Source organism: Gordonia metallireducens, from assembly GCF_021245825.1.
GTDB lineage: Bacteria > Actinomycetota > Actinomycetes > Mycobacteriales > Mycobacteriaceae > Gordonia > Gordonia namibiensis.
In genome coordinates, this window is the sequence record NZ_JAJQJP010000046.1 from 1 (window position 1) to 57,671 (window position 57,671).

The following is a 57,671-nucleotide window of genomic DNA, read 5'->3' on the forward strand; positions in this document are numbered from 1 at the left end:
CGCCGCGAAGTCGGGCAAGGACGCCGCCCCGGCCGGTGGTCGCGCGCGAGCCGCCGCGGCGCGGGCACGCGATGACGACGAGAACCCGACCGAGATCATCGCGCCGATCGCGACCCCGGAGGACGACGCTCCCGAGGAGTCGGCAGCGGTGGACACCCGCGGCGAGGCGACCCGGGCCGCGGAGTCCCGGACCGCGGAGACCGGCGACACCGAGGACTGGCAGGCATCGGCCCAGTGGTACGACACCGAGGCGTGGTCGGCGCCGGTCGTCGACGAGGAGGACGACCAGCCGAGCGAGTCGGACGAGTCCACCGCCGCATCCGAGCCCGTCGACCTGGTCAAGCCCGAGGCTGCCCGTCTCGCGGAGACCGCCGACCTCGACGAGACCCCCGGTGATGACACCGAAGGGCCGTCGGAAGCCGCCGCTGCCAGTTCGGCGTCCGAGGGCGAGCCGGCCGCGAAGCCCGCGGCCACCGTCGACGAGACCGACGAGGGCCGGCCCGCCGAGGGCGAGGCCGAGGAGAGGTCGCCGGCCGCTGCTTGGCTGCTGATCTTCGGTCAGGCGGTCGTGGGTCTGGTCGTCGGCATCGGTCTGTTCTGGGGCTTCACCGAGCTGTGGCGCTGGAACCCGTACTTCGCGCTGGTCCTCGCGGTCCTGGTGATCTTCGGGATCGTCACGCTGTCGCACGTGGTGCGGCGTACCAAGGACCTGACCACGACGCTGCTCGCGTTGGGCGTCGGCCTGCTTGTGACCATCGGTCCACTGGTGTTGCTGGCCACGTGACGCCGCCCGAGCCGCCTCCGCTCCCCAGACCGGAGATACCCATCGGCCTGTCGACCGCCTCGGTCTACCCGCAGAACACCGAGGCGGCCTTCGCCTACGCCGCTGACCTCGGCTACGACGGTGTCGAGCTGATGGTCTGGGGCGACCCGGTCAGCCAGGACATCCGTCGCGTGAGTTATCTGTCGGATCACTATCAGGTTCCGGTGCTGTCGATCCACGCCCCGTGCCTGCTGATCACCCAGCGGGTGTGGGGTCGCGACCCGGTCGTGAAACTCGCCCGCTCGGTGCAGGCGGCCGAGGACCTCGGCGCGTCGACCGTCGTGGTGCACCCGCCGTTCCGCTGGCAGCGCGGCTACGTCTCGGCCTTCGACGACCTCGTCGGCGAACTCGAGGACGACAGCGGCGTGGCCGTCGCCGTGGAGAACATGTTCCCGATGCGGGCGGATCGCTTCTTCGGGTCGCGCGAGCCCTCCGTTCGCCGGCTCCAGAAGCGCGGCGGTGGCCCCGGTCTGGCCGCGTCGGCGTTCGGCAAGTCGATCGATCCCACCGACGACGGATACTCGAACTACACGCTCGACCTGTCGCACACCGCGACGGCGGGTGTCGACGCCCTCGACCTGCTAGATCGCATGGGATCCAACCTCAACCACCTGCATCTCGCCGATGGTCACGGCGCAGCCACCGACGAACACCTCATCCCCGGCGATGGCGGTCAGCCGTGCGCCGAGGTGTGCCGCCGGATCGCGGAGAGCGACTTCGCCGGCGCGGTGGTGCTCGAGGTCACCACGGGCAGTGCCCGCACCAAGCCCGAACGCAGTGCGCTGCTCGCCCGTTCGCTAGATTTTGCGCGGCAGCATCTCAAACGGGAGCTGCACCCCGAGAGCGCCGGCCGGCTCGACATCTGACGCCGGAGATCGTCGCGTCGCGGTCACCCGCCGACGTCGGGGTCGGTACGACGAAAGCGGGACGATGACCAGCAAGATCACCGAGGTACTGGCGTTGACCGAGGTGGACCGCGGTGGTCCCGACTCCATCACCTTGCGCGCTCACATCGACGACACCTTCACCATCGGACCCAAGGTGCATGGCGGAAGCCTGCAGATGGTCGTGGCGAAGGCGGCGCGCACCGCATTGAGCGCTCTCGCACCGTCCGACGATCCGAAACTCGCCGACGCGGCCGCCGCGATGATCCCGGTTGCCGTCGCCAGTGACTACCTGACCGCACCCGACGCCGCCGACGTCGACCTCGCCATCTCCGTGCGCAAACGCGGCCGGACCGTGACGGTCCTCCAGGTGGACGCGGTGCAGCAGGGGCGCACGGTCGTGTCGTCGTCGGTGACGATGGCCCGCCCCGACTCCGGCACCCCGCACCACTCCGGACCCAACGTGCTCGACGGCACGCCCGCCGAACCGCCGTCGACCGGCATCTCGCTGGACGGTTCGCCGATCGCCGAGATCAACCACCTCGGCGCGGCGGTCGACCTCGTCCTCGACGCCGAGACGTTCCCGATGGTCCGCGGCGAGACCGGTGAGCCGCTCGTGCGCGGGTGGATTCGTCCGAAGGGCCTCGATCCCGACGAGTACTTCGCGGTCCTGGTGTGCGACATCTCGCCGCCGGTGGTCTTCAACCTCGCGATGTTCGGCTGGGCGCCGACCGTTCAGCTGACCACCTACGTGCGCCGGCATCCCGCGCCGGGTTGGCTGCGGTTCGCCGCGACGAGTACCGAGGTCGGGCCCGGGATGTTCGAAGAGGATCATCTCGTGGTGGACTCGACCGGGGCAGTTGTGGCCCAGTCCCGTCAATTGGCACTCATTCCCGCAGGAAGGTAGACATTCGTGACCGAACGCATCGCCATCATCGGTGGAGGCAAGATCGGGGAGGCGCTCCTGGCCGGCCTGATCGGCGCCGGGACCCCGACGAAGGATCTCGTCGTCGCGGAGAAGCTCGAATCCCGCGCGTCCGAGATCGCCGACGAGTACGGGGTCCTGGTGACCGATGTGAAGACGGCCGCCGAATCCGCGCAGTACGTCTTCCTGGCCGTCAAGCCCGACGCCGTCGACTCGGTGCTGCGGGAACTGGCCTCGGCCGAGGACAACGCGGAGACCGAGCGCGTGACCGTGACTCTCGTCGCCGGCATCCCGCTGGCCCGCTACGAGAGTGCGCTGCAGGCCGGTTCGCCGGTCATCCGCGTCATGCCGAACACGCCGATGCTCGTCAACGAGGCCATGTCCGCGGTGTCGGCCGGACGCTACGTCGGTGACGAGCAGCTCAGCGCCGTCGTCAACATCCTCAAGACCGTCGGCCGGGTGGCCGTGGTTCCCGAGAAGCAGATGGACGCGGTCACCGCCGTGTCCGGGTCCGGTCCCGCCTATGTGTTCCTGCTCGCCGAGGCGATGATCGACGCCGGCGTCGGCCTGGGTCTCACCCGCGCGCAGGCGTCGGAGATGGCGATCCAGACCATCCGCGGCGCCGGGGTCCTGCTCAGCGATTCGGGCATGTCACCGGTCGACCTGCGGGCGGCTGTGACCTCTCCGGGCGGCACCACCGCGGAGGCGATCCGCGAATTCGAGGCGAACGGCCTCCGGCACGCCGTCTACCAGGCCACTCGCGCCTGTGCGGCCGCCAGCGCCCGCGGCGGACGTCGAGTGGAAGTCGAGGGTTTGACGGCGGGACACGCGGTAACAGAGACCCCATGACTTGTGGTCGATAAGCGGCTAAACCCCAGCATGTTGGGGTCGAGTCACAGAAATCCCAGAAATCACGGTCCCTCACGTCGCTTTTTTCACATCTGCCACGCTAAGCTGCTTTAAGCACGTGCGTGTCTGATGTCCGCAGGAGGGGAAGCCTGCGGCCGCGACGCGTGCACCGGAGGTTGAGTGATCAATGGCACCTGCAGACACTCCTGGTGACAGGACGGCTTCGGTGAGCAATGCGACCTCTGCGTCGCAGTTCCTCACCGTCGCCGAGGTTGCGTCGCTGATGCGCGTTTCGAAGATGACCGTCTACCGTCTCGTCCACAACGGCGAACTGCCCGCAGTTCGGGTCGGACGCTCGTTCCGTGTGCACGCGAAGGCGGTGCACGACTACCTGGAGACGTCGTACTTCGACGCCGGCTAGGTTCGGTCTCGGCTGACGCGCCGATCAGCAAGTTCTACCCAGCACTCCCGAGAGTGGCCGTACGGCCGCTCCGGGAGTGTTGTGTCTGACGGGTGTGTCCGACCCGGGCCGGCGGGCCGTCCTGGTGGACGTTTCGGCCACCGCGATTTCCTGATCCGACACACCGCCCGGTAGGCTCAGTGGTCGCGTACCTGGATGTACCGGTGAGCTCCTCGAGCCGGGTAGTCGACGCCAGTCGACGACCACTGACGAAGCCGATCGAGTGCAGGCCAGGGTCGGTCAAGTACATCAGTGTCAATCGTGAGGAAGCGCCCCCATGGGTTCAGTGATCAAGAAGCGCCGCAAGCGCATGTCGAAGAAGAAGCACCGCAAGCTGCTGCGTCGAACCCGGGTGCAGCGCCGCAAACTCGGCAAATAAGCACTCTCATGGCACCAGGACCCGCCTCGGCGGGTCCTTTTGCTGTTTCAGGTGGCGTCGCCGCCCGGTGAAGACCTGCGCGCGCGTTGGGTTTGTCGGGAGGCACTGAGGTCCTTTGTCACACGAATGACCCGGTTCCGGGGTCGTTCGTCACCGATCTCTCCGATCCGGGCCCCTCGACGGGCTGAAACGGGTCGATGACGTTAGCCTCGACGCCATGGCCGAATCCTCCGCAGTGTTGCCTCGGGTCGTCCTGGTGACGGGGGCGTCGACTTTTCTCGGCGGGTACCTGGTCGCACGGCTCGCGGCCAATCCGCAGATCGAACGTGTGCTGGCAGTGGACTCCCGGGTACCGCGCAAGGACCTACTGCGCCGGATGGGTCGTGCGGAGTTCCTGCGTCTGGACATCCGGCGTCCCACCATCGCGAAGGCGCTGGCGTCGTACGAGGTCGACACGGTGGTGCACGCCGCGACGTCGATCGCCGACACCGCCCCGCACTCGGCGGCCATCAAGGAGTTCAACGTCGTCGGCGCCATGCAGGTCTGCGCGGCCTGTCAGCGGACACCGTCGGTGAAGCGACTGGTTCTGCGATCGACCGCGATGGTCTACGGCTCCAGCGCGCACGACCCGTCGCACTTCTCCGAGGAGACCCGCGCACGACGTGAGCCCAAGCGGGGTTACGGCCGCGACCTCCTCGACGTAGAGGGCTATGTACGGGGTCTCGGGCGTCGCCGCCAGGACATCGACATCACGATCGTGCGCCCACAGGCGATGCTCGGACCGCGGATCACCACGCGCATGGGTTCGTACCTCTCGGCGCCGGTGGTCCCGACCGTCATCGGCTACCAGCCGCGCCTGCAGTTTCTGCACGAGGAGGACGCGCTCGCGGCGATGGAGCACGTGACCCTCGCCGGCAAGCCCGGCACGTTCAACCTCTCCGGTGAGGGGGTGGTGACGCTGTCGCAGGCCATCCGGCGGGTCGGACACGTCGAACTGCCGGTGCCGAGCGGTCTCCTCGCGCCGATCGCCGGGGTGTTCCAGGACCTGCGTTCGGCGAAGCTCCGCTCGTCACAGACCGAGTTCCTCACCTACGGCCGCGTGCTGGACACCACCAGGATGCGCACCGAGCTGGGTTTCGTGCCGCGGTACACGACCATGGAAACCCTCGACGACTTCGTGGAACGCAGCGGCGTGACACCGGTGATCGGGACCGACGTCTGGCGGGCGCTCGAACAGCGTGTCGTCTCTGCCGCACATCAACTCCAGTGAATTGTGAGATGAGATTGGTGCGAGGAGTTGCGGACGAGGTGCGCAACGTCGGTGCAACCTCTAGACTTGGACGCCAGACCCACACCGCGCGCGGGGAAGCCACTCCACCGCGGGCGACGGGTGAGGACTTCGTGAACATGCCGACGATCACTCGGGGGAGATCGCGGTCGTTCTCGGGTTCGGCGTTTCATGTCATCGACGACGCAGCGTTGCGTCGATAGGTCCGGGGGAATGGCTTGTGACGGAACGATTGCCAGTAGTTCAGGCACCCCCGGTTCAAACGGCGAGCGGGGGGTTCACCGACACACGGACGATCCACGGGACAGGAACAAGGGGTGAGCGCCTTGCCAGGTAGCGGAGCTACGGATGCACGTACCGCCAAGGTCATACAGCTCTACGCGTCACCGTCCGGTCCGGACGCCGCCGCTGATCGCCGCGGCGCACGCGATTCGGGACGTCGTCGGCATCCGAGCCAGCAGGGCCCGGGACACCGACCGAATACCGGTGCGATGCACGATGATTCGATGCTCGGTCATCCCAACACCGATGGATTCGGCCGTCCGCCCGCGAGGATCACCCCGATCAGCGACGAGATCGCACTGTCGGACGAGGCGCTCGGCATCGAGCACCGGGGCCCGTCGAAGTCGAGCCCGCTGTTCAGTCTCGGGGGCATCCGGAATGCCGTCGCCGACACCCTGACCTCCACCGCGGGCTTCATCCGCGAACGGATGGCCGGCGAGTACGAGGTCGACGAGTTCGGATTCGATCCCCATTTCACCGAATCGGTGTGGTTTCCGGCACTCCGGCAGGTCTACGAGAAGTGGTTCCGCGTCGAGGTCACGGGTATCGAGAACCTGCCCCTCGAGGGCGGTGCGCTGCTCGTCGCCAACCACGCCGGCACCATCCCGGTCGACGCGATCATCACCTCGCTGGCCGTCCGCGACAACCACCCCGACCACCGGTACCTGCGTGTCCTCGCCGCCGACATGGCCTTCGACTCGCCGGGCATCAGCGAGGTCGCGCGGCGTATCGGTGCGACGCTCGCCTGCAACAACGACGCCGACCGACTCCTGCGCAACGGCGAGCTCACCGCCGTGTGGCCGGAGGGTTTCAAGGGCATCGGCAAGCTGTACAAGGACCGCTACAAGCTGCAGCGGTTCGGCCGGGGCGGCTTCGTGACGACCGCGCTGCGCAACGCGGCGCCGATCATCCCGGTGTCGATCGTGGGTTCGGAAGAGATCTACCCGATGCTCGCCGACCTCAAGCCGCTGGCAAAGGTGCTCGGCCTGCCGTACTTCCCGATCACGCCGTTGTTCCCGTGGCTCGGGCCGCTGGGCATGGTGCCGTTGCCGTCGAAGTGGCACATCCACTTCGGCCGCCCGATCGAGACCGGTTCCTACGACGAGTCGTCGGCCGACGACCCGATGGTGGTCTTCGACCTCACCGACCATGTCCGCGAAGAGATTCAGCAGACGCTGTTCCGGATGCTGAGCCGTCGCGGGAGTGTCTACTTCGGCTGACACCGACGCTCACCGACTGATACTCATGACGCATGCGTGCAGTCGTGTGTCGAGCCGGTGAACTGACCGTCCAGGACGTCCCCACCCCCGTGCCCGAGAAGGGCCAGGTGCTCCTCCGTGTGTTGCGGGCCGGCATCTGCGGGTCCGATCTCCACGCCCGCGTGCACTGCGATGCGACCGCCGATGTGTCCGACGAGGTCGGCTACGACGCGTTCATGCGCTCCGACCAGTCGGTCGTCATGGGACACGAGTTCGCCGGCGAGGTGGTGTCCTACGGGCCCGAGTGCCGCAAACGGTGGGCACCGGGAACCCCGGTCGTGGCGGTACCGATGATCCGTCACGGCGAGGAGGCGCACCTGACCGGCCTGACGGCGTCGGCGCCGGGAGCCTACGCACAGTTCGTACTGGTCTCCGAGGACATGACCTTCGAGATCCCCGATGGGCTGTCGATCGATCACGCCGCCCTCACCGAACCGCTCGCCGTCGCCCATCACGCGATCCGTCGCGGTGAGGTCGGCAAGCGCGACGTCGCGGTGGTGATCGGCTGCGGCCCCATCGGGCTGGCGGTCATCGCCATGCTCAAGGCATCCGGTGTGCGCACCGTGATCGCGAGCGACCCGTCCGCGGGACGCCGGTCGCTGGCCGGCCGCGTCGGTGCCGACATCGTCGTCGACCCGGCGGTGGAGTCACCGTTCGACCGGTGCGCGCAGGAGGGGAAGTACGTCACCGCCGCGCAGGACCTGCTCGGCACCGCCTTCGACGCGATGCACACCCTGCGTCGAATCCCGTTGGCGCCGTGGAACTCCCTGTTCCGGCTGGCAGACCGGCTCGGCGCGACACCGAAGGGCCCGGTGATCTTCGAATGCGTCGGCACCCCCGGCATGATCGAGCACGTCGTGTCGAACGCGCCGTTCCGCTCACGTGTCGTCGTGGTGGGCGTGTGCATGGAGCCGGACACCTTCCGTCCGGCGATGGCGATCAACAAGGAGGTCGAGCTGCGGTTCGTGTTCTGCTACGACCCGGCCGAGTTCCACGAGACCCTGCACATCATCGCCGAGGGCAAGGTCGACGTCGCGCCGATGATCACCGCGACGGTCGGACTCGAGGGAGTGGCGGCGGCGTTCGACGCGCTCGGTTCGGCGGCCCACCACGCGAAGGTGCTGATCGATCCGATGAGCGAGAACGCCTCGCTCTGAGCATGTCTCAGAGTGCGAGGTCGAGGGCGGCGCGGACGATCGAATCGGTGTCGATGCCGTGCAGGCGGTACACGTCCTCGAGCGAACCGACCTGACCGAACCGACGGACACCGAGGGCCGCACCCGGCACGTTGTTGATGCCCGTGAGGAAGGCGAGCGTGTGCGGGTGCCCGTCGAGGACGGTGACCATCGGTGCCGCGCGCCCGGGCGGGAACACCTGGTCGAGAATCCACGACGCGGCGTCGGCGAGCCCGCGTCGGGCCTGCAGCGCCTCGAAGATCTGTCCCGGGCTCGTCACGCAGACGACGTCGGCGCCGACGCCCTGCTCCGCCAGGCGATCGGCGGCAGCCAGTGTCTCGGTGATGACCGCACCCATCCCGACCAGGGTGACCTGTGGGGAGTCGGTGCGGCGCAACAGATATCCACCGGCCACCACCTGGCGTCGACGGCGTTCGCGGGCGGCCGGGTCGTCGGGGACCGCGGCGAGCCGCTGGTCGACCGGTCGCGTCGACAACCGCAGGTACGACGAGGTCCCGTCGGGGCGTCCGAGCCGGCCGATGCATGCGAGCAGGGTCCACTCGACATCGATCGCGAAGGCGGGTTCGTAGCTGACGCACCCGGGTTGTTCCAGGCCGATCGACGGTGTCGTGATCGACTGGTGCGCACCGCCTTCCGCGGCCAGTGTGACGCCGGACGGGGTGCCCACCAGGATCGACTGGCCGCCGGCGTAGATGCCGTAGGACCACGGCTCGAGGGTGCGTTCCACGAATGGGTCGTAGAGCACGCCGATCGGGAACAGCGGTTCGCCCCAACGACTCCAGGTGGCGCCGAGCTCGCCGATCAGGCCCGCCAGGTTCGTCTCGGCGATACCGAGTTCCATGTGCTGGCCGGTCGGACGTTCCCGCCAGTGCATGATCGTCTCCGCGTCGTCGGCGAACCAGTCGCGGCATTCGTTCGGCGACCACACCCCGACCTTGTTCAGCCAGCCGGCGAGGTTGGTCGTCGAGCTGACGTCGGGGCTCACGGTGACGACGCGAGCGGATGCCTCGGGCGCTTCCCGGGACAGGGCGAGGAGTGTACGGCCCAGTGCCGCTTGCGTTGTCGATGTTCCCGACGGCGTCTTCCCGGTGTCGGTCGGGACCGCGGGCGGTGCGGTGGCGGCGATCGGTTCGCGATGGAGTCGCTCGGCGGTGTCGGCACAGAGCCGCCCCTCGTCGGTGTTCTCGTCGAACCGTCCCCACGGATGGCTCGGGTCGAGACCGAGTGATGCCGCGAGTTCGTCGTACTGTTCGACGGTGAGCAGCGAGGAGTGGTTCTGCGGATGGCCCTCGATCGGCAGCCCGTTGCCCTTGATGGTGTAGGCGAGGATGACCGTCGGACGGGTGTCGTCGATCTGCTCGTAGGCGCCGACGAGGGCGTCGAGGTCGTGGCCGCCGAGGTTGCGGATGGCCTTCAGGAGGGTCTCGTCGTCGACCGCGGCGATGAGCGCGGCGACCGCATCGGCGTCCGGACCCGATCCGGGCAGGCGCTCGCGGACCTCGTCGGCGTCGCACCGCAGCAGGCGTTGATACTCGGGGTTGGGCATGTCGAGGATGCGCGAACGCAGTGCGGGACCGCCGGTCCGGCCGAACAGATCCTCCAGCAGCCGACCGAACTTCACCATGATCACCTGCCACCCGGCGGCGGCGAACATGGCCTCCAGGCGCCCGGCGGCGATGTTGGGGACGACCCTGTCCAGGGACTGCCGGTTGAGGTCGACGATCCAGACGATCTCGCCGAGCTCGGCCACGGAGGGGTCGAGGATGGCCTCCCAGACCGCGCCCTCGTCCAGTTCGGCGTCACCGACGAGCGAGTACTGCCGGGCGAGCACCGTGGGTGAACGACGGTCGGCGGCGACCGCATCGGGGCCGCCGATCGTGGTGTCGAGATAGCGACGTGCCACTGCGCCCCAGATCGGCGCCGTTGCACCGATTCCCACCGATCCGGTCGAATAGTCCACCGCGTCGGGGTCTTTGGTGCGGCTCGGATACGACTGGAGTCCGCCGAACTGCCGCAGTGTCGTCAGGTACGACTCATCGAGCCCGTCGAGCAGATAGTTGATGCCGTGCAGGACCGGCGACGCATGGGGTTTGACCGAGACCCGGTCACCCGGACGCAGCTGCGAGAACCACAGCGACGTCATGATCGACACCATCGAGGCGCACGACGCCTGGTGCCCGCCGACCTTGAGCCCCGACGGGTTCGGCCGAACCCGGTTGGCGTGGTGGATCATCGACGTCGAGAGCCACAGCACACGCTGCTCGATCGTGCGCAACGCCTCGGGTGTACCGGTCGCGTCTGTTCCGGATCGGGGATCGGCGAGGGTCTCGTCCGTCATGGTGGTCCTCTCCGGGATGCGGGTCTCTCCGGGTGGTCACCGACGTCGCGACGAGGCGTCGTTCAGCGGTGTCGTAGCAACCGTGCGGCGGCAGCGGCACCACCACCGGCGGCGCCCAGCACGATGGCGGTACCGGCACCGTACTTCGCCGCCTTGCGTGCTGTCCGGAAGTCGTACATCTCCCATCCGCGGACCTTGGCGACATCGCGCAGATCCGTGTCGGGATTGATGGCGACGGCCTTGCCCACTAGCGAGAGCATCGGGACGTCGTTGTGCGAATCCGAGTACGCGGTACAGCGTTTGAGGTTGAGGCCCTCGCGGATGGCGAGTGCACGCACCGCGTGGGCCTTACCGGGCCCGTGCAGGATGTCGCCGACGAGGCGCCCGGTGAACACGCCGTCGACGCTCTCGGCGACCGTGCCCAGCGCACCCGTGAGTCCGAGCCGGTCGGCGATGGTCTGCGCGAGCTCGACCGGCGTCGCGGTCACCAGCCACACCTGCTGACCGGCGTCGAGATGGCGCTGTGCGAGAGCTCGTGTGCCCGGCCAGATCTTGTCGGCGATGTAGTCGTCGAAGATCTCCTCGCCGAGTTCGACGAGTTCGGAGGTCTGGCGTCCGGCGATGAACGAGAGCGCCTTCTCCCGGCCCTCGGCGACGTCACGGGCGTTCTCCTTGCCGGTGATCCGGAACTTCGCCTGGGTCCACGCGAAATCCATGATGTCGCCGTAGGTGAAGTACTTGCGGGCGGCGAGACCTCGAGCGAAGTGCACGATCGACGCACCCTGGACGAGGGTGTTGTCGACGTCGAAGAAGGCGGCCGCGGTCAGGTCGCGCGGGGGTTCGCCGGGCTCGATGTCGGTCGGTTCGCGCAGCCGGAGCGAGTCGACCGCGGCCTTCGCGCTCGCCTCGCCGGCCAGGGTCTGGCGGAGTTCGTGCGCGGTCTGGCGGAAGCGACCGGTCGCGGCGCTGGCCCGCTGGGAGATCCACGTGGTGACCCGGTGGGTCTCGTCGTCTCCGGCGGTGTCGTGGAGTTCGGCGTCCTCGTCGAAGTCGTCGTCGAACTCGATGCGTGCCGCCTGCGACTCCCAGTCCTCGCCGGTGTCGAGCGGGGTGGCGCCGGAGTCGGCCGGTACGGATGTCGGCGCAGGGGTTTCGGGATCGGCGGCGCCGGGCACAGGTGTCTCGGAGGGACTGTCGGGTCGTTCGTCTCCCGGGCCCGGGGTGTTGCCCACTGCCCACCTCCCACGTCGCGTCTGGCGCCAGCACTGCCTGCGCGGTCCAGCCTAGCGGCCACACACGACGATCAGCGTCGCCGCCGGGCGGTTCTGGCGCGCCCGGGCCGTGGTCCTCGTCACCGGTCCGGGGTCGCGTCATCGTGGGAGCGGGGCGCTGCGACCATGGACCCATGACCGTGGAACTGCTGACCCGTGAGGGATGCCAGATGTGCGCGACCGCCCGTCGCGACCTGACGCGGATCTGTGGCGAACTCGGTGTGGAGTTCACCGAGGTCGACGTCGACCGGGCCGCGGCCGACGGCCGTCCCGAGATCCGTGCGGAATTCGGGGACCGGCTGCCGGTGGTGCTGCTCGACGGTGACGAGCACAGCTACTGGGAGGTCGACGAGCCCCGGCTGCGCACCGACCTCGCGCGCCGTGGCTGACCCCCTCTGATCGCGGACATCCACCGATCCGCCATCGCGGAGAAGCTGTTGCGTTTAACACAGGCCGCGGAATCGTGAGGGCCCATGTGAAGAGTTTCACAGGGGGTTATATCCTCGGATGAACGTGCTGTGCGAAGGGAAGCGGAGGTGAGCGTGGGCGCCGATCGTCAGAAGCCCGGCGACGCCGACCCTCCCGCGTCCGCGCTGCCGCCGCCCGCCGCCGCGGTCGCCACCGACATCCCGGCCCCCACGGTGGCCCGTCTGGCCACATATCTGCACGTCCTGCGCTCCTTCAGCCAGCGCGGCGTCCTGGTGGCATCGAGCGGCGAACTGGCCACTGCGGCCGGTGTGAACCCCGCCATCCTCCGCAAGGACCTCTCCTATGTCGCCGCGAACGGTGTCCGCGGCGTCGGATATGACGTCGGTCGTCTCACCGCCCGCATCTCGATGACCTTGCACACCGACAGCATCCACACCGTCGCCCTGGCCGGCGCGGGTCAGCTCGGACGCGCCCTGCTCGCCCACACCGGCTTCGGCCGCGGCTTCCGGGTGGCCGCGATGTTCGACGCCGATCCGGCTCTCGCGGGCACATCACTCGAGGTCGGAGGCCCGCGGATCTCCCCGCTCGCCGATATCGCGGCGGTCTGCGCCGAGGTCGAACCCGCGGTGGAGATCGGGGTCGTGGCCACCGCCGACGAAGACGCCCGGAACGCCTTCGACGCCTTCGTCGAGGCCGGCGTACGGCAGGTGCTGAACGTCACCCCGGTGGCGCTGACGACGGAGGCGGATGTCGTCGTCAGACAAGTTGATCTAGCCTTGGAACTACAGGTTTTGACGTTCCAGGCCTCTCGTGGCAGTTCACAGGCCCCGCGGAACGACCTCAAGATCTCCTCACGCAGCGCCGTCGGTGTGCCTCGCGAGGTGAAGGCGGCCGATGGACGCCGCGGAAAAGCAATGGGTGAAGAAACGGTGACAGCGTGAGTGTTCTGTTGTTCGGGGTGTCGCACCGCAGTGCGCCGGTCGAGGTGCTCGAGCGGTTGACGGTCTCCGACCACGACCGTCCGAAGCTGGTCGACGAATTGCTGTCGTCACGGGCGATCTCCGAGGCCATGGTCGTCTCGACGTGCAACCGCGTCGAGATCTACGCGGTCGTCGACGCCTTCCACCCGGCCCTCGAGGCGGTCGGCGAGGTACTCGGCGACCACTCGGGCATGACCGTCAACGAGATGACCCGGCACGCCTATGTGCGCTACTCCGAGGCCGCCGTCGAACACCTCTTCACCGTGGCCGCCGGTCTCGACTCGCTCGTCGTCGGCGAGCAGCAGATCCTCGGGCAGATCCGCAACGCCTACCTGAGCGCGGACGCCAACGACTCGGCCGGCCGCGTCCTGCACGAGCTCGCCCAGCAGGCTCTGCGCGTGGGCAAGCGGGTGCACACCGAGACCGGCATCGACCGGGCCGGCGCATCGGTCGTGTCCGTGGCGCTGCATCGCGCGAAGTCGCTGCTCACCGACCCCGCGACCGGGGCGCATCGCCTGCGCACCGCGGTGGTGGTCGGCGCCGGTGCCATGGGTGGCCTCGCGACCGCCCAGCTCGCGCGCGAGGGCGTCACCGAGCTGTCGGTGGTCAACCGCACGGTCGAGAACGCCCGCCACCTCGCCGACAGCATCGCCGCCAACCACGGCATCACCGTGCACGGCGTGGGCCTCGACGAGCTGCCGGCCGCGATGGCCGCCGCCGACGTCGTCGTCAGCTGTACCGGTGCGGTCGGCTCCGTGGTCAGCGTCGGTGCGGTCCATTCGGCTCTCGCCGAGCGGAACCGCAACGGCGACACCACCCCGATGGTGATCTGCGACCTGGGACTCCCGCGCAACGTCGACCCGGCCGCGGCCCGCCTGCCCGGCGTGCACGTCGTCGACATCGAGGGTCTGCGGGGCGACTCCGAGACCCAGGCCGCGGAGAACGACACCCTCGCCGCGCGGTCCATCGTCGCCGCCGAGCTCGCCGACTACCTCACCCATCAGCGCCAGGCCGAGGTCACCCCGACCGTCGCCGCGCTCCGTCAGCGCGCCGCCGACGTCGTGGAGGCCGAGATCCTGCGCCTCGAGACCCGGCTCCCGGACCTCGAGAACAACCAGCGCGACGAGGTCGCGAAGACCGTCCGACGCGTCGTCGACAAGCTGCTGCACGCGCCGACCGTGCGGGTGAAGCAGCTCGCCTCGACGCCCAACGGCGACCACTATGCGGAGGCTCTGCGCGAATTGTTCGAACTCAAACCAGGTGCGGCAGAGTCGGTTTCGGCGCCCGATCGAATCGGGACCACCGAGGCGGCCGGCGAGCAGGGTGACCGATGAGCGAAACCCGGACCGCGCCGATCCGGATCGGTACGCGGGGTTCGCTGCTGGCCAGGACGCAGTCGCAGACCATCGCCGACGCCCTCACCGCCGCCGGACACCCGGCCGAACTGGTCATCATCAAGACCGCCGGTGATGCCTCGGCCGCCCCGGTCGCCGAGATCGGCGTCGGTGTCTTCACCACCGCCATCCGCGTCGCACTCCGCAACGACGAGGTCGACGTCGCGGTGCACTCCTTCAAGGACCTCCCGACGGCTCCCGAGGACGACCTCACGATCGCGGCCGTCCCGACCCGTGTGGACCCGCGAGATGCGCTGGTCAGCCGGGACGGACTGGTGCTCGGGGAACTGCCCCCGGGTTCGACCATCGGGACCTCGGCGCCGCGCCGGGCGGCACAGCTTAAGGCATTGGGTCTCGGTTTGGAAATCCGCCCCCTAAGAGGCAACCTAGATTCTCGGTTGGGCAAAGTCGCCAGCGGCGAACTCGACGCAGTCGTGGTCGCCCGCGCCGGCCTCGTGCGGATCGGACGGACCGAAGTGGTCTCCGAAGCGCTCGATCCGGTCGTCATGCTGCCGGCTCCGGCGCAGGGTGCTCTCGCTGTGGAGTGCCGCTCAGACGATGCCGAACTGGTGAGAATACTCGCCGAGTTGGACGACAAGTCCACCCGGGCGGCCATCGAGGCCGAACGGTCGGTGCTCGCGGCTCTGGAGGCCGGGTGCACCGCGCCGGTCGGAGCGATCGCCGAGGTGGTGGAGTCGATCGACGAGGACGGGCGCATCTTCGCCGAACTGTCGCTTCGCGCGGCAGTGGCGGCCGAGGACGGATCCGATGTGATCCGCGCTTCGGTGGTGGGTCCGGTCGATCGGGCCGTTCAGCTGGGTAATGATCTCGCCGCCGAACTGCTGGAGCTGGGAGCGGGCGAACTCGTCAACTCTCCCTAGCAGAGAACGAACTGCAGCCCTCCATGCGGGGGCAGGAGAGTGCGAACCCATGAGCCGTACGAAGAAGGCAAATCCCGGACGGATCCTGTTCGTGGGGTCGGGTCCAGGTGATCCCGACCTGCTCACCGTGCGGGCGCGCACCGTGATCATCAATGCGACCACGGCCTACATCGATCCCGATGTCCCGGCCGCCGTGGTGTCGCTGATCGGCAGTGCACATCGCGAAGAACCCGCACCGAACACCCGCCGGTCGACCAAGAAGGCCGACAAGGCGGACGAGAAGGCCGGTACCGACACAGCAGGCACCGCGGCCGATGCAACCACCGCACCCGCCCCGGAGGCCGACAAGGCCGACGAGGAATCCGTGGTGCGCCCGGCACTCGGCGACCCGACCGAGGTTGCCAAGACCCTCGTGGCCGCCGCCCGTAACGGTGACGACGTGGTCCGCGTCGTCGCCGGCGATCCGCTGACCACCGATTCGGTGCTCGCCGAGGTCAACGCCGTGGCCCGCCACTCGGTGACCTTCGAGGTGCTGCCGGGCCTGCCCGCCGCCTCGGTCGTCCCGAGCTACGCCGGTATGCCGCTGGGGTCGACCCACACCGAGGCCGACGTGCGCGGCGAGGTCGACTGGGCCGCTCTGGCCGCCGCCCCGGGCCCGCTGGTCCTGCACGCCACCTCCGGCCACCTGGCCGAGACCGCGAGCGCGCTGACCGAGCACGGGATGGCACCGCAGACCCCCGCGGCCATCACCATCAATGGCACCACCTGCGCCCAGCGCACCATCGAGGCCACCCTCGCCACGCTCAACGAGCAGGGCAACGCGCTGACCGGTCCGCTGGTCGTCACCGTCGGCAAGGTCGTCGGCTCGCGCGGCAAGCTCTCCTGGTGGGAGTCACGCTCGCTGTACGGCTGGACCGTGCTGGTGCCGCGCACCAAGGACCAGGCCGGCGACATGAGCGACCGCCTCGTGAGCCACGGCGCGATCCCCAAGGAAGTGCCCACGATCGCCGTCGAGCCGCCGCGGAGTCCCGCGCAGATGGAGCGCGCGGTCAAGGGACTCGTCGACGGCCGCTACCAGTGGGTCGTGTTCACCTCCACCAACGCGGTCCGCGCGGTGTGGGAGAAGTTCGCCGAGTTCGGTCTCGACGCCCGCGCCTTCTCCGGTGTGAAGATCGCCTGCGTCGGCGAGGCCACCGCGGAGAAGGTCCGCTCCTTCGGCATCAACCCCGAGCTCGTGCCGTCGGGTGAGCAGAGCTCGCTGGGACTCCTCGAGGACTTCCCGCCCTATGACGACGTCTTCGACCCGGTGAACCGAGTCCTGTTGCCGCGCGCCGACATCGCCACCGAGACCCTGTCCGAGGGTCTGCGCGACCGCGGCTGGGAGATCGACGACGTGACCGCGTACCGCACCGTGCGCGCCGCACCGCCGCCCGCCGAGACCCGCGAGATGATCAAGACCGGCGGCTTCGACGCGGTCTGCTTCACCTCGAGCTCGACGGTCCGCAACCTCGTCGGCATCGCCGGAAAGCCGCACGCACGCACCATCGTCGCGTGCATCGGTCCCAAGACCGCCGAGACCGCAACGGAATTCGGTCTGCGCGTCGACGTGCAGCCGGAGAACGCGTCGGTCCTGGAACTGGTCGACGCGCTCGCCGAGCATGCCGCCCGGCTCCGCGCCGAGGGCGCACTGCCCCCGCCGCGCAAGAAGTCCCGTCGATCGCGTTCGTGAGCGGGGCGCACCGATGGCACCGATGATCCGTCCCCGCCGGTTGCGCACCACGCCGGCGATGCGTCGGCTGGTCGCCGAGACCACCCTCGCACCACGGCAACTCGTGTTGCCGATGTTCGTCGCCGACGGCATCGACGAGCCGAAGCCGATCTCGTCGATGCCCGGCGTCGTCCAGCACACGATGGACTCGCTGCGTACCGCTGCGGCCGAGGCCGTCGAAGCGGGCGTCGGTGGGCTGATGCTCTTCGGCGTGCCGCGTGCGGAGGACAAGGACGCCACCGGTTCGGGTGCCGACGCCGACGACGGGATCCTCAACCGGGCCCTGCGGGCGCTGACCGACGATCTCGGTGACTCGACGGTCCTCATGGCCGACACATGTCTCGACGAGTTCACCGATCACGGGCACTGCGGTGTGCTCGACGGTCGTGGGCGCGTCGACAACGACGTGACCCTCGACCGCTACGTGTCGATGTCGCTGGCGCAGGCACGCGCCGGCGCCCAGCTGCTGGGGCCGAGCGGGATGATGGACGGCCAGGTCGCCGCCATCCGCGAGGCACTGGACGCCGAGGGCTTCACCGACACCGGAATCCTGGCCTACTCGGCCAAGTACGCGTCGGCCTTCTACGGTCCGTTCCGCGAGGCGGTCGGTTCGTCGTTGCAGGGGGACCGGCGGACCTATCAGCAGGACGCGGCCAACCGGATCGAGTCGCTGCGGGAGGTGCGCCTCGATCTCGAGGAGGGCGCCGACATGGTGATGGTCAAGCCCGCCATGAGTTACCTCGACATCGTGCGCGACGTCGCCGAGATGAGCGACGTCCCAGTCGCCGCGTATCAGATCAGCGGTGAATACGCGATGATCACGGCCGCGGCCGAGCGGGGCTGGATCGACCGCGACGCCGCGATCCTGGAATCGCTGACCTCGATCCGCCGTGCCGGCGCGTCGGTCATCCTGACCTACTGGGCCACCGAGGTCGCAAACCGGCTCTCCTGAGCTGTCCGCATCGGCCTCCGGGGCGCATGCACCGGGTCGGGTCCGCGTCCGATTAGGCTGGTGCCATGTCCGCACCGTTCGATCCGATGCGCGCCCCGTCCGAGCCCGACGCGCAGCAGCGCCCGACGATCCCGGATTCGATCTCCATCGCCGTCGAACTGTGGGTGGTGGTCGTCGTCGGGCAGATCGTCGCGCTGTTCGCCCAGACCGGCACCTTCGTCGACATGGTCCGCGATCAGATCCGCGACAACCCGCAGCAGGGTGTCTCCGAGGATCAGCTGCAGTTCATGACCTCGTCCGGTTTCGTCGTCGGCGTCCTCGTCGCGATGTCGGTGTTCCTGACCGCGATCACCGCCCTGGTCGTCTGGTTCACCCGCAAGGGCTACAACTGGGCCCGCATCGTGCTGGGGGCGATGGGCGTCTACATCGTCGTCAACCTGGTCTTCTCGCTGTTCGGCGACACCGAGCCGGCGTGGGCGATGGTGCCGCTGGTCATCAGCGGCGTCGCCGCACTGGGCGCGACGGTGTTGTTGATGCGGGGTGACTCCGAGAAGTACTGCCGGCGCATGGCGGAGGACCGCAAGCCACGGCCCGTCCCGCCCGCCGCAGCCCCGTACCCGTACGGCCAGAATCTCTACGGTCAGAATCCTCATGGCCAGAACCCTTATGGGCAGAACCCCTACGGTCAGAATCCGTACGGGGACAATCCCTACGGGCAGGGGCCAGACGGTCAGAATCCATACGGCCACAACCAGTCTCCGGCGTCGCCCGAGACGACCCCGAATCCGTACGGATCTCCGTCACAGCCGGGGGCGGAGTCCGGTGACACGCCGTATGGTGACAGTTCATCCGGTGCCGACCGCGGTGGAACACCCGATCTCCGCAAGCACGAGAACCCCGACCCCGACAGCGAAGGACCGAAGAAGCAGTGACAAGTCCCGACCCGGCACAGCGTCCGAAACTCGTCGTCTGGGCCTACCGGTGCTGGGTGGTGTCGGGAGCACTCCTGGCCGTCCTCGGTCTCCTCGTGGTGATCCTGTCCGCGGTCGACGATTCCGGGTCGATGTCCTCGGCGACGCTCGGCATCCTCGTCCTGATCGTCGGAGTCGCCTACATCCTGCTGGGCAGCAAGGCCTTCACCGGTGACGCACGCTGGCGCTCGTCGCTGTCGGCACTGACCCTCGTCGTCGTCGCGATGCTCCTGTTCCTCAGTGTCGGTCTCGGTTCGCCGGTGTTCGCGCTGACGCTCCTGGCAGGCATCATCGGGCTGTTCGGCTCGCTGCTGGCCTACCGGCCGGTCTCGGAGACCTGGTACACCGGCCAGGCGCCCGAACCCAAGAAGCAGCGCACGCCGCGCAAGAAGAAGCCGTGACCGACGAGACCCCGGACCCTGCCGACCGGAACGATCCGGTCGAACCCGAGTCGATCGAACCCGAAGCGGCTGAACCGGAAGAGGAGCCGGGCGAGGTCCTCTTCTACGAACCCGGCGGCAGCAGGTGGGTGGTCCTCATCGGACCCGTGCTGGTCCTCGCCGTCCTGATCATGGAGATCGCCGGCCCGGGACAGGTGCACTGGCCGGTCCTGATCATCTTCCTGGTGATCCTGTTCGGCTTCTCGCTCGTGCAGGTGTCCGCGGCCCGACGCCATGTCAGCGTCGAACTCACCGAGACGACGCTGCGACAAGGAGCGGTGACGACCCCGCTCGCCGACATCGAGAAGATCTATCCGCCCAACAACTCCGCCACACCCGAGGACTGGGAGAGCGCTCGTGCGCTCGGCGAACTCCACGGGGTGCCGCGGCGTCGGAAAGGCGTGGGGGTACGGCTCACCTCCGGCGACCTCGCGCAGGCCTGGGCGCGCGACGTCGAGGTGTTCCGCAGCGAACTCACGCAGGCGCACGCCGCCGTGCGCATGGGATTGCCGCCGTCGACGAAGAAGCCCATCCGCGGGGACGGAAGCCGCAAGACCGATCCAGAGCCCGAGGAGGGTCAGGACACCACCGAGTGACGGCCCTTGCGGCTGTCGCGGTAGGCGCGTCGGCGCAGGTCGCCCAGCCACGACGGGGCGAACTCGACCCCGTCGGGACGGTGCAGGATCGGATCGAAGTCGATGTCGAGGCCGGTCAGGACGTGATCGAGCTCGATCCGGGCCAGCGGCACGAACCGTCCGAAGCCCGCCTCGAGGATGATCACGACCGGCCGTTTGGTGCGCAGGCAGGCGGCGAGATCCTCGACATTCAGCCCTGACGGTCCGGTGGGCTCGATGATGCGGGCACGGATCCAGTAGAGCTCGCCGTCGTAGCGGTAGGGCGTCAGGCTCGAGACCGCGGTCGGGGCCCAGTGGGTGGCCGGCAGCGGCACCGGGAGGCGACCCGACAGCGGTGCGGGCCCGGCCATCAGGAGGTCCCAGGCGCCGGATGCGGCGTCGCCGGTGACGTTCGGGGTGGGAGCGTCGGCGGGGGCGTTCGTCGGGGCCACTGCGGGGAACCGCACGGCCACACCGACGATGTCGGGCAGGCCGCCCGGGGTGCCGATGCCCTTCGACAAACGGACCGTCACCGGTCCCGATCGGAAGGGCAGCGGATGGTCGCCGGAGACCGACGCCGTACCGCCGCAGAGCAGGCCGTCGGGATGGAACACGCGGGCGTGCCGTAGGGCGCCGAGCCAGCGGAACGGCGTGGTGATGAGGTCGGGCAGGTCAGGCATGGCACCTCCGTAGATGAAGCGGCACCGCCGACACGGCAGGGCCGCGAACCCCTCGGGAGTCCGCGGCCTGCCGTACCGACGACGGGTTTTTAGCCGGTCGGATCGGGATCGACGACGTCCTTGATCTTGCCCATGACACCCTTCTCAGTGCCGAACTGCGGCTTCTGCGGGTCTCCCATGGCGCCATCGTAGGTCGCGTAGAGCTTCGGGTCCGGCGGCGGACCGGACTGGCGGTCGCCGAGCGGCTGCGGGTCGGCGAGGAACTTGAACTCGTGCTTCCCGTCCGGGGTGGGGCCGCTGGCCCAGCCGCCCTTGTCCGAGTCCGCACCGTCCGAGAGGTGCCACAGCGTGCTGGCGTGCTCGCTGAACTCCTCGTCGAACAGATCGTCCGGGGCGATGGTGCCCTCGAGGCCGTCGGCCTTCAGCTCCTCGATGGCCTTCAGCCACAGGTTCTGGTGATAGGTGTCGCGGGCCAGGTTGAACCGCAACATGTCCTTCACACCCGGGTCGTCGGTCATGTGCCACAGGCGGGCGGTCTGCACGCGTCCCTGCGCCTCGGCGGTGACGTTGGCGTGGAAGTCGGCGAGCAGGTTGCCACTGTGGACGATGTAGCCGGCGTTCCACGGCACGCCGTTGCTGTCGGCGAGGCGAGGACCGCCGCCGGAGAAGACGGCCTGGGTGGGGTCGGAACCGCCGAGGACCGCGGCCACAACCGGGTCGCCGAGGGCGTTCGCGGTCGCGTCGGTGACCGGCGCCCCCTCGAGGAGACGCGCGACCATCGTGGCGATCATCTCCACGTGACCGATCTCCTCAGTCGCGATGTCCATGATCAGGTCCTTGTACTTACCTTTCATGCGGCAGTTCCAGCCCTGCATGAGGTACTGCATCGTCACGGTCATCTCGCCGAAGGCGCCACCGAGCAGTTCCTGCAGCTTGCGCGCGTAGACGGGGTCGGGCTTCTCGGGCTTGACGTCGAACTGCATGTAATCGGTATGACGGAACATGATTCCCCTGACGGGCGTCGCGGTGTAGCCGCCGGCGGATGAGGCCCGGCAGGACTCGTTGTTCGCGATCGGCGTTGATCGCGACGGTCCCGCGCCGTTCGCGGACCCAGGCGTCGACGAGCGTGCTTGGTTCCCAACGCGATTCGCGTCGAGCATCGACCGGGGCCGACGCTCGTGCGATCGTTTTGTTGCGCCGCGCCTGTGTCTTCACCGCGGCGTCGGGTCAGTGGTGCCCGAGTTGCGCCCTTTTCAAACACGGCTGCACAAAGCACCGCGCCCGGCCTGAGTGGTTCAGGCCGGGCGCGGTGGTCGGATCGGGGGTTCCGGCGGGTCAGCCGTTCACGAGCATCGGTGCGCGGAGCAGTTCCTCGGGGACCCCGAAAGCATCGACGAGTGACCGTGCGTGCGGACGGAGTTCCTGGCACAGCTCGTTGACGCCGCGCCGGACCGCCTTGGCCCGCTCCACCGAGATGTGGCGATGCATCATGAACCAGGACAGGTCGTCTTCGAGGGCGGAATAGACGAACAGGTCGCAGACCTTGCCCAAGAGCTCTGCTGCAGAACGGGAATCGCAGTTCTCGATCGCCTCGACGAACGCCTCGAGCACCACGCGCTCGATGTGGGCGTGCCCGACCTTCAGCAGATGGTCCTGTGCGTTGTTGAAGACGTCGAAGGCGTCGTTGTCGTCGTCGAGAGCACGCCGGAGTCGCTGCGCACAGGTGCGCACCAGGTGGTCCTCACGATTGCGGAACAGCCGGATCTGCGTACTGCGGTCGGTGAGTGCCGATTTCTCGGTGTCCTCGTCGGAACTGTCGAGCAGCGTCTGCACCACCTGGCGGACGGCGGTCTTCTCGGCGACCACATCGCGGGCCATCCCGGCGATGAACTTGACCCAGCCGCCGGCCGAAAGGCCTTGCACGTCCTCGGAATACGACGAGAGTAATTCCTTGGCGATGAGCTGGGTCATGATCGTGTTGTCGCCTTCGAACGTGGTGAACACGTCGATGTCGCCGCGGATGATCGACAGCTGGTTCTCGTCGAGGTATCCGGCGCCGCCGCAGGCCTCGCGGCTGACGTTGATCGCATGCGACGCGTGCCAGGTCGCGTAGGCCTTGAGGCCTGCCGCCTGTCCCTCGAGCTGACGCTGACGTCCGGCGTCGGAGTCGTCGGGCGCCACCGACTGGACCTCGTGCAGCTCGGCCACGATCTCGTTCTGGGCGAACGCGATGGCATACGATTTGGCGATGAGCGGCAACAGCTTTCGCTGGTGCCCGAGGTAGTCCATCACGGTGATCTCGTCGGTGCCCTCCGGGGCCTCGAACTGCTTGCGGATCAGTCCGTAGCGGGTGGCGAGGGTCAGCGCCTTGCGGCCCGCGGCGCCTGCGGTCGCGGCCACGCTCACGCGGCCGCGGATCAGCGTGCCCAGCATCGTGAAGAAGCGCCGGTTGATGTTCTCGATCGGCGAGCTGTAGCTGCCGTCCTCGGCGACGTCGGCGTAGCGGTTGAGGAGGTTCTCCGCCGGGATTCGCACGTTGTCGAACATGATGCGGCCGTTGTCGACGCCGGCGAGTCCGCCCTTGTAACCGCAGTCGCTGGTGGTGACGCCGGGCAGGTCGTTGCCGTCCTCGTCGCGGATCGGCACGATTAAGCAGTGCACGCCGCGCCCCTCCGGCTCCTCGTCGGGTCCGCCGGTGATGAGTTGGGCGAAGACCGCGGCGAACCGGGCGTGCTCGGCCGCACCGCCGATGTAGTCCTTGCGCGACGACGGGGTGGGGGAGTGGATCACGAACTCGCGGGCGTCGCGGTCGTAGGTCGCGGTGGTCTCGATGGCCTGCACGTTGGAGCCGTGACCGGTCTCGGTCATCGCGAAGCAGCCCAGGACGTCGAGGTTGATGATGCCCGGCACGTACTTGTCGTGGTGGCGTTTGGTGCCGAGGTTCTCGACCGCACCGCCGAACAGACCCCACTGGACGCCGGCCTTCACCATCAGCGACAGGTCGGCGTAGCCGAGCATCTCGATCGCGGTGATCGAGGCGCCGATGTCACCGGTACCGCCGTGATCGGATGCGAAGCCCGCGGAGGCGAAACCCTGCGACGCCAACTCGCGCATGACCTCGAGGATGTGGGCGCGCGACTCCTCGAGCGTCCGGGACGGGTCGGGAAGCAGATCCGCGCGGTTGGAGTTCTCGCGGACCGTCTCACGGGTGGCGCGCCAGCGGCCGTCGAGGACGAACCGGAGGTTGTCGACGAGCAGCGCGCGCTCGTCGGCCGACAGGTCGTCGTCGGCGGAGACGCCGGGAGGAGTAACCGGATCGTCGGGGGTCGGCTCCTTGGCGATCGGGGTGTGCTGCGACGGGGTGGGACTCTCAGTGGGAGTTGCCATGGATCCACCGTACGTAGTGCGCACGCCTTCGTCCCACCTTTTGTGGCGCCTGCTACGGCCTCGGCGCGTGCACCAATCCGGTCACGGTGTCGGCGCCGAACCCCCACTTCGGAGGGTGCAGGCATTTCGATGTGATCGGTACCCTAGAGCGCCGTCGCACGTATGGACCGTCACAACCCCACGGTCCTTCCCCACGGTCGCGAGAAAACGGAGGAACGATGTCGGTCCCCACCCAGGATGTGTCCGCGACGGGCACGGGCCCCTCGACCACGGAATGGGGCGGGGCCAACCGCTCCGAGCTGAGCCCGCTGCGGTTCCTGGAACGTTCGGCGGCGGTCTTCCCCGACCGCGCCGCCATCCTCTACGGGCAGCGTCGGCACACCTACGCGGAGTTCGCCGACCACGTCCAGCGCCTCGCCCGGGTGCTCGCATCGAAGATCAAGCCCGGTGACCGCGTGGCCTACCTGGCCCCGAACATCCCCGAGATGCTGATCGCGCATTACGCGGTGCCGCTGGCAGGTGGCGTCCTCGTCGCCCTCAACTCGCGTCTCGCCGGACCCGAGCTGGTCTACATCCTCGACCACTCGGGGGCCAAGGCCCTCTACTTTGACGCCGAGTTCCGCGAGACCGTGTCCGCGATCATCGGCCAGGTGCCGGAGGTCGAGACGGTCGTCGAGATCGCCGATCCCGAATTCGGCGTGACCCCCGGTCCCGTAGCCGACGCCGGCATCGACGGACTCGTCTCCTACGACGATCACCTCGCCGCGGCCGACGAACTCGATCCGACGCCGATCCCGTGGACGGTCGACGACGAGAACACGATCATCTCGATCAACTACACGTCGGGAACCACCGGTAAGCCCAAGGGCGTCATGTACACCCACCGGGGCGCGTACCTGAACTCCTTCGGCGAGACCTTCCACAACCAGTTCACCGGGTCGTCGCGCTACCTGTGGACGCTGCCGATGTTCCACTGCAACGGCTGGTGCACGCCGTGGGCGGTGACCCACGCCGGCGCCACCCACGTGTGTCTGCGCGCCGTACGCGCGGACGCGATCTGGGACGCGATCGACGATCTCGGCGTCACGCACATGTGCGGTGCCCCGACCGTCTGCACCACCATCGTCGGCTCGCCGCGGGCACACCGGCTGGACCGGCCGCTGCACATCACCACCGCCGGGGCGCCGCCGTCGCCGACCGTGATCGGCGCCCTCGAGGCGATCGGCGTGACCGTCGTCCACGTCTACGGCCTCACCGAGGTGTACGGCCCGTACACCATCTGTGAGTACCAAGATGCTTGGGGCGCACTGGAACCCAACGATCGTGCGGCCAAGCTCTCCCGCCAGGGCGTCGGCATGGTGCAGGCCGAGACCGCGCGCGTCGTGGTCGCCGACCAGGTGCCGCTCGTCGACGTCCCCGCCGATGGCGAGACGATGGGCGAGATCGTGCTGCGCGGCAACAACGTGATGGCCGGATACTTCCGTGACGAGGACGAGACCCGAAAGGCGTTCGCGGGCGGCTGGTTTCACACCGGCGACCTCAGCGTCATGCACCCCGACGGTTACATCCAGCTCCGGGACCGCGCCAAGGACATCATCATCTCCGGCGGCGAGAACATCTCGACCATCGAGGTCGAGCAGGCGCTGGTGAGTCACGACGCCGTCCTCGACGTCGCGGTCATCGGTGTCGCGGACGAGAAGTGGGGCGAGCGGCCTCGCGCCTACGTCCTGCTGCAGCCGGGTGCAACGCTCACCGGCGAGGAGCTCGTCGAGCACGGTCGTCGCCTGCTCGCCGGCTACAAGGTGCCGCGCGACATCGTCTTCGCGCACGATCTGCCGCGTACCCCCACCGGCAAGGTCCTGAAGGGCGAGCTACGTGCACAAGCCCGCGCCGAGTGACCCCGCGCCCGTGTGGGCGCTCATGTGGTGATACTTGACCCATGTCAGTTGCCGATGTGGACAGCGCGGGCTTCCGCATGCTCGTCGTCGCCGAGTCGATCCGGCTGTTCAGCGAACACGGCTACGAGTCGACGACGGTCGAGCAGATCGCGTCGGCCGCCGGGATGTCCCGTCGCACCTTCTTCCGGCAGTTCGGGTCCAAGGAGGACGTGATCTTCGCCGACCACGAGTCCCTGCTGGGTCAGGTCGACGACACCCTGGCGTCGTACGTCGGGGATCCCTGGTCGGCGGTGTGTGCTGCGGCCGAGGTGGTGTTCCGGCACTTCGAACGGGACCGCGATCTGGCCGTCCGGCGCGCCCAGGTGGTGCAGGAGGTCCCGGCGCTGCGTGATCGCGAGCTCGTCACCACCTACCGCTACCAGGGGGCCTTCGAGGAGTTCCTGCGTCGGCGACTGCCCGACGAGCCGCCGGTGCACATCGTGGCCTACGTCGCGGCGATCACCGGCACCCACAACTATCTGCTCCGGCAGATGATCCGCGGTGACGCCGACGCGACCCTCGAACGTCTGCGCCGCGAGCTCGCCCGGATCGCGGTGGCACTCGGTGCCCGAGGCTCGGAGGGCGGTGCCGTGGGCGATCCCGAGCTGCTGCAGCAGCAGGTCACCGTCGTGACCTATCCGGCCGGGACGTCGCCGGACGAGGTGGCCCGTCGTGTGGCCGATGAGCTGCGAAAACCCTGAGCATCTGGGGCAGGTTCGGGACAACACCGAATGCGACGAGCACAATCGGTGACGTGGGTCGCATTCCTCCGGTGCTGTGGTGCGTTGACATGGCACTGAGTGCCGTGATGCACTGATAGATAACCACCAATTTGGCACCCCGTGCCGTGAGGAGTTGTCATGGGTTTCGGAAATCCCGACTTCGACGTCTTCCAGCTTCCGGAGGAGCACGTCGCCCTGCGCGAGGCCATCCGCGCGCTCTCCGAGAAGGAGATCGAGCCGCACGCGGCTGACGTCGACGAGAACTCGCGCTTCCCGGAGGAGGCGCTGAACGCACTCAACGCGTCGGGCTTCAACGCCATCCACGTCCCCGAGCAGTTCGGCGGCCAGGGCGGCGACTCGATCGCAGCCTGCATCGTCATCGAGGAAGTGGCCCGCGTGGACGCCTCGGCGTCGCTGATCCCGGCCGTCAACAAGCTCGGCACCATGGGTCTGATCCTCAACGGCTCGGACGAACTCAAGCAGCAGGTGCTCCCGGGCATCGCCTCCGGTGAGGCCATGGCCTCCTACGCGCTGTCCGAGCGCGAGGCCGGTTCCGACGCCGCCGGCATGAAGACCCGCGCCCGCAAGGACGGCAACAACTGGGTCCTCAACGGCTCCAAGTGCTGGATCACCAACGGCGGCAAGTCGACCTGGTACACCGTCATGGCCGTGACCGACCCGGAGAAGAAGGCCAACGGCATCTCCGCGTTCATGGTCCACAAGGACGACCCCGGCTTCACCGTCGGCCCGCTGGAGAAGAAGCTCGGCATCAAGGGTTCGCCCACCGCGGAGCTGTACTTCGAGGACTGCACCATCCCGCTCGACCGCATCATCGGCGACGAGGGCACCGGCTTCAAGACCGCCCTGCAGACCCTCGACCACACCCGCCCGACCATCGGTGCACAGGCCGTCGGCATCGCGCAGGGTGCGCTCGACAAGGCCATCGAATACGTCAAGGACCGCAAGCAGTTCGGCAAGCCGATCAGCTCGTTCCAGGGCGTCGAGTTCATGATCGCCGACATGGCGATGAAGGTCGAGGCCGCGCGCCTCATGGTCTACACCTCGGCCGCCCGCGCCGAGCGTGGCGAGAAGAACCTCGGCTTCATCAGCTCGGCGTCGAAGTGCTTCGCCTCCGACGTCGCCATGGAGGTCACCACCGACGCCGTCCAGCTCTTCGGTGGCGCCGGCTACACCCGCGACTTCCCGGTCGAGCGCATGATGCGCGACGCCAAGATCACCCAGATCTACGAGGGCACCAACCAGATCCAGCGCGTCGTCATGAGCCGCGCGCTGCTGCGCTGATCGCCCTCTGGCTCAACTGGATTCGCCCCGCCGGCCTGCGCCGGCGGGGCGTTTTCGTTCCCGCTCGTGCGTTTCCTTCCCGCTCGGCAGATCTGGCGAGCGGGAAGGAAACGGACACCGCGGGAGGGAAGCGGTCCCGCGGGAAGGGCAGCTGTCCGAGGCGTTCTAGAGTCTTCTCGTGTCTGAGAATCCCTCTGCCCCCGGGCATCTGTTCGTCCTACACGGCGTGATCGAGAACTTCGATTTCGACGCCGTCATCGTCCCAACAGACTCTGCGTTCGTCGTCGAATCGCACTGGTCGCCGGTCGCCGGGGACACCGTTCACGCGCGACCGGCGGACTGGCCCCGGCCGCCGTTCGGGCGCAGCGCAACCGGCGAGCCCGTGTGGTTCCTCAGTGTCGCCGACGCGCAGCTGCTCACCGACGACGAACTCGTCCGCAGACTTCGGGAGACTCTCAGGGATATCGCTTCTTCGGACGTCGAGAAGCCCGCCGGCCGCGCCCTCCGACGCGTCGCACTGCCGGTCCTGGGGATCGGTCGCGGCGGACTCGGCGACCGCCGAGGGGCAATCCTCGGGGCACTGCTCGACACCCTCCGGGCCGAGGCTCAGACACTTGGGCTCGACATCCTTCTCGTCACGCCCGACCCGGCCGTCTTCAGTGCCGCGAAGCATGTCCGCCGCAACCTGGAGGCGAAGGGGTCGAAGCACTGGGAACTCGACGACGCCGAGATGGCCGAGGCGCGTCGGCTCGGCGGGCTGGCGGCCAACGGCCACTTGGCGCTGTTCCTCGGTGCGGGGGTCAGCATGGCGGCCGGACTGCCGAGCTGGGGCACGTTGATCGCCGAGCTCGGCAAGCGAGTCGGCGGCGAGTTGCCCAAGGACTTCGGGGAGCTCGACGCACTCGACCAGGCGGAGTATCTGGCTTCGGCACTCGGCGGCGCCGAGAAGCTGAACGACGCCGTCATCGAGATCATCGGCAGGAAGCAGAAGGTGGCGCTCGCGCACGCCCTGCTGGCCGGGATGGGTTGTCGCGAAGCTGTCACCACCAACTACGACGACCTCTACGAGAAGGCGGTGGAGGCGACCCGCCGTCGGCGTCCGACGATCCTGCCGTGGGAGGCCGTCGACGCGGAACGTCCGTGGCTGCTGAAGCTGCATGGCGACATCGACCGGTCGCCGAGCATCGTGCTCACACGACGGGACTTCGTATTGTTCGACGCCAAGTCCCGACCGGCCGGCTCCTTGCTGCAAGCGCTGCTGTTGACCAAGCACGTCCTCATCATCGGGGCTTCACTGTCCGACGGAAACGTGATCCGCCTCGCGATGGAGGTGGACGAGTACCTGCAGAAAAGCAAGGTGAAGTCCATCCGGGGCACATTCGTCGACACCTCCGGCGTCGAAGCGCGACAACACCTCTGGAAGGATCAGTTCCGCTGGTTCGTCTGTGAGGGTAAAGAACGTGAAGACCGTGTCCGTCGGATGGAAATGTTCCTCGACGCGGTGGCCGCTTTCGCGGCGACGGACGCGCGCTGGCTTCTGGACGAACGGTTCGACGGACTGCTCGACGAGCGGGACCGCGAGGTCGTCGCCAGCGCGCGCCGGCTGACCGCAGACACGCGCGGGGGGTCGGGGCTGCTGGCTCCGTTGGAGAGCGCGCTCAGCAACTTGCGCGGGCACTGAGCCGGGTCTCGTTCCCGCGCAACCGTTTCCTTCCCGCTCGGCAGATCTGGCGAGCGGGAAGGAAACGGACACCGCGGGAGGGAAGCGGTCCCGCGGGAAGGGCAGCGTGCCGGCTCACGCCGGGACGAGACCGGCTGCGGGGGTGTACTTCTCCCGCCTGATCCGACGCGGCGACATACGGCGGCGTTTGAGGGCCTTGACCCCCGCCTCGACCATCGCCGGCGGCCCGCAGAGGTAGGCAGCGTGGTTGCGGCACGACGGAATGTCCTCCATCATCGCGTCACCGACGTAACCGGTTCGCCCGGACCATTGTTCGCGACTGAGGCAAGGGATGTACCGGACCCCGTGGTGGGTGGCCGCGAGTCCCTCCCAGAAGTCCACGTCGTAGAGCTCGGCCCGGGTACGGACCCCGTGGTAGACGTGGATTTCGCGGGCGGGGTCGGCTTCGAGAGCCGCGCGGGCGACCGCCTTCAGCGGGGCCAGGCCCGTTCCACCGGCGAGCAGGACCAGGCCCTCGGACTCGTCCGGTTCGTAGCAGAAGTCTCCCCACGGTCCGGACATCGTGACGGGATCGCCGACATCCAGGGTCTGGAAGATCCATCCTTCAGTCGCCAATCCGCCGGGTTGCCGCCGGATGTGGAACTCGAGCTTGTCGGGCTCGCTCGGCGGATTCGCCATCGAATACGGCCGTGTCTCAGTGGTTTCCGGCACCGTCAGCTCGACGTACTGGCCGGCCGTGAACTCCAGCGGCTGGTCGAGGAGGACCGTCACGGACACGGTGTCGGCGGCGATCTCCGTCACGGATCCAACGGTTCCGGCGATGTCGCGAAGCACGTGGCGCGGTGAGCCGGGGTCCTCGGCGGGCGGTTCGATGTCCACGTCGGAGGCGGGTGTGGTCTGGCAGGACAACACGAAACCCTGTTCCTGCTCGGCAACCGAGAGCACCGAATCCGGGGCCGGCGGATGGTCGACGCTTCCGCGTACGACGCGGACCTTGCAGGTGCCGCACGTTCCCTGGTTGCACGAGTTCGGGACCCACACTCCGTTGCGCAGGAACGCGTCGAGCATCTTCTGATCAGGTCCGCACGACACCGAGGACTTTCCGGTGCTGATCGTGAACTGCTCCGCACTCGTCATGGTCACACCTCCCAAGTGGTGTGCAGCGAGGTCGGGCCGCGGAAGCCCCAACCCCAGAACTCGACGTCGGAGCCGGTGTCGCGCTCGAGGTTCGGGATTGCCTCGAGTAGTTCCTCGAGCCCGATGCGGCAGACCTGGTTGGCGAAGTAGATACCGGCACACGCGTGGTTGCCGGCGCCGAATGCCAGGTGCGGCAGCGGGGGTCGGGTGAGGTCGAACTCCGACGGCGCGTCGTACACGGAGTGATCGTGGTTGGCAGAGCCGTAGGACATCAGGACCACCGAGCCCTCGGGGAGTTCGACGCCGGCCACCTGCACGTCCTTCGTGGCGATGCGGGCGGTCGCCGACCAGATCGGCGAGGTCCACCGCATGCCCTCCGAGATTGCGCGGGGGATCAGGGCGGGCTCGTCGATGACCTGCTCGAGCTGGTCCGGTCGCGTGAACAGTCCGACGAGCGTCGAGCCCATCGCGTGCCCGGGCTCCTGCATCGCGCCGAGGAGATAGACGTAGAGGGTCGGGTAGATGTACTCGCGGTCGCGGGTCTGCCCCTCGGGCATACCGTCGTGCAGCCAGTGGGAGATGGCGCTGTCGTCGGGATTGACGATCCAGTTGTCGATCAGGGGGTCGACGATGGAGCGGATCTCCTCCTTGGCGGCGTCGGCCTCGACGAAGCCCTCGGGGTTGGTGAACTCGCCGTTCTCGTCGACGCCCGCGTTGGTGAACGAGACCGACAGCTTGTGGAACCACTCGCGCAACTTGTCCGAGCTGACCGACTGGAGGCCGAGAAGGTCGCCGAGAGCGCGGACGCTGACCGGCTCGCAGTACCGGGCGATGAGTTCGGCCCGCCCGGTGTCCTCGAATTCGCTCAGGTAGCGGCGCGCGATCGGGCGGACCAGATCGTCGATCCAGCGGTCGACCTCCTGTGGCTGCAGGGCGGGATCGACCATCGACCGGAGGTCGTCGTGAACCGGCCCGTTGACACCGATCACGGCGGGGTGACCGAAGGTGCGTCCGCCGGCCTTGGTGATGACGGCTTCGAAGTCGGGGCTGGTCGCGATGGCGCGGCAGATCTCGGCCGTGGTGGCGACGTAGGAGCCGAGCACCGGCACGTACGCCAGCGGAGCCTCTGCGCGCAACCGCTCGTAGACCGGGTACGGATTGCGCTCGAGCTCGGTCATCGTGATGTCGTCGATCCAGGAGATGGTGCTGGTCATCGGTCGTCCTCACCTCGGTTGATGGTTGATCGGCGAGCTGTCGCCGGGGAGTTGCGAGAGCAGACGTTAGGGACGGATCGACCCCGGGGCGATACGCGATGCGCGGGATCGATACCGATTGCGCGACGGCTGTGATGCACGTCTCCATGGCCCCTGGTGAGTGGGTTGCTGCACAGGGTTGAATCACAGGTGCCGCACCGGGGGTGCGGCGGGATCGGCGCTCGAGCGGGATTGGAGGTCGAGAGGACATGTCGACGCAGCGCACCACCAAGATCAGCGATTGGGAGGCGGCACACCGGGCCGTCGAACAGGTGTACTTCCCGCATGAGCTGACTGCGCTGTCGTCGCCCGACCAACTCGAACTCAACCTGCAGACCGTCGACCTCGGGCCGGTCACCATCGGCCGGCTGAACTGGGGGACCGATGTCTCCATAGCCTGCGACTATCCCGACGCCTACGAGATCAACATCCCCGTCAGCGGTGTCCTCGAGTCTCGTGCTGGGTCGGTTCGCACGACGTCGGAGGCCGGTCAGGCCACGGTGTTCACCGCCGACCGGCCGTCGCTCATCACCCGATGGTCCGCCGACTGCCAGGTCGTCGGGGTGAAGTTCGACGCGGAGTATCTCGAACGTGAGGCCGATCGCGTCCGCGCGGCTCCGCTGAGGTCGCAACTGCTGCTCCCACACCAGCTCGACCTCACCGGGCCCGACGAACAGTCGTGGTTCGCGCTCGTCCGTGCGCTCTCGGCGCAACTGCGGGAGCCGGCCGACCTACTCGCCAATCCGCTCGTCGGACCGCAATTGGCGAGCGCGGTCAGCAGTGCCTTCATCCTCGCAGTCTCGCCCGAAGAGGCTGGGACAGGCCTGCGGCCGCGCATGGTGAAGCGGGTGCTCGATGCCCTGCACGACGATCCTGCTCGCGACTGGCGTCTGGCCGACATGGCCGAGATCGGTGGGTCGAGTCTCCGGAGACTGCAGGAGGGCTTCGCCGAGCATGTCGGTGCCACGCCCACCCAGGTGCTGCGCGACATCCGTCTGAGTCGGGCGCGCGCCGACCTGCTCTCCCCGGATGACACCGGAACCGTCGCCGAAGTCGCTGCCCGATGGGGCTTTTCCAGTCCGAGCCGGTTCGCGGCCGCCTACCGGACGAGGTATGGGATCGCGCCCTCGGAGCATCGGCGCCGGTGAGCCGCCACACCTGGTCGGACACGAATCCCGTTCCCGCGGGACGGATTGGCCCACCGTGCCGTTCTAGAGTCTTCTCGTGTCTAAGAACTCCTCTGCCCGCGGCCATCTGTTTGTCCTGCACGGCCTGATCGAGAACTTCGATTACGACGCTGTGATCGTCCCGACGGATCACTCGTTTGTCGTCGAACCGGATTGGGAGTCCGTCGCCAAGCATCTCGATCGTGCGCGACCGGCGAACTGGCCTGCCGAGTTCGGGCGAAGTGGCGCGGGGGATGCAGTGTGGTTCATCAGCGTTGCCGATGAGCGTCTTCTGACGGATCAGGATCTCGTCGGTCGCGTGAGCGGTGCCCTGCGTGCGATCAGCGATGCGGATCTCCCGACGCCGGACGGACGGGTGGTGAGACGGGTGGCGTTGCCGGTTCTCGGCACCGGTGCCGGCGGACTCGGCGACCGTCGGGGCGCGATTCTTGGGGCGCTGCTCGACGCACTGCAGAGTGAAGCGCAGACGCTCGAACTCGACATCCTTCTCGTGACGCCCGACCCCGCCGTCTTCAGTGCTGCTCAGCACGCTCGCCGAAACCTCCAGGCGGCGGGTTCGAGGCACTGGGAACTCGACGACGCAGAACTCGACGAAGCGTCGCGGCTCGGCACCTTAGCAGCTGACGGTCATCTCGCACTCTTCCTGGGCGCTGGCGTGAGTATGGCTGCGGGACTGCCCAGTTGGGTCACGTTGCTGAAGGATCTGGGCAAGAGAGTCGGCGGCCTGCCAGACGACTTCGGCAACCTCGGAAGCCTCGACCAGGCGCAATATCTCGCAGGCAAGCTCGGTGCCGAGCAGTTGAATGATGCGGTCACCGACATCATCGGCAAGCCGAAGAAGGTGGCGCTGGCACACGCCTTGCTGGCCGGTATGGGATGTCGCGAAGCGGTGACCACCAACTACGACGACCTGTACGAAGTCGCGGTCGAAGCCACCGGCCGAACCCGTCCCGCGATCCTGCCGTGGCAGTCGGTCGACCAACAGCGGCCGTGGCTGCTCAAGCTGCACGGCGACATCCACAGGTCCGAGAGCATCGTGCTCACCCGTCGAGACTTCGTGCTGTTCGACGCCAAGTCGCGGCCGGCGGGTTCGCTTCTCCAGGCGTTGCTGCTGACCAAGCACGTCCTCATCGTCGGCGCCTCGCTGGCAGACGACAACGTGATCCGACTGGCGATGGAGGTCGACGAATACCTTCAGCAGAGTGAGGACCGGGCCGAACAAGGCACCTTTGTCGACGTTTCCGGTGTCGAGGCGCGGAAGCATTTGTGGCGCGGCCAATTTCGTTGGTTTGTGTGTGACGGCTCATCGCCGCGGCACCGAGTCCGTCGGATGGAGGTGTTTCTCGACGCCGTTGCCGCGTATGCGGCGAGCGACGCGCCGTGGCTGCTGGACCAGCGGTTCGATGGACTGCTTCCGGAGTGGGACCGGGATGTCGTCGCACAGGCCAGGGAACTCGCTGCCGCAACGCACTCGGCATCAGGCTTGCTCGCACCGATGCGTCGTGCTCTTCGTGCGCTCGGTGGGGCGTAGGACTCAGCGTCGCGGGTTGGCGGCAGTGTGGGTCGATCGGAGTAAAGACCGGGCCAAGTAGGCGATCCCGAGGTCTATGTCACATATGTCTGCAATCATCCCCCCACCGAACGAATGCGGAACGTGCTGTCTCGGACGAGAGCCGAAGCCGCGATCGAACTGACTGATGAGCAGGAGCAGGTAGTTGGCCAAACCGCGGTTGTTGAAGAGGGTTGTAGCGGCGTTCTCCGGGGGTAGATCTACGGAAAAGTCGATGAAGAAGTCGACCACTGCTGCGAAGAAGGCAACCGGTACGGCAAAGAAGAAGACCGGCACTGCGAAGAACACCGTAAAGACCAAGAACGCAGATCAGAGTAAGACGACAAAGTCCCAGCCGGCGGCCAAGAGTCAGCCCCGACAAACTGGCCAAAGCACAAAGCCGACTGGTGCGGGGCCAACGCCGCGCTCGCAGTCGGCGACCAGAACCACTGCGGCGCCCATCGGAAGCGGCCGTTCGAAGAGCGCGACGCCGCGTCCACTGCGCACACCTCGACGACGTCGCTCCACTGTTGCGCGCAACTCGACAGTCGTCACTCCCGAACTCGAGTTCGACCGCGAGATCGAGCAGTACAACCTGGCGGAAGCGGAGTTGAGTGAGCGTCTCGAGACCGTTTCCCGCCAGCTGGACGAGTGCCGAAGGAGCACGATCAGCATCGCGGACAGCGTGGACGATATTCGTCGCCTGTCGGCGGAAGTCACCTATCTGTCTGAGCGACTGACGACTCTCCGAAGCCGCCGCGATGAGTACCGCAGGCAGCGGGACGACCTGCTCAGGTGGGGGCCGACGGACGATTGGGCCGCTGCTGGATCGGTGGTGACGGTGTCCTTCGGGAACGACGGGCAGACGGACACGTTCGTGCTGACCGAGCGGGAGTCGGACTCCGAGTACGAGACTCTGCCTTACGATTCGACCCTCGGCCAGGCTCTGCGGCGCAAGCGACCTGGTGACTGTGCGACCTACCAGCGGCCCGACGGGAGGCTCTGCACGGTCACGGTGATCAGTGTCCGTCCAGGATTTCGCGCGGTCTCGTCGGCGAACACAGGTCGAAAGCAGTAGCTCGGTTTACCCGTGCAGGACGGAGGAGTGCAGTTTGGTCAACGTCTACGGTCGCGTCCTCGTCGATCTTCGACGGGAGACCTTCCACGCATCGAAAACCTGCCAGTCGGCGTCCGCAGCCGCGCACTGGTGTGCAGGTGCAGCCGCTTACCGCAGTCGCCTACAGCCGTGCAGCGCTTGTGCTTCGGGGCATATGCGCGCTTTCTTGGTGGCGCTGGGACGCCTACCGAGTGGGACTCGAAAATCGCTCGGTCTCCCACATCTGTGGCTCGTCGAAGGGCGGTTCGATCAACGGGATGTCGATCCCGCGGACACGGTCGCGGACGCCGAAGTACCCTACGGGGCTCCCGACGATCTAGGCGACCCGCGCTTCGTCGCGCAGTCCAGTGTCGGGTGGGGGACGGCGTCGTACGGGCAAGACCCTGAGGAGTACCTGGGAGACGCTACTGACGACGACAACGACTGGCGTGGGGGCGGTGCGCGGTATCTGGACTGAGCGGTGTCAAGCTCGGGTGGTCAGCACCTGCAACGATGCCCACCCCGCGGCGGCAACTGGACCGCGTCGTCGGTATGGACGCCGACTGCGCAGGCCGATGCGGGCGGCGCAGTAAGCCGGAGAGGCTGCAATACGATGACGGGGAGGCATCGCCCTATGTCACAGCTGTCGCGGAGGACTGAACGTGCGGATTATCGACAACGTTAACGACCTATTGGGCGATGAGCTCAAGGGCGTGATCGCTCCCGGGGCGAAGGTCCGCGTTGCGGCCTCCACGTTCTCGATCTTTGCTTTTGAGGCGCTGCGAAAGGAATTGGAGCAGGTCTCCGAACTGGAGTTCATCTTCACCTCACCGTCGTTCGTGACCGAGAAGGTCACCGACAAGCTCCGCAAGGAGCGCCGCGAGTTCTTCATCCCGGGTGGACGTGCAGAGTCGAGCCTGTCCGGCTCGGAGTTCGAGATCCGGTTGCGCAACAAGCTCACTCAGCGTGCCATCGCGAAGGAGTGTGCTGATTGGGTGCGTAGGAAGGTGACGTTTCGGTCGAACTCCACGGGGAACCCGATGCAGCAGTTTGCTGTGGTGGACGATATTGCTGCCTTCATGCCGCTGCAGGGCTTCACCACCTCGGATCTCGGTTACGAGCGGGGCAATGCGGTGTCGAACATGGTGCACCGGATCGACGATGCCCCAATGACGATGCAGTACATCCAACTCTTCGACCTGATCTGGAACAACCCAGATCAGCTCGACGACGTCACCGACGCGGTCTCCGACTACATCGCCAGTGTGTACGCCGAGAACTCCCCAGCTCGTATCTACTTCCTGATCCTCTACAACTTGTTTGCCGAGTTCCTCGACGACATCAACGAGGACGTCTTGCCCAACGACCGGACCGGCTACCAGGACACGAAGGTCTGGAACAGCCTCTACAACTTCCAGCGTGACGCGGCGACCGGGATCATCAACAAGCTCGAAACCTACAACGGCTGCATCCTCGCCGATAGCGTCGGACTCGGAAAGACATTCACCGCGCTGGCGGTCATCAAATACTACGAGCTGCGCAACAAGTCGGTCCTTGTCCTGTGCCCTAAAAAACTCGCCGAGAACTGGACGAACTACAACGCGAACCTGACCACGAACATTTTCGCCGGCGACCGCTTCAATTACGACGTCCTCGCCCACACCGATCTGTCCCGCACCCGCGGTGAGTCGCTGGGGCTCAGGCTGGACCGAGTCAACTGGGGCAACTACGACCTCGTCGTGATCGACGAGTCGCACAACTTCCGCAACGCCGACTACGCCGAGGAGAAGGAGTCCCGCTACCAGCGACTCATGCGCCAGGTCATCCGTGAGGGCGTCAAGACCAAGGTTCTGATGCTCTCGGCTACCCCGGTCAACAACCGGTTCAACGATCTGAAGAACCAGCTCCAACTCGCCTACGAGGGTGAGTCAGAGAACCTCTCCCGGCACCTGAATATCTCGACCACGGTCGAGAAGGTCTTCAAGGATGCACAGACAGTGTTCAACGAGTGGTCCAAGCTCGACTCAGAGGACCGCACGACCGACCGCATCCTGCAGATGCTCGACTTCGACTTCTTCGAACTGCTCGACGCCGTCACGATTGCCCGGTCACGCAAGCACATTCAGGCGTTCTACGACACCACGGAAATCGGGGCATTCCCCGAGCGGCTCCCACCGAGATCGATCCGCGAACCACTCACCGACCTGCCCGACGTGCCCGGCTTCAACGACATCTTCGAGCAACTCCAGGCGCTAACGCTGGCCGTCTACACGCCGCTGGCCTACGTGTTCCCGAGCCGCATCAGCAAGTACGAAGACCTCTACAACGTCACCGCCGGCAACGCGCGATCGAACCTCGGCCAGAGGGGGCGTGAACAGGGCCTCAAGAAGCTCATGACCGTCAATCTCCTCAAGCGGTTGGAGAGCTCGGTCGACGCATTCCGCCTGACACTGAACAAGATCGAACTCACCGTTGACCGGACCCTGAGTCTCCTCGACACGCACAGCGGTTCCACCGCCGGCCTCGGCGCCGACTTGTCTGACCTCGACCTCGACGTGGACGACGAGGACGACGCGAACCTCGAGGCGTTGTCCGTCGGAGAGAAGATCAAGATCGATCTCGACGACATCGACATCGAGTCGTGGCGTCGGGACCTGCGGAACGACCGCGAAACCCTCCGCGAACTGGTTGCTGAGATGTGCAAGGTCACGCCGGAACATGACCTCAAACTCCAAACGCTCAAGCGGCTCATTGAAGGCAAGGTTGCGCACCCGATCAACCCGGGTAACCGCAAGGTGCTGGTCTTCTCCGCTTTCGCCGACACCGCGAACTATCTCTACCGTGAGCTCGCGCCCGCCCTGACCGAGATAGGACTCGAGACAGCCCTCATCACAGGTGGAGGCCACGGAGCGAAGACCACACTCGGCACCGGTTTCGACTTCCAACAAGTCATGTCGATGTTCTCGCCCCGGTCGAAGCAGCGTCACCTCATCATGCCGAAGGAGACCCGCGAAGTCGACGTGCTCATCGGCACCGACGTCATCAGTGAGGGCCAGAACCTCCAGGACTGCGACTACCTGATCAACTACGACATCCACTGGAACCCGGTCCGGATTGTTCAGCGCTTTGGGCGGATCGATCGCATCGGCTCCACCAACACACTGATCCAGCTGGTGAATTTTTGGCCCGACATCTCCCTCGACGAATACATCAACCTCAAGGAGCGCGTCGAGAACCGGATGGTCATCGCCGATCTCGCCGGCACCGCCGACGACAACGTCCTCACCCTCGAGAACGGTGACGCTGCGTTCCGCAAAGAACAGCTCCGCAAGTTGCAGGACGAGGTCATCGAACTCGAAGACGTCCGTACCGGCGTCTCCATCACCGACCTCGGCCTCAACGACTTCCGGATGGACCTGCTCGGATATATCAAAGAATACGGCGACCTTGCGGCTGCGCCGAAAGGCCTGCATGCCGTTGTGCCCGCAGATCCAATCAAGGGATTGAAGCCTGGCGTGATTTTCGCGCTACGGAACGTGAATGCCGACGGGAACATCAACCGAGGCAATCGACTTCACCCGCACTACCTTGTCTACCTCGACGAGGCCGGCAACGTCATCGCTGATCACACCGAGGCCAAGCATCTGCTCGACCTTATCCGCGCGGGATGCCGAGCCCACGACGAGCCGGTCACCGACGTCGTCCGCACCTTCAACTCTGCAACCGGCGAGGGCGCGGACATGGACAGGTACTCCGAGCTCCTTACCGATGCGATCCGCTCGATGATCGAGGTCACCGAGGAACGCGACATCGACAGCCTGTTCAGCGGAGGTCACACCACCGCTCTCGCCCAGACCATCGCCGGCCTCGACGACTTCGAACTCATCGCGTTCATCGCCGTCGTCGATCCGAACGGCGGGAACACCGTTGATGAGTGACAACGGCATGAAGATGCTGTACCGGTGGCCGGCCGCCGCGAAGTTCGGCAGCCGTGTACCGAAGGAGAAGTTCTACTCCCACGGCACCGTCTCCGCGGCGGTACGCGAGAAGTTCGTCGTCGAGGTGCACCGCATCACCTGGGCTTACAAGCTCGCCGAGAGCACGACCAATCTCGTTGGAAGCTCAGCGGTTCCGGAGATCCAGGTCTTCGACATCGACGCGAAAGGCGACGAAGTGTCGGAATCGGTGCTGACCGCGATCGATAAGGCTATCCCGTTCCCAATCATCTTTGAGATCAGTCGAGGTGAACGACAGGACCGGAGCATTCGAATGGTGGCTGCGAACAAGCAACTGGGTTCCGGCCTGCCGAAGCTCAGCGACTACTTCAGCACGGCCTGGCAGTCAGCTGAGAGTGAGAGGCAGCCTCTCCCCACTTCGATCACACTTCCCGCCCTCTACACTGCTCTCCTTAATCCACTCATGCCGGCGGCAACGCGGCCGGGTGAAAATGTGTCGGAGGTCGCTGCAAGACTGGAGAAGGTACGCAAACTCGAACGCGAGATCGCCTCACTCGAGCGCAAACTCCGTGCCGAGCCTCAGTTCAACCGCAAGGTCGAATTGCGGCGGGCGTTGAAGACAAAGCAAGCAGAACTGGCCGTATTGGTCGAAAGGTAGGCAGAGTAAACCCGTGGAGAAGCTGCGCATGACGTCGCCCGACCTTACTGATGGCAACATTAACAAGCTCGCGGAGTTGTTTCCTAGCGTTGTCACAGAATCTCTCGACGCCGAGGGTAACCCGAAGAAGGCCATAGACTTCGACCTTCTCCGTCAGGAACTGTCCGACCATCTTGTCGAGGGACCGCAGGAGCGTTACCAGCTCAATTGGCCAGGCAAGCGAGCCGCTGCATTCGCAGCAAACGCGCCCATCGCCAAGACTCTTCGACCGGTGCGCGAGGAATCGGTCGATTTCGACACCACCAAGAACCTCTTCATCGAAGGCGACAACCTCGAAGCACTCAAGCTTCTCCAAGAGTCCTACCTTGGCAAGGTCAAGCTGATCTACGTCGATCCCCCTTACAACACGGGCTCTGACTTTGTATACGCAGACTCCTTTGCTTCGACGAAGCAGGACGAACTCAAGGCATCTGGCCAACTGAATGAAGAGGGCGTTCCTCTCGTCACCAACCCCAAGGCTAACGGTCGCTACCACTCTAACTGGCTGACCATGATGTATCCGCGATTGAAGCTGGCCAGGAATCTCCTGGCTGACGACGGGGTTTTGGTCGTCTCCATTGACGAGAACGAACATGGCAATCTAGTCAATCTAGGCCGTGAGGTTTTCGGCACAGCTGCATACGTCGGGGAAATCGTCGTTAAGAATAGTAGCAAGAACGACCAGGACTACATTTCGATGCAGCACGAGTATCTTGTCTTTTTCGTTCGGGATAAGGAGTCTAACCGCGGAGACTGGGTCGAGAGAAAGGACGGCCTCGACAAAATCTATGCCGCGTTCGAAAGATTCAAGCAAGAGTTTGGTGCTGACTGGACGGCTATCAACGCCGCGGCCAAGACATGGTACAAACAGTTTCCCCCGGCCGACCCCGTGTATGCAAGTAAGCACTACACCTGGATGGACGAGCGGGGAATCTATTTCGCCGACAACATCTCCGGACCAAACGACGGCCAGTATATTTACGACCTCCCTCATCCAGTCACAGGTCAGCCCTGCAAGATGCCATCTACGGGCTGGCGATACCCTCAATCGTCGATGCAAGAGCGAGTTCGCAGCGGCCTCGTTCACTTTGGCCCGGACCATTCTACAGTTCCTAACAACAAGACTTATCTGGCGAACACTGAGTATCAAAGTCTGACGAGCATCCGGTATGTGGACGGCCGCGCCGCATCGAAGCGACTCGCCACGCTCTTTGGCAGCAAAGTCTTCACCAATCCGAAAGACGAGCTTCTATTGCGGGATATTTACCAGGCATTAGGGGTGGGCAGTGGTGACATCGTGCTCGACATGTTCGCCGGTTCAGGCTCCGCACTCCACGCCGTCTGGGAACTCAATGCGTCTACAGGGTCGGAAGCATCGTTTATCGGCATCCAGGTGGCCGAGGACCTAGCAGAATCACTAAAGACGGCGAAGGGTGCGGCAAAGAAAATTACCGCGAACTCGATCAAGTTGCTGACTGGCCTCGGGAAACCAGCGACTGTGGCGGAGATCGGGAAGGAACGTCTCAGGCTCGCAGGACAGAATGTCGCCGAGAAGGTGGCAACCGTCGATGTCGGCTTCCGAAGTCTTGAGATCGACACCTCTAACATGGCCGATGTGCTGCGCGGGCCGGACGAGACGGAACAGCTTGCACTCTCAGAGCTGGAGGGCAGCGTGAAGCCGGATCGTTCGGGCGAGGACCTGCTGTTCCAGGTGATGCTCGACTGGGGTCTTGAGTTGACTATGCCTATCACCGTCGAGCAGATCGACGGACATGAGGTCTTTGTTGTCGAGGACGGTGCGCTGGTCGCCTGCTTCGACGCGGAGGTCAGCCCTGAGCTTGTGTGCGTCATCGCGGGGCGTGAGCCTCTTCGCGCAGTTTTCCGAGATTCCGGTTTCGCCTCTGACGATGCCCGTATTAATGCTGAACAGGTCTTTCGTGAGGTGTCGCCGGCTACGGACGTGAAGGCGATCTGACGACGATGAAGCTTCAGTTCAAGGTTCAGCAGTATCAGACCGATGCTGTCGACTCGGTGGTTGAGGTCTTCGCCGGTCAGCCCAAGCATGACGGCGTCTCATATCGAATCGACCCAGGGCGGCGGCGATCCGGTGAGGAACCGATTTATTCCGATTCGGGTTTGCGGAATGCCGATATTGCGCTGACTGGTGCCCAGCTCTTGGAGAACGTGCACAAGGTGCAGCGTTCCCGAAACTTGCCGCTGTCGACGAAGTTGGTGGACAGCAAGGCAGCACCGGGGGCACCGAATCTCGATGTTGAGATGGAGACCGGTACTGGTAAGACATACGTCTACATCAAGACGATCATGGAACTGCACAAGCGGTATGGCTGGTCGAAGTACATCGTCGTCGTACCGTCGGTGGCGATTCGTGAGGGTGTGAAGAAGTCGTTCGACGTGACAGCCGAGCACTTTCAGCAGATCTATGGAACGAAGCCACGCTCGTTCATCTATAACTCATCGCGGCTGCACGAGGTGGAGCGGTTCAGTTCTGATGCCGGTGTGCAGGTGATGATCATCAACATTCAGGCGTTCAACTCGTCCGGCAAGGACAACCTCCGCATCTACGATGTGCTCGACGATTTCCAGTCTCGCCGGCCGATCGACGTGATCAGGGCCAACCGGCCAATCGTGATCATCGATGAGCCGCAGAAGATCGGTGCTGACAAGTCCCTCACTTCGTTGGCCGAGTTCAACGCGCTGATGATGCTGCGCTACTCAGCCACCCACAAGGTCGAACACACCAAAGTCCATCGCCTCGATGCCCTGGACGCCTACAACCAAAAGCTTGTCAAGAAGATCGCCGTCCGCGGCATCACCGTCAAGGGGCTCGCAGGCTCGACCGCGTACCTGTATCTCGATGCGATCGAAATCGCGAAGGGCGCCAAACCCCGGGCCCGGGTCGAGGTCGAAGTTCAGACGAAGACTGGCATAAAGCGTCAAGTCACGCGTCTCGACGTTGGGGCGAACCTGCACGACGTTTCCAACGGTATCGAGGCATACAAGGGTCTGTTCATCACCGACATCGACGCCAACCGTGACGTGATCGAGCTGAGCAATGGTGATGTGGTCATCGCTGGGCAGCTCGCCGACCGCGATGTGACCGAGGAAACCAAGCGCCGTATTCAGATTCGCGAAGTCATCCGCGCTCATCTCGACAAGGAGCGGGAGTTGTTCAGCCGGGGCATCAAGGTGCTCTCGTTGTTCTTCATTGACGAGGTCGCGAAGTACCGCGACTACGACCGGGAGGATACCCTCGGCGACTACGCACGCATCTTCGAGGAGGAATACGAGACGATCCGCGACGAGGTCCTCGGCGAACTCGCGCTCGACGAATCAACCACAGCGCACCAGGAGTACCTGGTCCGCGACGAAGTCGGGAAGGTGCACGAGGGTTACTTTTCGATCGACAAGAAGTCCAAGCGGCAGGTCAACGGCAAAGTCAGCGGTCGGGGCGACGACAAGGGGCAGTCCACGGATACGGACGCCTACGACCTGATCCTTAAGAACAAGGAACGTCTACTGTCGTTCGAGGAGCCGGTGCGGTTCATCTTCTCGCACTCTGCACTGCGCGAGGGCTGGGACAACCCGAACGTGTTCGTCATGGGGATGCTCAAGAAGAGTGACAACACTGTGTCTCGCCGGCAGGAGATCGGTCGCGGTCTTCGATTGGCGGTCGACCAGCACGGCGAGCGCATGGACAACCTGGTCGTCGTGCACGACATCAACGAACTGACCGTCGTTACTGACGAGTCCTACACCGACTTCGTGACCGGGCTTCAGAGGGAGATCGCCGATTCGTTGGCGGCGCGGCCACGTAAGGCGAGCGTGAAGTTCTTCACTGGCAAGACCATTCAGACTCCCAGCGGCGAATCTGTTGTGGAGGAGGCGCTTGCGCAGGCGCTTTATAAGTACCTCATCAGGAACGACTACCTCAACGACGATGACACGGTCTCCGAGACGTACAAGGAGGCCAAAGAAACCGGCACTCTCGCCGACCCCACTTCGGAGGTGCTGCGGCCGGTCATCGATTCGATGTGGCCCCTTGTGGATGCGCTATATCTCGACGTGAAGGTGATCGGCGAGGACGGTCGGAAGCCGAAGAAGATCCCGCTCAATGAGGCCAACTTTGCGAAGAAGGAGTTCCAGGCGCTCTGGGGTCGGATCAACCATAAGGCTGTCTACCAAGTTGAGTTCGACTCAAAGGAATTGATCCGCAAGTGCATTGAAGAGCTCGACAGTCATCTCAACGTGGCCGCGATGCAGTACGTCCTTATTGAAGGACAGCAGAAGGACACCCTCGACACCGAGGACCTCACCAACACAGCCGGATTCGACCAAACGCGCACACGGACTCACACCGAAACGGTCTCCGCTGGCTCCCAAGTGAAGTACGACCTGCTCGGGGAGATCACCGAGAAGACCAAGCTCACCCGTCGTACCGTCGCTGCCATCTTGAGTGGGGTCACCCCGGCGACGTTCGCGAAATTCCGAGTCAACCCGGAACAGTTCATCACCGAAACCGCCCGGCTTGTCAACGAGCAAAAGGCCACTGTGATCGTCGAGCACCTGACCTACGACACGCTGGAAGACCGGTTCGACTCGGCGATCTTCACCGAAAATCAAACCAGGCAAGACTTCACACAGGCCGGCAACAAGCTGCGGAAGCACATCTACGACTACGTCGTCACCGACTCCAACATCGAACGCGACTTCGTCAACGAGATCGACACCAGCAACGAGGTCGCGGTCTATGCGAAACTCCCACGGGGTTTCTTCATCCCGACACCGGTTGGTGACTACAACCCCGACTGGGCGATCGCGTTCACCGAAGGCAGTGTGAAACATGTCTACTTCGTCGCCGAGACAAAGGGCTCACTCTCGAGTCTCCAGCTCAAGGGTATCGAGAACGCCAAGATTGAGTGCGCGAGGAGATTCTTCAAATCTCTCAACGAAAAGAATGGTGGCGACGTCACCTACGACGTAGTTACCGACTACACCGAGTTGATGAGACTCGTGACGACATAGCCGCGATGAGCTGCCCCCTCATCCGGGCACGCAGTGAACAAACGAGGCAAACGAATCGACCGCTGCGAGCAGTGTTTGACAGGGGGAAGAAGTGTGTAGGGGTCAGCTGAAATCAACACGGGTTTGAGCCGTCCTGCGGTACAGAGAGCTACTTGTCAGGCCTCTGGTGCATTCTGTGTGGGACCAATTACGGTCGGCTCGTGACGGGCTCGGTGGAAGGAAGCGGGGGCGAGGTGTCGGCGACAGTGCCGGAGGGTGGGGGAACCGCCTTTGGAGTCAGAAAACGGGTTGGTGAATGACTTCCGAACAGACGTCCCTGCAAGACGCCGTAGGCGGTGCGGTTGAACGAGGTCGCGCGGAACTGTCCCTATTGGATGACGTCGTAGACCGCCTGGTGGCCGCGTTCGCTAAGACCGTGGACGAAAGCGCGGATAACGCGGGCGAGCAGCCTCCGTTGATCCGAGAGCTCGAAGACATCGTTCGGGGGATACCCCGTGAGCTGCGAAAACACCTCGACCGCGAACGGGACGCGCTCGGAACGTTCAACATTGCGTTCTTCGGCCGCACAGGAGTGGGTAAGAGCACTCTCCTGTCGGCGTTTGGCGAACTTGACGGCAGTTATGTATCGCCCGGAGCGAGCGACTGGACGACCGACGTCCGGCACATCGAGTGGCGCGGCTGCCGGCTCTACGACACTCCTGGGATCAACGGCTGGGGTAGGACCGAGAGTCGTGATGACCTCGAGCTGAGGGCACGAAGAGCCGTGGAGATCGCTGACATTGTGCTCCTTTGCTTCGACAACCAAAGCCAGCAAGCCATGGAGTTCGCGAAGATCGCCGACTGGGTCCGCGACTACGGGAAGCCGGTTGCGGTAGTGCTCAACGTTCGCAATCCGCGATGGCGAGACACGATCAAGGTTCCGAGGAGACGGCGGAAGAACCTGTCCGAATCGGTTCGCCAGCACGCTGACAACATTCGGACCGAGCTCGCGAACATCGGGCTGCCGGACACCCCCGTCGTCGCGGTGCATAGTCGGCGTGCCCTCTTCGCACGGGCAGCCACACCTTTTCACGGACCGGGCCGAGAGGACTTCCTTCACGAACGAGAGGAGTTCGGGACCGAGACGCTTACGCGCTGGTCGAACTTCGAGACTCTGGAACGGTTGATCACCGCGGCGATCGTAGAGGGCGCCGCGGACCTGCGTCTCAACGCGCTCCGCGAGGATGTCCGGGCGCGCTGCAAGCAGTCGGCCGAAGAATTGAGCCGGCTGGCAGGAGCGATAGAGAAACAAGCGGATGCACTCGATCGCGAGATCGAATCCCTGTTCGCGACCCTCGGGTATCCGGAGGGTGAGGAACGGCAAAAATGGCTGCAGCCCGCGGACGTGGATCTCGTCGCAGCTGCGGAAGCGACCAGGGGACGCCCGTACACGTCCCCGGCCAAGGGCTCGTTGGATCGCTACGTCCGGTACCTCAGCGGCTCTCATCTGGCGCAGTGTCGCCGGAAGGCGCGAACCGCAGCAGATGAGCTGATTGAGAATGCGTTCAACGACCATCGAACCATCGATGAAGCAGAGTTCACGAAGGCCGTGTTCGACGAATCTGCGATCCGAACGGCCGTTGACACAGTGTGGACCGACCGGCAGACGTTCCTCGAGCGCGAAATCGACATGGCGACTGGCCAGCAGTCTGTGCTGGACCATTCTGCGACCGCGCGTGCCGCTGCCATCCGAGGTTCGGACGGCAGCGGGGCGGCGGGCAAGTTCGTTCAAGGTGGGGGCATTGCCGTCGGTCTCGGTGCGCTGGCGGTGCCGGTTGCGATCGCGAACTTCTGGAATCCCGCTGGCTGGGTCGCCGGTGTGGCTGTCGCTGGCGTCGGAGTCGCGGGTCAGCTTCAGCAGCGCTTCGGTAAACGTCTGAGTGAACGGTCTGAAGAGGCCGCGCGCAAAGCGCGAGTCGAGGCAATCGCGAATAGCCACCGCGCGGTGGACCAGACCTTCGATGACTACGAGGATCTCGTTGTCCGTGGGAGTCGTGAAGCGGCGTGGGTACTCGTGTCGGAGTCGGCCATCGAACTGCTCACGCAAACAGTCCTTCTCCGAAGGGCACACGGCCGGGTCGAGAAGTTGGTTGACGCGCTGAACGTCGGCGCTAACTCGATCGGGGCTTCTCGTGCGCCGAAAAACGTCCTCCTTCGCGCGCAGGAGCAGGTCGCCGATACCCGCACCAACCTGACTCGAGTCCTGCTGGGAGAGGACTGGCTCGACAGCGTTGATTCCTCAGGACAAGTCCTTCAAGTGGACCCCGGCACTCGCGTCCTGTATGCGGAGCGGAACGGATCAGACAAACGCAGGTTGTGCGACGCGATCATTGAAACGTGGGCGACACCGCCGATCGAGAGCATCAGAGCCTGGCGGGATGAGGTCGAAGCGGAGGCGCTGAGAGACTCTGGGCTTCTTGAAGTGACACAGTCGTTTTCGGGTGTGGTGCGCGCGAAACCTGTCTTGTCTGTCTTCGGTGACTACAATTCAGGTAAGTCGTCATTGATCCGCCGTATACTTCTCGAGAACGACGTGCGTGCGATCGAATCGATCGACATCCGCGCGGTCCCCGCAACCGAAGCGCCCGACCGATACGAACTGCCCCGATTCGACCTCGTCGACACACCTGGACTGCAGGGCGGAGATCCCGCGCATGCGCAGCACGCGGTCCAGTCGGCTGTCGAGTCGGCGCTCGTCTTCGTTGTCGTCCACATCAATCTCCTCGTCGGCGACACCGAGCTCTTGGAGCAACTTGCGCGTGGTTCGTCTGAACACGCTGCCAAAGGCGGGCGAATGGTGTTTCTTATCAACCGGTGTGACGAGCTGGGCGCGGACCCGCTGACGACGCCCGACACCTTTCTCAACCTAGCGCAGCGGAAACGCGAGGAGCTGTGCGCGGCTCTCGCACGGCGCTCCATCGACGTCGGGGCCGACCGGATACATGTCCTGTCTGGAGATCCGTACGGACTTGCGGGCGGAGACCACGAACTCGACAAGCATGATTTCGACGGGAACAGAGCTTGGGACGGTGTCGGTGCATTGATCGAGGCCATCGCGGAGCTGCCTGAAGACGTCGTGTCTTCGGCCAAAGTGGCCGCTGCTTTCGACACCGCTGTTACGGCGCTGAAGCGCCAGATGCGTGATCTTCATCGTCAGCGGGACAAAGCCAACGCTGACATTCATCGACTCGAACCACTGTTGGGTGCTGTGCGGGCAGCCCATACGGATGCATCGATCATTTCGGATTCTCTCCGCGAGCGAGCTCACAGGATCGTCCAGCGTCTTGCATCGGACGCGAAGTCAAGAGTCCACGGGATCGACCGAAAGGGTAACGCCAAACTGAAGGACCTCGTCGAAAGTTGGTGGCGGGAGCCACAAGTCGAAACGGAGTTGGAGCGGTACCTTGATGAGGCGGCGAAGACAATCGACGAATGGCGCGGTGAGCACGAGTCGGCCATCGGACGCGAGAGTCGTTCAGCCCAGTTCGAGGTGATGACCGGTGACGGCGTCGGCTTCCAGACCGCCGACCGCGACTGGCTCGACGACATGGCCGAGGGTGTGGGCGAGACGGCCGGGAACCTCGCGCCCCTGGTGAAAGCCTTTGGTAGCCGCGACGCGGTCTACCAGATCGGTAAGCAACTCGGCCACAAGTTCAAACCCTGGGGCGCGGTGAAGGGCGGAGTAAAGGTGGCGAGGGCCGGTGCTGTCCTAGCGGTCGTTGCCGCCGCGGCCGATGCCACGGCGATGGCGAATGATGCGCGCAAGTCTAACGAACACCAGAATCAGCTGGCGCTTGCCATAGAGATGATCGACAAGCGCGCTGAAGAACTAGTGGCCGGCATCGTGGACGGTGACGAGGAACCCGGTCCCGTCCGATTCCTTGTTGAGCGAATGGCAGAGCTCGACGCGCTACTTGACGAGCATCTCCAGCGCACCAGGGTGTTTCAGAACCTTGTGGGTTCTGCGTCCGCCCGAGCGCGCAGAGTGGAGGCGTTACTGGACTCCGCGGAAGAACTGACCGGCACAGAAAGTAGGCGTGCGTGAACCAGATCGACATCACCGCAGTGCGAAAGTGGCTAGAGCACATCCCCGGTGGCTCGCTGGCCGAGCGGTATGAGACAGAGTGGACCGCGTTCGAGCGACTGGATCGTCCGGTGGTGACTCTCTTCGGCGCGTATGACACGGGTAAGAGTTCGCTCCTGCGTCGTCTGCTCATCGATGCGGGAGCCCAAGTTCCCGAATGGCTGACGATTAGCGCGCGCCACGAGACTTTCGAAGTGAACAACGTGGAACTCGGCGGTTGTATCGCACGAGACACGCCGGGATTCGTGGTCGGTGCGTCTGATATTCGCGCCCAGAACAACTCCGAACGTGCGCTGGCAGCAGTGGGATTGACCGACATCGGGGTTGCAGTTCTGACACCGCAACTGGCCACCGCTGAGCGCGATGTCCTTCGGGAGGTCGCTTCCGCCGGATGGCCAAAGGGTGCTCTGTGGTTCGTCATCTCGCGTTTCGACGAGGCTGGCGCGAATCCTGAGTACGACGTCGATGGGTACCGTGAGCTCGGTGATCGCAAGGTGCGTGAACTTCTCGACGTGTTCGATCAGGTGGATCGTGAGCGTGTGTACGTCGTGGCCCAAGACCCTTTCCAGACAGCGGGTCCCGACCTCGACGTGGGTCGCGAGGAATGGGATGCCTATCGAGACTGGGATGGTATGCGCGAACTGGCTAACGCGCTCGAGCAGATCCCGGCGGCGTCGCTACCGGAGCTCCGACGCGCAGCAGGTCAGCGGTACTGGAAAGCGGTTGTCTCTGAGGTTCTTTGGGAGTTGCACGGTCGGCTGGCCGAGTTCACGGCCAGTGCCGAGGTCGCGTCGCATGGCGTGGCACGACGCAACGGTTGGTTGAGTGAGCTCGAAGTCCTGGACCGAGCAGCGCGCGCGGACCTTAATGGGCTCGTAGAGGAGGTCTTTCATCGGTCACGGACAGCGCAGGACCGTTCGTCTGAAGATCTACTGCGCGAGATCGAGATCGCCCTTGATCGTTGGTTCACGAAGCATGAAGCACGACTCCAGAGACTGAAACAGTCGATCGGCAAGGCGGGCGATCGGGATCGTGCCATGCCTTCGTGGGATGGCTTTGCCTCGCTTGTCGCTTCGATCGACTCGGCGCCGACCGTCGATCCGAACAGTGGATACTCGCGTCACGTAGAAGACCTGGGGCCGATGTTGATCGCCTTGCTGAAGGCGACGCAGGGTGTCCAAGAGAAAGCCTCTTCTGCAAAGGGTTCCAACCACATTGCGCAAGGTGTTGCCATCGCGGAAGCGGCCTTTCCCGTCGCACTGTACATAGCGAAGATCGTGGATGACCGGAATGCCGCCATGTCGGGTGGCCAGGGTGCAGCTGCCTCCAGCCTGACGGAAGCGGTGAGTGAATGTACGCGCCAGGCACTCGATGCGTGGGCCCCGTTCGTCGAAGACGTAAGGGCATTGATCGACGCTGAGTCGGGTGAGCAGGTGGCGCTCGACGAGAGTCTGCGACGGATCGTCCAAGACTTGGATACAGCGGTACAGGAGGGAAGTAACCTCTGATCGCTCTTCGTGCGCTTGGCGGCCGCCGGCGGTGATTCCGCAGGTTCGGTCACGATGTCACACCCACCAGGCATGATGACCCCATGCCCACCGTGATGGACCAGTTGGCGGAGGCGGTGTCCCGCGCCAAGTCCGGCTCACCGCTGACCCAGGTCACCGTCGTCGTGCCGAGCCACGGCTCCGGCCGGGACGTCCTGCATCACCTGGCGCGGACGCAGGGGGTGGCCAACACCAGCGTCCTTACGCTGGCGCAGGTGGTGGACAAGCTCGCCGCACCCGCGCTCGCGCCTCGCCAACCGTTGCCGTATCCGCTCCTGGAGGCGGCGGTCCAGAAAGTTCTTGCCGACGCGCCGGGCGTCTTCGCCGAGGTTGCCGACGAGCCGATCACGTCACAGGCTCTCGCGAGCGCCGCCTGGGAGCTCACCGGGATCGCCGAGCCGGCGATGCCGTCGCCGACGCCCCTCGTCGCCGACCTGCTGCGCATCCATCGCGCCACCACAGCGGGATTGACCAGCGCGTATTACCTTCAGCACGAGGCGTATTCGGCTGCCGCCGAACGGCTCGACGATCTCGGGTCGGTGATCGTCCATCACCCGGCCGCTCACACGCCCGCCGAGCAAGCCCTTCTCAGTGAGCTCCAGCGCCGAGGCGAGACCATCGAGGCAAACATCCGCGTCTCACCCACCCAGGTCATCCACACCTCCGACGCCGACGACGAGATCCGCGCCGTCGTCCGACTGGTCCGCAAACACCTCGCCGGCGGGGTTCCCGGCCACCGTATCGGCATCTTCTACGGCACCGACGACCCCTACCTTCCGCTGCTCCACGAGCACCTCACCGCCGGCCACATCGCGTTCACCGGACCCGAATGCCACACCCTCGTCGACCGTCCCACCGGTCGCGCACTACTCGGATTGCTGGCACTCGACCACGACACGATGCCCCGGCGGGAACTGTTCACCCTCCTCGCCGAAGGCGCCCTCCGTCGCCCCGAACTCGACGACACGCCGATCTCACAGCCCCAACTCGAACGACTCACGCGCAGCGACGAACCCATCGTCGGCGGCGCCGACTGGGAGCGCCTCACCCGCGTCGGCGCGCACGAGAAACATCACGCCAGGGCCGCGGCCGTCCACTCCTACGTCCGTCGGCTGCAGGCCGACCTTCGCGCTCTCGTCGACGCGCCGGACTGGGCCACCGTCGCCGAACATCTGAACGCCCTACTTGACACCTACTTTCGCACGCCGAAACGCGACACCGCGGCCGCAGACCTCGCCGCGATCCGTGCCGACTGCGCGGGAATCGCTCTGATGGACGGCATCGCACCGCAACCCACCGCGGCTCGGGTGTTCGACGCGGTCTCGATTCGGCTGAACGCGCACCGAGGCATGCACGGGACGTCGGGTGCTGGCGTGACGGTCGCGCCGATCGCATCGGGGGTCGGTCGCGACCTCGACGTCTGCGTCGTCGTCGGTGCTGCGGAGGGCATCGTGCCCACACCCCGCCGCGACGACCCGCTTCTCCCGCCGGAACTGATCGGCATCACCGCCCGCGATCACATGGAGCGTCAACGCCTCGCCTTCGCCGGTGCCGTGAGTGCCGGGCGCGCCGAACGGGTCGTCACCTTCCCGCGCGGCAACCTGCGCGGCGGCGCCGAGAAGGTACCGTCCCGCTGGCTGCTGCCGGCGCTGGCCGACCTCGCCGGCCGCGACGTCGACGTCGTCAACTGGCAACGCGCGACGGAGAATTCACCGCAGATCGTCGCAGTCGACTCCTTCGACGTCGCCGCCCAGCGCGCCGACGAGCGCATCGGCGCCTCCGCCGCCTCCGCCACCGAGTGGCGTCTCCGCGAACTCGCCGCCGTCCCAGCAGACAGTCGTCGCGGCGCGCTCGACGATCCGATCATCAACCGTGGCATGCACATGCGCAGCGACCGCCTCAACGGCCGCTTCACCCGGTTCAACGGCAACCTGTCGTCGGTCAGCGAACTCATCACCACCTTCGATCAGCCGGTGTCGCCGACCGGCCTCGAACTGTGGGTGCAGAGCCCCTATCAGTACTTCCTCGAACACATCCTGCGGCTGCGTGCCCTCGACGACCCCGATGAGATCGCCCAGATCGACGCGTTGACGCGGGGGACCCTGATCCACACCATCCTCGAGCGGTACGTCCGCGCGACGATGGATGGCGCAGAGCTCGACCTCGCCCGCCTACGGATCGTCGCCGCAGAAGTTCTCGACGAGGCGCAGGCCAACAGTCCGGGCTGGCTCGAACAGCTGTGGGCCAAGGACCGCGGCACCATCATGCGCGACCTGGACGAATGGTTCACCCACGACCACGCCGACGCCGCCGACGGCTGGCAGCCGACGCACGCAGAGGCGGACTTCGGTCTCGACGCGCACGGCAGTCACGAGGTGTCACTGGCGCTGGGCGAGCACAAGATTTGGTTCCGCGGGCAGATCGACCGCATCGATCGCCACCACGGTGGACGCATCCGCGTCACCGACTACAAGACCGGCAAGGCCGACAAATACAAGGACCTCGCCGAAAGCACACCCACCAACTCGGGTTTGCAATTCCAGCTCCCCGTCTACGGCCTGTTCGCCCGCACCTTCGGCGCCGACGTCGAAGCCCGGTACTGGTTCATCACCAGCAAAGGCAAGTTCGCCTCGGTCGGTTACCCCGTCACCGACGACGTCGTCGCCACCCTCATCGACGACATGACGCTCGTGCACAAGTCGATTGGGGCCGGCTACTTCCCGCCCAAGATCGAAGACACCCACTGGGACCTGCCCGTCATCGACCTCCTCGGACGTGCCGGGCTGCGACGCGCCTGGGCCGCACTGGAACACGTCGACGAACTGTCCGACTACGTGCAGAAGTACGGAGGCTGAGATGACCGCAACACAGCTCGCCGACCAGGCCGCGCGCGATCGCATCACCACCGACACCGACGCCACCCTGTTCGTCGAAGCCGGCGCCGGCAGCGGCAAGACCCATTCGCTGGTCGGCCGCATCTGTCACCTCGTGCTGCACGACGGCATCGAACTCGATGCCATCGCCGCCATCACCTTCACCGAGAAAGCCGCGGCCGAACTCCGTGAACGCGTGCGTGTCGAGCTCGCCAGACACGACACCGACCGTGCGCGAGCCGCTCTCGAACAGATCGACACCGCGGCCATCGGCACGCTGCACGCGTTCGCGGCCCGCATCATCGGCGAGCATCCCCTCGAAGCCGGTGTGCCCCCACGCATCGCAGTCGTCGACGCCATGGGCTCCCAGCTGTCCTTCGAACGCCGCTGGCGCCGCATGCGCACCCGACTGTTCACCGACGACGCCCCACCCATGCTGGTCGACGCCATGGGCATCGTGATGGCGGCCGGCGCATCGCTCGACCAGATGCGCACACTCGCCGACGCATTGGACCGCAACTGGGATCGCCTCACCCTCGACGACAACCCACAGGGCATCGCACCCGCCGACATCGACCGCATCCTGTGGGAGACCGACGCCATCATCGACAAGCTCGACGATTGTCTCGATCCGGAGGACAAACTCGCGGTCAAACTCGAGGAACTCCGCGAATGGCGGATCCTGGTTGCCGCCGAACGTGATTCCTTCGGATGGGTCCCGATGGTGGACCTGTGCCCGAAGCTCGGCAACGTGGGTCGGGGGTCCGCGTGGCGCGGTGGTGTGGCGCAGTGCAAAGAGATCAAAGCCGCCGCCAAGGCGCTGCGCGAGGAGATCTGCTCCGACGTGGTCGGCACCTACGTCGACGGCGCGGTGCGCGTGGTGGTCCGCCACCTGTCGGAGATCGTCCTCGACGAGGCGCGCGAGCGGCAACGCAGCGGACAGCTCGAATTCCACGACCTGCTCGTCCTGGCCCGCGACGTACTCGGAAAGCCGGAGGTCGCCGCAGCCGCCCATCGGCGCTACCAGCGAGTCCTCCTCGACGAGTTCCAGGACACCGATCCGCTGCAACTCACACTGGCACAACGCATCGTCGCCGGTCGAGACGAAGCCGGTCGGCTCTTCACCGTCGGCGACCCGAAACAATCCATCTACCGCTTCCGCCGCGCCGACATTGCGGCGTACATGTCCGCGCGGGATCGCACGCCGCCGGCCGACGTCGTGCAGCTGACCACCAACTTCCGGTCCACGCGTCCCGTCCTCGACTGGGTCAACGCCGTCTACGGCCGGCTCATCGTCGCCGAGCATCACGTGCAGCCGGACTACACGCCGCTCGACCCGGCCCCGGGCCGACCCCGCTGGGACCTCTCCTGGGGGCCCAAGCCGTTCGTCTTCCCCGACACCGAGGAACCCGTCGACGACGAGGACGCACTCTCGCCGGCTGAAGCCCTCCGCGCACGCGAGTCGCGCGACGTCGCGAGGATCATCGCCACCGCCGTCGAGAACGGCTGGCGCAAGGAGACATTCGATGGCGATGCGTATGAGCATGTCCCATTGCGCTGGAAGGACATCTGCATCCTTATCCCGTCGCGGGCGGTACTGCCGTTCCTGGAGAAGAGCCTCGACGCCGCGGGCATCGAGTTCCGTTCGGAGGCATCGAGTCTGGTCTACTCGACCCAAGAGGTACACGACCTCCTCGTCACCTGTCGCGCACTTGCGAACACCGCCGACGAGGCCGCCCTCGTCGCCGCCCTGCGTACCCCGCTGTTCGGCTGCGGTGACGACGACCTGCTCCGCTGGAAGGCCGCCGACGGCCGATGGAGCATCTACGCCGATGCGCCCACCACAGAGTTGGCCGAGTCGCCGGTGGCGGCCGCATGTGCATACCTGAAGGCTCTGTCTTCGGAACTGGGGGACCTGAACCCGGGCGCACTGCTGAGCCGCCTGGCGACGGATCGTCGGGTGTTCGAGGTGTCCATGGACTCCCCCCGTCACCGCGACGTCTGGCGACGGCTCCGCTTCGTCATCGACCAGGCCCGCGCCTGGTACGCCGAAGATCGTGGGTCGCTGCGCGACTACATCGACTGGGCCGCCACCCAGGCCGACGAGAACGCGCGTGTGGCCGAGACCGTCCTCCCCGAGATCGGTGTCGACGCCGTGCGCATCATGACCATCCACGCCGCCAAGGGTTTGCAGTTCCCGATGGTCGTCGTCGCCGGTATGAGCGGCGGATTCCGCACCCAGCCCGAACCGCTGCTGTGGGACGAGGACGAGAAGCTGCAGGCATGCGCGTCGAAGAACGTGGCGTCGAAAGGGTATGCGGCAGCGGCAAAGATCGAGAAAGCGCATGCCGAGGCGGAGAAGAAGCGCCTGTTGTACGTCGCCTGCACGCGCGCCGAGAGTCACCTCGCGGTCTCCGGATACGTCGGGAAGAACGCATCCTGGGGAGCCGCGCTCGCACCCGCGCTGGAGGGTTTGCCCAACGACGTTCCGGAGCTCGTCGAACCGGTCAGGCGCGACGACGAAGCGATCGCCCAGCACGAACGACAGGCCTGGGTGGACTGGTCGGCGGAGACCTCTGCGATCGAGACCGCTTCGACGGTCCGCGTCTCCTACTCGGCAACGCGGATCGTCCATGGCGGCGATGACGCCGAAGACGTTGTGCTGCAGAGCTACCGGGACGCCGGACTGCTGACAGTCCTGGAACCCGATCAGGTCCCGGCCGGCACCGCGAGCCCCGACAGCGGCGCGACGCTGGGTACCGCCCTGCACGCGCTCCTCGAACAGGTGGCCCTGGGAACCGCCGTCGACGACGAGTTCGACGAGACCGCCCGGCGCGCGGCCGCACTCGCCGGCGTCGTCGACGTGGATCATTTCGTGGCGCTGGCGCGGTCGGCGTTGCAGTCGGCGCCGGTTCAGCGAGCTGCCGTCCGCGAGCATTGGAAGGAGATGCAGCTCGCCGGTCCTGGACCCGACGGTGCCACCGTGGTCGAGGGCATCGCGGACCTGGTGTACCGCGACGACGACGGTTCGTTGGTCATCGTCGACTACAAAACCGACGTCGGAGTTTCCGCCGACACCATCGAGGCGTACTGGGCGCAACTCGCGATATACGCCGAT

40 protein-coding genes and 1 pseudogene (1 of these 41 running past the window's edge) are annotated in these 57,671 nt (G+C 65.8%); 33 read left to right on the forward strand and 8 right to left on the reverse strand.

Annotation, left to right across the window (positions count from 1 at the left end; genetic code table 11):
* The 7 genes and pseudogenes from LQD00_RS18010 to LQD00_RS18040 all read left to right on the forward strand — a co-directional run.
* Positions 1-784, forward strand: a pseudogene (locus LQD00_RS18010) (hypothetical protein); the annotation flags it as partial.
* Positions 781-1,689 (forward strand): sugar phosphate isomerase/epimerase family protein, encoded by a 909-nt coding sequence (locus LQD00_RS18015; protein WP_232718487.1) that lies wholly within the window; start codon positions 781-783, stop codon positions 1,687-1,689. The pseudogene LQD00_RS18010 and the gene LQD00_RS18015, both read left to right, overlap by 4 nt.
* Positions 1,690-1,753: 64 nt before the next feature.
* Complete coding sequence (locus tag LQD00_RS18020) at positions 1,754-2,614, forward strand: thioesterase family protein (RefSeq protein WP_232718488.1); 861 nt, start codon at positions 1,754-1,756, stop codon at positions 2,612-2,614.
* A 6-nt stretch (positions 2,615-2,620) separates the two neighbouring features.
* The gene (gene proC / locus LQD00_RS18025) at positions 2,621-3,481 is read left to right on the forward strand and encodes a pyrroline-5-carboxylate reductase (protein WP_232718489.1); all 861 of its coding nucleotides are present in this window, start codon (positions 2,621-2,623) and stop codon (positions 3,479-3,481) included.
* Between the two features lie 187 nt (positions 3,482-3,668).
* Positions 3,669-3,902 (forward strand): helix-turn-helix domain-containing protein, encoded by a 234-nt coding sequence (locus LQD00_RS18030; protein ID WP_074851213.1) that lies wholly within the window; start codon positions 3,669-3,671, stop codon positions 3,900-3,902.
* A 316-nt stretch (positions 3,903-4,218) separates the two neighbouring features.
* The gene (locus LQD00_RS18035) at positions 4,219-4,320 is read left to right on the forward strand and encodes a 30S ribosomal protein bS22 (RefSeq protein ID WP_003402602.1); all 102 of its coding nucleotides are present in this window, start codon (positions 4,219-4,221) and stop codon (positions 4,318-4,320) included.
* A 217-nt stretch (positions 4,321-4,537) separates the two neighbouring features.
* Positions 4,538-5,590: an NAD-dependent epimerase/dehydratase family protein gene (locus LQD00_RS18040; protein ID WP_006865301.1), complete on the forward strand. Its 1,053-nt coding sequence runs from the start codon at positions 4,538-4,540 to the stop codon at positions 5,588-5,590.
* Between the two features lie 401 nt (positions 5,591-5,991).
* Here LQD00_RS18040 and LQD00_RS22780 read toward each other — a convergent pair whose 3' ends face one another.
* A complete protein-coding gene (locus LQD00_RS22780) occupies positions 5,992-6,126 on the reverse strand; it encodes a hypothetical protein (protein WP_269785173.1) in 135 nt (44 codons plus the stop codon).
* Between LQD00_RS22780 and LQD00_RS18045 the strand changes: the two genes are divergently transcribed.
* Together LQD00_RS18045 and LQD00_RS18050 are read left to right on the forward strand one after the other, a co-directional pair.
* On the forward strand, positions 6,115-7,110 hold the full coding sequence (locus tag LQD00_RS18045; RefSeq protein ID WP_232718490.1) for a lysophospholipid acyltransferase family protein: 996 nt from the start codon (positions 6,115-6,117) through the stop codon (positions 7,108-7,110). The two genes, LQD00_RS22780 and LQD00_RS18045, sit on opposite strands and share 12 nt — an antisense overlap.
* A 32-nt stretch (positions 7,111-7,142) precedes the next feature.
* A complete protein-coding gene (locus LQD00_RS18050) occupies positions 7,143-8,306 on the forward strand; it encodes a zinc-binding dehydrogenase (protein ID WP_232718491.1) in 1,164 nt (387 codons plus the stop codon).
* 7 nt (positions 8,307-8,313) lie between these two features.
* On the opposite strand, the gene LQD00_RS18055 is transcribed toward LQD00_RS18050, so the two are convergent.
* Together LQD00_RS18055 and LQD00_RS18060 are read right to left on the reverse strand one after the other, a co-directional pair.
* Positions 8,314-10,683 carry a transketolase-like TK C-terminal-containing protein gene (locus tag LQD00_RS18055; protein ID WP_232718492.1) on the reverse strand — a complete coding sequence of 790 codons (2,370 nt, stop codon included), beginning with the start codon at positions 10,681-10,683 and terminating at the stop codon, positions 8,314-8,316.
* A 62-nt stretch (positions 10,684-10,745) separates the two neighbouring features.
* On the reverse strand, positions 10,746-11,915 hold the full coding sequence (locus LQD00_RS18060; RefSeq protein ID WP_232718493.1) for an HAD family hydrolase: 1,170 nt from the start codon (positions 11,913-11,915) through the stop codon (positions 10,746-10,748).
* Positions 11,916-12,088: 173 nt separating this feature from the next.
* On the opposite strand from LQD00_RS18060, the gene LQD00_RS18065 reads away from it, so the two are divergent.
* From LQD00_RS18065 to LQD00_RS18105, 9 genes are all read left to right on the forward strand, one after another.
* On the forward strand, positions 12,089-12,343 hold the full coding sequence (locus LQD00_RS18065; protein ID WP_040535244.1) for a glutaredoxin family protein: 255 nt from the start codon (positions 12,089-12,091) through the stop codon (positions 12,341-12,343).
* 153 nt (positions 12,344-12,496) lie between these two features.
* Positions 12,497-13,324, forward strand: coding sequence for a redox-sensing transcriptional repressor Rex (locus LQD00_RS18070; RefSeq protein WP_232718494.1), 828 nt, complete (start codon positions 12,497-12,499; stop codon positions 13,322-13,324).
* Entirely contained in the window at positions 13,321-14,697 is a 1,377-nt protein-coding gene (locus LQD00_RS18075; RefSeq protein WP_232718495.1) for a glutamyl-tRNA reductase, read from the forward strand. The genes LQD00_RS18070 and LQD00_RS18075 overlap by 4 nt, the downstream gene beginning before the upstream one ends.
* Positions 14,694-15,638, forward strand: a complete 945-nt coding sequence (gene hemC / locus LQD00_RS18080; protein WP_232718496.1) for a hydroxymethylbilane synthase — start codon at positions 14,694-14,696, stop codon at positions 15,636-15,638. Before LQD00_RS18075 ends, hemC begins: the two co-directional genes overlap by 4 nt.
* Before the next feature lie 49 nt (positions 15,639-15,687).
* A complete protein-coding gene (locus LQD00_RS18085; RefSeq protein ID WP_232718497.1) occupies positions 15,688-17,367 on the forward strand; it encodes a bifunctional uroporphyrinogen-III C-methyltransferase/uroporphyrinogen-III synthase in 1,680 nt (559 codons plus the stop codon).
* Between the two features lie 13 nt (positions 17,368-17,380).
* Positions 17,381-18,358: a porphobilinogen synthase gene (gene hemB / locus LQD00_RS18090; RefSeq protein WP_006865291.1), complete on the forward strand. Its 978-nt coding sequence runs from the start codon at positions 17,381-17,383 to the stop codon at positions 18,356-18,358.
* Positions 18,359-18,423: 65 nt separating this feature from the next.
* Positions 18,424-19,290 carry a Bax inhibitor 1 family protein gene (locus LQD00_RS18095; protein ID WP_232718498.1) on the forward strand — a complete coding sequence of 289 codons (867 nt, stop codon included), beginning with the start codon at positions 18,424-18,426 and terminating at the stop codon, positions 19,288-19,290.
* Complete coding sequence (locus LQD00_RS18100) at positions 19,287-19,730, forward strand: hypothetical protein (protein ID WP_232718499.1); 444 nt, start codon at positions 19,287-19,289, stop codon at positions 19,728-19,730. Before LQD00_RS18095 ends, LQD00_RS18100 begins: the two co-directional genes overlap by 4 nt.
* Positions 19,727-20,365, forward strand: coding sequence for a DUF3093 domain-containing protein (locus LQD00_RS18105; RefSeq protein WP_232718500.1), 639 nt, complete (start codon positions 19,727-19,729; stop codon positions 20,363-20,365). Before LQD00_RS18100 ends, LQD00_RS18105 begins: the two co-directional genes overlap by 4 nt.
* Here the strand turns inward: LQD00_RS18105 and LQD00_RS18110 are convergent.
* The 3 genes from LQD00_RS18110 to LQD00_RS18120 form a co-directional block, all read right to left on the reverse strand.
* Positions 20,347-21,063, reverse strand: coding sequence for a hypothetical protein (locus LQD00_RS18110; RefSeq protein WP_232718501.1), 717 nt, complete (start codon positions 21,061-21,063; stop codon positions 20,347-20,349). The two genes, LQD00_RS18105 and LQD00_RS18110, sit on opposite strands and share 19 nt — an antisense overlap.
* 89 nt (positions 21,064-21,152) lie before the next feature.
* A complete protein-coding gene (locus LQD00_RS18115; RefSeq protein WP_232718502.1) occupies positions 21,153-22,067 on the reverse strand; it encodes a manganese catalase family protein in 915 nt (304 codons plus the stop codon).
* Positions 22,068-22,398: 331 nt separating this feature from the next.
* On the reverse strand, positions 22,399-24,450 hold the full coding sequence (locus LQD00_RS18120; RefSeq protein WP_232718503.1) for an acyl-CoA dehydrogenase family protein: 2,052 nt from the start codon (positions 24,448-24,450) through the stop codon (positions 22,399-22,401).
* Between the two features lie 218 nt (positions 24,451-24,668).
* Here LQD00_RS18120 and LQD00_RS18125 point away from each other — a divergent pair, with 218 nt between their 5' ends.
* The 4 genes from LQD00_RS18125 to LQD00_RS18140 all read left to right on the forward strand — a co-directional run bounded on the left by LQD00_RS18125 (position 24,669) and on the right by LQD00_RS18140 (position 30,092).
* Positions 24,669-26,348 (forward strand): AMP-binding protein, encoded by a 1,680-nt coding sequence (locus tag LQD00_RS18125; protein WP_232718504.1) that lies wholly within the window; start codon positions 24,669-24,671, stop codon positions 26,346-26,348.
* Positions 26,349-26,389: 41 nt separating this feature from the next.
* A complete protein-coding gene (locus LQD00_RS18130; RefSeq protein ID WP_232718505.1) occupies positions 26,390-27,088 on the forward strand; it encodes a TetR family transcriptional regulator in 699 nt (232 codons plus the stop codon).
* Between the two features lie 159 nt (positions 27,089-27,247).
* Positions 27,248-28,411: an acyl-CoA dehydrogenase gene (locus LQD00_RS18135; protein WP_006865281.1), complete on the forward strand. Its 1,164-nt coding sequence runs from the start codon at positions 27,248-27,250 to the stop codon at positions 28,409-28,411.
* 178 nt (positions 28,412-28,589) lie between these two features.
* The gene (locus tag LQD00_RS18140; protein WP_232718506.1) at positions 28,590-30,092 is read left to right on the forward strand and encodes an SIR2 family protein; all 1,503 of its coding nucleotides are present in this window, start codon (positions 28,590-28,592) and stop codon (positions 30,090-30,092) included.
* A gap of 114 nt (positions 30,093-30,206) precedes the next feature.
* On the opposite strand, the gene LQD00_RS18145 is transcribed toward LQD00_RS18140, so the two are convergent.
* Complete coding sequence (locus LQD00_RS18145) at positions 30,207-31,229, reverse strand: 2Fe-2S iron-sulfur cluster-binding protein (protein ID WP_232718507.1); 1,023 nt, start codon at positions 31,227-31,229, stop codon at positions 30,207-30,209.
* A gap of 2 nt (positions 31,230-31,231) precedes the next feature.
* Positions 31,232-32,443 carry a cytochrome P450 gene (locus tag LQD00_RS18150; protein ID WP_232718509.1) on the reverse strand — a complete coding sequence of 404 codons (1,212 nt, stop codon included), beginning with the start codon at positions 32,441-32,443 and terminating at the stop codon, positions 31,232-31,234.
* Between the two features lie 248 nt (positions 32,444-32,691).
* On the opposite strand from LQD00_RS18150, the gene LQD00_RS18155 reads away from it, so the two are divergent.
* The 11 genes from LQD00_RS18155 to LQD00_RS18205 all read left to right on the forward strand — a co-directional run.
* On the forward strand, positions 32,692-33,630 hold the full coding sequence (locus LQD00_RS18155; RefSeq protein ID WP_232718511.1) for an AraC family transcriptional regulator: 939 nt from the start codon (positions 32,692-32,694) through the stop codon (positions 33,628-33,630).
* Positions 33,631-33,706: 76 nt separating this feature from the next.
* Positions 33,707-35,200 (forward strand): SIR2 family protein, encoded by a 1,494-nt coding sequence (locus LQD00_RS18160; RefSeq protein ID WP_232718512.1) that lies wholly within the window; start codon positions 33,707-33,709, stop codon positions 35,198-35,200.
* 253 nt (positions 35,201-35,453) lie between these two features.
* A complete protein-coding gene (locus LQD00_RS18165) occupies positions 35,454-36,296 on the forward strand; it encodes a GreA/GreB family elongation factor (RefSeq protein ID WP_232718514.1) in 843 nt (280 codons plus the stop codon).
* 680 nt (positions 36,297-36,976) lie between these two features.
* Complete coding sequence (locus tag LQD00_RS18170) at positions 36,977-40,252, forward strand: helicase-related protein (protein WP_232718523.1); 3,276 nt, start codon at positions 36,977-36,979, stop codon at positions 40,250-40,252.
* Positions 40,245-40,928, forward strand: coding sequence for a DUF4391 domain-containing protein (locus LQD00_RS18175; protein WP_232718525.1), 684 nt, complete (start codon positions 40,245-40,247; stop codon positions 40,926-40,928). The genes LQD00_RS18170 and LQD00_RS18175 overlap by 8 nt, the downstream gene beginning before the upstream one ends.
* A gap of 28 nt (positions 40,929-40,956) precedes the next feature.
* Positions 40,957-42,942, forward strand: a complete 1,986-nt coding sequence (locus LQD00_RS18180) for a site-specific DNA-methyltransferase (protein ID WP_232718611.1) — start codon at positions 40,957-40,959, stop codon at positions 42,940-42,942.
* Positions 42,943-42,947: 5 nt separating this feature from the next.
* Positions 42,948-46,010 carry a type III restriction-modification system endonuclease gene (locus LQD00_RS18185; RefSeq protein WP_232718527.1) on the forward strand — a complete coding sequence of 1,021 codons (3,063 nt, stop codon included), beginning with the start codon at positions 42,948-42,950 and terminating at the stop codon, positions 46,008-46,010.
* Between the two features lie 295 nt (positions 46,011-46,305).
* Entirely contained in the window at positions 46,306-50,094 is a 3,789-nt protein-coding gene (locus LQD00_RS18190; protein WP_232718536.1) for a GTPase, read from the forward strand.
* The gene (locus LQD00_RS18195; RefSeq protein ID WP_232718538.1) at positions 50,091-51,641 is read left to right on the forward strand and encodes a GTPase domain-containing protein; all 1,551 of its coding nucleotides are present in this window, start codon (positions 50,091-50,093) and stop codon (positions 51,639-51,641) included. Before LQD00_RS18190 ends, LQD00_RS18195 begins: the two co-directional genes overlap by 4 nt.
* 83 nt (positions 51,642-51,724) lie before the next feature.
* Complete coding sequence (locus tag LQD00_RS18200; protein ID WP_232718540.1) at positions 51,725-54,535, forward strand: PD-(D/E)XK nuclease family protein; 2,811 nt, start codon at positions 51,725-51,727, stop codon at positions 54,533-54,535.
* A 1-nt stretch (position 54,536) separates the two neighbouring features.
* Positions 54,537-57,671 carry the 5' portion of a UvrD-helicase domain-containing protein gene (locus tag LQD00_RS18205; RefSeq protein ID WP_232718542.1) on the forward strand. The gene runs 108 nt beyond the window's last position, so only the first 3,135 of its 3,243 coding nucleotides appear in the window; its start codon is at positions 54,537-54,539; its stop codon lies beyond the right edge, outside the window.

Bases quoted from the DNA above. Each gene is read 5' to 3' on its own strand.
- LQD00_RS18020 (WP_232718488.1), top strand. From the start codon at position 1,754: ATGACCAGCAAGATCACCGAGGTACTGGCGTTGACCGAGGTGGACCGC.
- LQD00_RS18030 (WP_074851213.1), top strand. From the start codon at position 3,669: ATGGCACCTGCAGACACTCCTGGTGACAGGACGGCTTCGGTGAGCAAT.
- LQD00_RS18035 (WP_003402602.1), top strand. From the start codon at position 4,219: ATGGGTTCAGTGATCAAGAAGCGCCGCAAGCGCATGTCGAAGAAGAAG.
- LQD00_RS18040 (WP_006865301.1), top strand. From the start codon at position 4,538: ATGGCCGAATCCTCCGCAGTGTTGCCTCGGGTCGTCCTGGTGACGGGG.
- LQD00_RS18045 (WP_232718490.1), top strand. From the start codon at position 6,115: ATGCTCGGTCATCCCAACACCGATGGATTCGGCCGTCCGCCCGCGAGG.
- LQD00_RS22780 (WP_269785173.1), bottom strand. From the start codon at position 6,126: ATGACCGAGCATCGAATCATCGTGCATCGCACCGGTATTCGGTCGGTG.
- LQD00_RS18050 (WP_232718491.1), top strand. From the start codon at position 7,143: ATGCGTGCAGTCGTGTGTCGAGCCGGTGAACTGACCGTCCAGGACGTC.
- LQD00_RS18055 (WP_232718492.1), bottom strand. From the start codon at position 10,683: ATGACGGACGAGACCCTCGCCGATCCCCGATCCGGAACAGACGCGACC.
- LQD00_RS18065 (WP_040535244.1), top strand. From the start codon at position 12,089: ATGACCGTGGAACTGCTGACCCGTGAGGGATGCCAGATGTGCGCGACC.
- hemC (WP_232718496.1), top strand. From the start codon at position 14,694: ATGAGCGAAACCCGGACCGCGCCGATCCGGATCGGTACGCGGGGTTCG.
- LQD00_RS18085 (WP_232718497.1), top strand. From the start codon at position 15,688: ATGAGCCGTACGAAGAAGGCAAATCCCGGACGGATCCTGTTCGTGGGG.
- hemB (WP_006865291.1), top strand. From the start codon at position 17,381: ATGGCACCGATGATCCGTCCCCGCCGGTTGCGCACCACGCCGGCGATG.
- LQD00_RS18095 (WP_232718498.1), top strand. From the start codon at position 18,424: ATGTCCGCACCGTTCGATCCGATGCGCGCCCCGTCCGAGCCCGACGCG.
- LQD00_RS18110 (WP_232718501.1), bottom strand. From the start codon at position 21,063: ATGCCTGACCTGCCCGACCTCATCACCACGCCGTTCCGCTGGCTCGGC.
- LQD00_RS18115 (WP_232718502.1), bottom strand. From the start codon at position 22,067: ATGTTCCGTCATACCGATTACATGCAGTTCGACGTCAAGCCCGAGAAG.
- LQD00_RS18120 (WP_232718503.1), bottom strand. From the start codon at position 24,450: ATGGCAACTCCCACTGAGAGTCCCACCCCGTCGCAGCACACCCCGATC.
- LQD00_RS18125 (WP_232718504.1), top strand. From the start codon at position 24,669: ATGTCGGTCCCCACCCAGGATGTGTCCGCGACGGGCACGGGCCCCTCG.
- LQD00_RS18130 (WP_232718505.1), top strand. From the start codon at position 26,390: ATGTCAGTTGCCGATGTGGACAGCGCGGGCTTCCGCATGCTCGTCGTC.
- LQD00_RS18135 (WP_006865281.1), top strand. From the start codon at position 27,248: ATGGGTTTCGGAAATCCCGACTTCGACGTCTTCCAGCTTCCGGAGGAG.
- LQD00_RS18145 (WP_232718507.1), bottom strand. From the start codon at position 31,229: ATGACGAGTGCGGAGCAGTTCACGATCAGCACCGGAAAGTCCTCGGTG.
- LQD00_RS18150 (WP_232718509.1), bottom strand. From the start codon at position 32,443: ATGACCAGCACCATCTCCTGGATCGACGACATCACGATGACCGAGCTC.
- LQD00_RS18155 (WP_232718511.1), top strand. From the start codon at position 32,692: ATGTCGACGCAGCGCACCACCAAGATCAGCGATTGGGAGGCGGCACAC.
- LQD00_RS18165 (WP_232718514.1), top strand. From the start codon at position 35,454: ATGAAGAAGTCGACCACTGCTGCGAAGAAGGCAACCGGTACGGCAAAG.
- LQD00_RS18175 (WP_232718525.1), top strand. From the start codon at position 40,245: ATGAGTGACAACGGCATGAAGATGCTGTACCGGTGGCCGGCCGCCGCG.
- LQD00_RS18180 (WP_232718611.1), top strand. From the start codon at position 40,957: ATGACGTCGCCCGACCTTACTGATGGCAACATTAACAAGCTCGCGGAG.
- LQD00_RS18185 (WP_232718527.1), top strand. From the start codon at position 42,948: ATGAAGCTTCAGTTCAAGGTTCAGCAGTATCAGACCGATGCTGTCGAC.
- LQD00_RS18190 (WP_232718536.1), top strand. From the start codon at position 46,306: ATGACTTCCGAACAGACGTCCCTGCAAGACGCCGTAGGCGGTGCGGTT.
- LQD00_RS18200 (WP_232718540.1), top strand. From the start codon at position 51,725: ATGCCCACCGTGATGGACCAGTTGGCGGAGGCGGTGTCCCGCGCCAAG.